This is a genomic window from Streptomyces sp. NPDC002784, from assembly GCF_053592135.1.
Map to the genome: position 1 here is coordinate 1 of NZ_JBSFVD010000028.1, position 55074 is coordinate 55074.

Below are 55074 nucleotides of genomic sequence, written 5' to 3' on the forward strand. Positions count from 1 at the left end.
CGCCAGTATCAAGCACGGCTCAGTCACTACAAGCGCCGTGGACACAGCCCTTGAAAACTGCCCAGCACTCAGAACAAGCACCGTTGCAGTACTAGTCTGCGAGCGTGACAGAGACGATCGCTGACGACCGCGCGCTGCCGCCGGCCCTGGCCGCGATAGCCCGCACCGAGTTCGACTACGACGACGGCAACGGCATCGACTTCGAGCCGTACGACGCCTTCGACTCCCCCGAGGAGAGCACCGACTGGCTGCGCAACTGGACCGGCAACCACGACCTCGACGGCGCCGCCTTCCGCGTCTTCGGACAGGACGGCACCGGCGGGCTCGCCGCCCTCTGGTGCGTACGGCAGGGCCGGCCCCTCGCCGAACAGCCGGTGGTCTTCATGGGCTCCGAGGGCGCCCGCGGCGTCGTGGCCGGGAACCTGTCCGACTTCCTGTGGCTGCTGGCCGACGGCATCGGACCGATGGAGGCCGTCGAGTACGACGCGCACACCGGCCGTCCGGACCCGACGCTCACCGCTCTCGCGGAACGCCACGCCACCACTCGGCGCCGGACCGCGCGGGCCATCATCAGCGAGGCCCGCGCGGAGTTCCCGACGTACGCCGAGGACATCGACGCGCTCTGCCGCTGACGCGTCCCGGCGGGTCAGTCCGACGAGGCCGGCCTGGACGTGGCTCGCGGCCCGCGTCGCAGCGCGGCCACCGCGGCGCCCGCGTCCTCGGCGTAGAAGCGGAAGGTCCGTGCCTCGGCGGGCTTGCCCAGGGCCCGTATGTACCGGACGGGCTCGGTCAGTTCGACGGTGACCGTCGTCTGCCCCGCCACGGCCAGCTCGCAGACGCCGTTCTCGTCCACGGCCCCCGGCCCACTCTCCGGGAACCTGCGGTCCTGGCGCACGGAGGCGATGCGGTCGGCCGGGATGCGGATGTCGAGCAGGGCGCCGTAGCGGATCCGCAGTGAGCCGTCGGCGCCGATCACATGGGGGCGCACGACGCAGGAGGCGTGCAGGGCGACGACGAACCAGCAGCCCCAGATGTCGAGGACGAGGGTGACGGCGTGCACCAGCGGCCAGGGGATCAGGAAGGCGAGGGCCACGGTCTCCACGACGCAGACGAAGAAGAAGCCGGGCATGACCGCCGTCTGGCCCGGCGCGTAGGGGACGGGCAGGTCGCCGTCGCGTACGCCGTGCGGGCCGCGGCGGGTCACCCAGCGCAGGAAGCTGGTGGACAGGAAGACCTCGTGGGCGATCAGCCTGCGCACGGGCGCCGGGACGGTGTCGGCGAACGCGGCGCCGAGGGCGGCGCGGCGGTCGAGGCCCGCGCGGCGGTGGCCCCGGTGGTCGAGGGAGAGCAGGGCGCCCGCCGCGACCATGACGGCGACCACCGACAGCTCCAAGGCCGACCGTAGGTCCGACGGGATGACCACTCCCCCGGCCAGGCACAGGACGAGTACCAGCTCGCCCGGCAGCAGGGCCAGGCACGACCACCGCACCGCCGTGCGCCACACCTTCGTCCCGCCCGCGGGCTCTCCGATTCGCATGGCCACAAGTAGAGACGTTGACGTTGCGGCAGGGTCAAGCCATGGCCGGAGTGTACGTTCGTACGCTCTGGCTCTAGGCTGCCTCCCATGACTCTCGACGTGGTGCGACGGCCCGCTCCGGCCGAACGGCGGGCCCGGGTGGCCGTCGCCGTGCTGTTCTTCACCAACGGCGCCCTGTTCGCCAACCTCCTGCCGAGGTATCCGCAGATCAAGGCGGACCTCGGCATCAGCAACGCGGCCTACGGGCTGGCCGTCGCGGCCTTTCCCGCGGGCGCGATCGCGGCCGGTCTCGCGGCCGGGGCCGTCATCCGGCGGCTGGGATCGGCGCGGGCCGCGGTGGGCGGGACGCTGGTCACCGGGGCCGGCATCCTCGTGGCGGGGCTCGCCGACTCGGTCGCCTGGTTCGCGGGTGCGCTCTTCCTGGCGGGAGCCATGGACGCGATCACCGATGTCGCCCAGAACGCCCACGGCCTGCGGGTCCAGCGCCGCTACGGGCGCTCCATCATCAACTCCTTCCACGCCGTCTGGTCCATCGGCGCCGTCACCGGTGGCGCGATGGCCGCCGCGGCCATCGCGCTGGGCCTGTCCCGGGGACAGCACCTGGCCATATCGGCGGCGGTCTTCGCGGTGGCCGCGTGCGGCGCCCTGCGGTTCCGCCTGCCCGGACCCGACACCGAGGAGACCGCCGACGACAACGGCGTACGGCCGTCCGGGGCTGCCTTGCCGGGCCGGCGGACCGCCTATGTGCTGGCCGCACTGGTCCTCATCGCCACGGCGGGCACGCTCGTCGAGGACGCCGGCAGTTCCTGGGCCGCGCTGTACCTCTCCGACTCGCTGCACGCCTCGGTGACGGTGGCGGCCACCGGCTTCATCGCCCTGGTCGGCGCCCAGTTCCTCGGCCGGCTCATCGGCGACCGGCTCGTCGACCGGTTCGGGGAGCGTTCCGTGGCCCGCGCCGGTGGGATCGTGGCGGCGGCCGGGATGGGGCTCGCGCTGGCCGTGCCGACCGTGGGCGGGACCGTGCTCGGTTTCGCCGCGGCCGGGTTCGGGGTGGCGACCCTGGTGCCCGCCGCGATGCACCAGGCCGATGAGCTGCCCGGCCTCAAACCCGGGTCGGGACTGGCCGTCGTCTCCTGGCTGATGCGCCTGGGATTCCTCTGCTCGCCGCCCGTGGTCGGCCTGGTCGCCGATGCCACCAGCCTCCGGGTCGGCCTGCTGGTGGTCCCCGCCGCCGGACTGCTCGTCCTCCTGCTGTCCGGAGTGCTGCACCCTCGGCGGCGGTAAGCGGGGCAGCTCCGTTGCCGGGACGCCGCACGCCCGCGAGTGTACGATCGTACGCATGCCGACGGACCACTTCGCGGACGACCCCCGCAGCAATCTTGAGCGCATGCTGGCGGGCGACCTCTACATCGCCGACGATCCCGAGATCGCCCGCAGATTGCGGCAGGCCGCCCGGCTGGCCGCCCGTTACCAGGCGGCCTACGCCGAGGATCCCGACTCCGCCCGGAAGATCCTCGCCGAACTGCTCGGCTCGCTGGGTGAAGAGGCGCAGGTGCGGCCGCCGTTGTCCGTCGACTACGGCAGCAACATCAGCATCGGGGCGCGCACCTTCGTCAACTTCAACCTCACCGCGCTGGATGTCGCGGCGATCACCGTCGGCGAGGACTGCCAGATCGGGCCGAACGTACAACTGCTCACCCCCACCCATCCGTTGGAGCCGCAGCCCCGGCGGGACAAGCTGGAGGCGGCGCGGCCGATCACCATCGGCGACAACGTCTGGCTGGGCGGGGGCGTCATCGTGCTGCCCGGCGTGAGTATCGGCGACGACTCCGTCATCGGCGCCGGTTCGGTGGTGACGAAGGACGTCCCCGCGGGTGTCGTCGCCGTCGGCAGCCCCGCGCGTGTCGTCCGTACCCTCTGAAGGCACAGCGTCATGGCCACCGGACACACCGACCCGCAGCGCCGCGAGCGCATCCTCGCCGCCACTCTCGATCTCATCGCCGATGAGGGCGTCGCGGGCGTCTCGCACCGGAAGATCGCCGCGCGCGCCGGGGTGCCGCTGGGGTCGATGACGTATCACTTCAGCGGGATGGACGACTTGCTCCGGGAGGCGTTCGGGCGGTTCGCCGATCACGTCGTGGCCGTGTTCGACGCCCATCTCACCGCGCCGGACGGCCCCGAGCAGGCCCGCGCGGCCGTGACCGACCTCGTCCACGCGCTGTCCGAGGGCACCCGCCGTGATCTGGTGCTGACCCAGGAGCTGTACACGCTCGCCGCGCGCCGGCCCGCGTACCGGGAACTCACCGACGCGTGGATGCGCCGCAGCCGGGTCCACCTGGAGAAGCACTTCGACCCGGACACCGCCCGGCAGCTGGACGCGCTCATCGAAGGGCTGATCCTGCACCGGGCGCTGTCCCGGGCCCCCCACGACCGGGCGCTGACCGCGGAAGCGGTCACCCGTATCACCACGCCGAGCCGCGCCGGCCGATGACCGCGGTGGCCTCGGCCTCCACGCACTGCGCTGCCGGACGTGCGCTCACCTGGGCCGTATAGAGTCCTCGCGCCGTCGCTTCGACGGCTGACCGGTCAGGCCGCCTGGCGGGCGCGCCCGGGGGCGGCCGACGCGGTGCGCAGGCGGCGGCCCCGGCGGGTCGGGCCCCAGGGCTTGAGGACCGAGATGACCGTCATGAAGACGTAGGCCGACAGGGACACGACCGGGCCGAACACGACGTCACCGGCATCGGGCAGCGGGCCGCCCGCGGCGACGGCGGTGACCGCGGAGTCCACGCCCGGGCGCAGGGCGAGGACCGTGGCGGTGAGGGTGGCCAGGGTCAGCCAGAACTTGGTGAACACCCACCGGTGCCGGGCCAGCCCCCACACCGTGCCCAGGGAGAGCAGCAGACCGCTGAGGAGTGTCAGGAACGCGACGGGAAGCAGCAACCAGTCCGCGAACAGCTTCATCGCCCGCACCGATGCCTCCACCGTCACCGGCGAGCCGGTGGTCGCGGCGGTGCCGCCCAGCGCGAGCAGGCCGAGCGTGACCCCGAGCCAGGAGGCGGAGGCGACGACATGGACGACGAGGGTGGCCCGGCGGGCGGGGCGGCTGAGTTTCACCCGACCCAGCCTGCCGAGCGGCCCCGGCCGGCGCGTCCGACGCCGGGAGCAACCTCAGGTACTCGCCAGGGCGTACGCCGGTCCGGTCGGGCTGCTCCGCCGACGCCGGGGGCGCCGAAGCGCCGGTGCAGCGGGGCCGTCGTCACCTGCCCGCCCGGCTCACCACCGGAGGCCGGCTCCCCTTCCGGGTCCTGAGGACTACGACTTTCGTCCGCCCGACCTGGGCCCGCGGCCCGATGGGCCCGGCCTCGGCAGTGGTTAGCGTCGGGGCATGCGAATAGGACTACTTGGCACCGGCAACGTCGCCCGAGCACTGGCCCACGGATGGAGCGCCGCGGGACACGACGTCCTCCTCGGCTCCCGCAAGCCGGACGAGCGCAAGGACCTCGGCCTTCCCGTGGCGGGGCTGACCGAGACCGCCGCGCACGCGGGGGTTCTGGTGAACGCCACCCCGGGCAACGTCTCCGTCGACCTGCTGCGCTCCATCGGCGCGCCCGCCCTGGCCGGCACCCTGCTGATCGACGTCGGGGTCGGCCTCTCCGACGACTACTCCCAGCTCTCCCACCCCAACAGCAGCCTGGCCGAGGAGATCCAGGCGGCCTTCCCGGACACCCCCGTCGTCAAGACGCTGTGCACCATGGACTCCACCACGATGGTCGCCCCGCAAGCGCTCACCGGCCCGAGCACCGTCTTCCTCTCCGGCGACGACGCGGAAGCCAAGCGGACGACCGGGAAACTGCTCACCGACCTCGGCTGGCCGGAATCGTCCCAGCTGGACATCGGCGGCATCACGAGCGCCCGCGGGCAGGAGCACTTCGCGCTGCTGTTCATCGGGATCGCGAACGGGCTGGGCTCCCACACCTTCAACATCAAGGTGGTCACCCTGCCGTGAGGCGCCGGGGCGAGGTCACCGCTTCTGGTGCCGCTCCAGTCGGGCGGTCGCCGTCTCCGCGCGGCGCCTGGCCTCCCGCACCCGGCGTTCGAGCGCCCGCAGCCCGTCCCGCGCTCGGCGTTCCTCGTCGCGGGCCCTTCCGTGGTCCTCCTCCACGCGGCTCAGCTCGTCCGTCAACTCGCTGATCCGCTGACGCAGTCGGGCGGTGTTCTCCCGCGCCTCCTCCGCCGCCCGCCCGGCCCCGGCCGCCTCGTCCTCCAGCGCCCGCAGCTCGCTCACGGCCGTGTCGGCGTCCTGTCGGGCCCGGGTCAGCGCCTCGTCGTCGCGGCGCTTCGGCGGGCGGGGTGCGGGTGACGGGGCGGCGGGCCGGCGTACCGCGGCCGGGCTGACGTCGGGGAAGCCGACGGCCGCCTCGAACGGCCGGGCCAGCCGGCCCTTCGCCCATTCCCGCGCCGCCTCCGGGTCGGCGAGGACGGTGTGCAGGGTCGCCTCCACCTCCCGCCCCACGTCGTCGCCGACCGGATGACCGGCCTGCCTCGCCAGTCGCCGGGCCTCCTGGGAGAGGGCCCTGATCAGGGTCCGCTGCCGGCCGCTGAGTTCCCGCAGCTGCGTCCCGTCCAGGTCGTGGTGGGCGCGCCGCAGCCCTTCGCCGAGCTTGAGCAGGGCCGCCACCTCGTCGGGGCGCTCGCGGACGAGGAGGTTGCTGACCCAGGCCGAGCGGCTGGGGCGGCGCAGCTTGCCGATCCGCTCCGCGAGAGCGCGGTCACCTGCCGTGCGGGCCTCGGCCACCCGGACGTTGCGCGCCGCCGTGAAGTCCTCCGGCCGCAGCGCGTACAGCTCGTCGGCGACCGTGTCGATGTCCACGAGGGCTCCTGTCGATGGTCGGCACCGGCACTGCCGAGCCTAGGAGGGCCGCGCCCGGAGTGCGCGTCGGGAGCCGCGGCCTGCGGCCGGCCGAGCAGCGTCCGGCCGCGATGCGTGAACGCGGCACTTCAGTCACATGTCTCGCCGGTCAAGGCGGTCATCAGCTAATACGGCTCCGACAAGCACGCCTACAGCGGCGGCTCGCGCGGCACGGCCGTAACGAGGACCAGCTGCTGGTCTTGCCGGGCATCGCCCCCGTCATCGGCTCGACCGAGGCCGAAGCGCGCGCACTGGAGCAGGAGCTGACGGATCTGCAGGTCCCGGAGTACGGCCTCGCCCAGCGGTCCGGGACGCTCGGCACCGATCTGAACGGGCTGCCGCTGGACGGGCCGGTCAGTTGCAGCTGCACGGCCGCTGGTGGCGGCGGGACCCGGCGCCACCAGCGGCCCTCGCTCAGGCGCCGCGCCGGATGCGGCGCAGCAGCACGAAGCCGACGAGGACCAGGACCGACCCGGCCGCGGCCGGCCACAGCTCGGCGCCGGTGTCGGCGAGTCCGCCGCCGACGGTCTGCGGTTCGGTGCCGGCCACCGGCGACTGCTCCGCGCCCACGGGGGCCGGGTTCTCGGTCGGCGACGCGGTTGCCGTTCCGACGGCCTCGGCCGGGGCGTCGCCGGTGCGGGTCGCCGACGGGGTGACGTAGGTCTTCGGCTTGTCGGCGCCGTCGGACGGGGCCTCGTTCGCCGGGGCCTCCTCGCTCGGCGTGGCGGCCGGGGGTGCCTGCGTCGCGGGCTCGGTCTCGCCGTCGCCGTCGCCGTCGTCGCGGGTCGGCGTCGGGTCGGCGGGCTCCTGCGGCTCGTCGGACTGCTCCGGCTGCCCGGTCTCCTGCGGCTCCTCGGGCTGCTGGGTCTCCCCCGGCTGCTCCGGCTGCTCCGGCTGGTCGGTCTCCTGGGGCTCCTCCGGCTGCTGCGGCTCCTCCGGCAGGGCGCCGCCGTCGCACTGCCGTCCCTCGTTGATGCAGTCGACCATCTCCCGCATCAGGTCCTCGTCGAAGACGTTGATGAAGTCGCCGTGGTCGGTGACCGGCTTGTGCAGCTGCTCGGGGAAGGAGTCGACCGCGAAGAGCGGCTTGGTCCGGCCCCCGTCGTCGAGGCTCGGGGCGTCCACGTCGTAGACGATCCGCTGGACGAGTTGCGGGATGGCCCGGAAGCCGGCCGGGCAGGAGCCGTCGGCCGCGGCGAACGCCACGTGGGTGCGGTGGTTGGCGCTGTCGATGTTGCGGCCGTCCCAGCAGCTCTGGAACTTGAACGTGCGCACGACGTCGCTGCCGTCGGGGCAGAGCGGGTACTTGTCCTTCAGCTGCCGGTCCTCGAACCCGGTGCAGCTCCAGGAGGCGTTGGCGTTGGCCGTGCCGTTGACGAAGGCCTTGGCGTCACCGGTGATGATGCGCAGCAGCCGGGGCATGGCCGTCACGTCACCGGTGGGGCTGCCCTGGAAGGTCAGCGTGACCTCGCGGGGCGTGACGATCTCACCGGCGTTGCCCTCGATGCCGCCGCCGGGGGCGTTGGCGTCCTGTTCCTGGGTGCCGTTCTGCAGGCGCAGGACGGGCCAGTAGTACGAGGACTTGTCGCCCGGGTTCTCGCAGCTGGTGTCGGCGGCGGCCAGGTCTTCGTCGCCGGCGAAGGCGTCGTTGGCCTGGTTGCCGATGTAGTCGTGGAAGTGGTGGGCGCCGTTGGAGACGCCCGGCGCGACGATCACGTTGTCCGAGTTGAACACGCCGTTCTCGTTGACCCCGCAGCTGGTGGTGAAGGTGCCGCGGGAGGCGCCCGCTGCGGCGGCCGGGGCCTGGACGTTCGGCTGGACGGTGGTGATGTCGGTGAAGTCCGCGGCGACGGGGCCGTTTCCGCCCTGGCCGCCCTCCGGCTGCTCCTCGGGGACGGTCAGTTCGCAGCCCGCCAGGGCTTCGAGCCCTTCGGGGCGCTCGCCCGCGTTGCCGATCGCGACGGCGATCCGCTCGATCGTCCCGCCCCGCTTCTCCGTCAGCGGGTTCATGATCGATTCGTCGGTGAAGCCGGTGTCCTGCCGCTGTTCGGGGGTGGCCTCCCGCAGTTGCTGGTAGGCCTCGGCTATCTGGCCGTCCAGGGCGGCGAGTTCGTTGTCGACGTCCGTCCTGGCCGCGTCCGGGACGGACGTCAACTTGGTCCCCACGTCGGGACAGTCGATCGTGGCGCCGCCGGTCTGGGCCGATGCGCCGTCACTGCCCTCGGTGGCCGAGGCGTAGATGTTGGTCGCCACCAGTCCGCCGCCGCCCAGGATCAGCGCGACCGCGGCGAAGGTCGCGCGTCGTGGGCCGGTCGGGCGCCTGCGCGTAGTGCGTCTCAAGGCAGTACTCCTACATTCGTGACGGGCGAGCGGACATACAGATCCCTCGCCCCATACGGACCAGGGGCCCGCCTTGTTCAACCGCCCCACGGATTCATCCGAACATCTCAGGGACCTCCACGTCACAGCCTCATTTACCTACGTGCGCCCATATGCCGCGCATGCAAATGCCCCTCCGGACCCCGATCATGGCCGTTCGAACAGGCGGGTTAGCATATGAGCACCGCCTAGCTCGAAAGAGACTTCTGTGACTGTCAACGACGACTCGTTCACCAACTGGAAGAACCGCGAGGAGATCGCGGAGTCGATGATCCCGATCATCGGGAAGCTGCACCGCGAGCGGGACGTGACGATCCTGCTGCACAGCCGCTCCTTGGTGAACAAGTCGGTGGTCAGCATCCTGAAGACGCACCGGTTCGCGCGGCAGATCGCGGGCGAGGAGCTGTCGGTCACCGAAACGCTGCCCTTCCTCCAGGCGCTCACCACGCTCGACCTCGGCCCGTCCCAGATCGACATCGGCATGCTCGCCGCGACGTACAAGTCCGACGACCGCGGTCTGTCGGTGGCGGACTTCACCGCCGAGGCCGTCGCCGGTGCCACGGGCGCCAACAAGCTCGCGGGCGGCGCGGGCCGGGACGTCGTCCTCTACGGCTTCGGGCGCATCGGCCGCCTCGTCGCCCGTCTCCTGATCGAGAAGGCGGGCTCGGGCAACGGGCTGCGGCTGCGCGCCATCGTCGTGCGCGGCGGCGGTGACCAGGATCTCGTCAAGCGCGCCTCGCTGCTGCGCCGCGACTCCATCCACGGTCAGTTCCAGGGCACGATCACGGTGGACGAGGAGTCCAGCACGATCCTCGCCAACGGCAACGCCATCAAGGTGATCTACGCGGGTGACCCGTCCGAGGTCGACTACACGGCGTACGGCATCAAGGACGCCATCCTGATCGACAACACCGGCAAGTGGCGGGACCGCGAGGGCCTCTCGCAGCACCTGCGCCCCGGTATCGACAAGGTCGTCCTGACCGCTCCCGGCAAGGGCGACGTCCCGAACATCGTGCACGGCGTGAACCACGACACGATCAAGCCCGACGAGCAGATCCTGTCCTGCGCGTCCTGCACCACCAACGCGATCGTGCCGCCGCTGAAGGCGATGGACGACGAGTACGGCGTCGTCCGCGGCCACGTGGAGACCGTCCACTCGTTCACCAACGACCAGAACCTGCTGGACAATTACCACAAGGCGGACCGTCGGGGCCGCAGCGCGCCGCTGAACATGGTCATCACCGAGACCGGTGCCGCCTCCGCCGTCGCCAAGGCGCTGCCGGACCTCAAGGCCCCGATCACCGGCAGCTCGATCCGCGTCCCCGTGCCGGACGTCTCGATCGCGATCCTCAGCCTGCGCCTGGGCCGTGAGACCACCCGCGAGGAGGTCCTGGAGTACCTCCGCGACGTCTCGCTGAACTCGCCGCTCAAGCGCCAGATCGACTTCACCACCGCCCCCGACGCCGTCTCCATGGACTTCGTCGGCTCGCGCCACGCCTCGATCGTCGACGCGGGCGCCACCAAGGTCGACGGCGACAACGCCATCCTCTACCTCTGGTACGACAACGAGTTCGGCTACTCCTGCCAGGTCATCCGGGTCGTGCAGCACGTCTCCGGCGTGGAGTACCCGACGTACCCGGCCCCGGCCGTCTGATCCCGGGCCCGAGCCCGCAGGACGCTCAGGCGGCGCGCGGCTGTCCGGCGGCCAGCAGGTCCATCAGCTCGGCGCGGTGCAGTCCGGCGACGCGGTCCAGCAGGTCGGGATGGCGCAGCAGGGCGGCCGCCCGGCGGTCGTTCTCGTCGGGAGCCGTCAGACGCCGGAACTCCATCGGCGCACCCGCGGTGTGGCCGCCGTCGAGCGCCGCGCTCACCGCGGCCTCGGCCAGCCGCGGCTCGGCGAGCAGACAGGCCGCCCAGCTCGCCACCACCTCGTCCACCCAGCTCCGCCAGGGCTCGCCGCCGCCCTCCACACCGGTGATCCAGTCGAGCCGGACCGAGCCCCCGGAGCCGGCCATGCCCGCCAGCGCGGCATCCGTCGGCGTCGGGAAGCGCAGCCAGGCCGCGACCGTCACGGCCTGGCGCGCCTGCACGTCGCAGAGGGCGGCGGCGAGCGCGCCGCCGTTGGGCGGGAAGGCGCTCGTCAGCCAGCGGGCGGTCGCCGCGATGAGCGAGGAGAAGTCCGAGAGCACGGGCAGGCCGTCCCAGGTGTACGCGAGGGGACAAGGGGTACCGCACACACGGTAGCTTCCCGTTTCGTCAGTCCATCAGTCCGGCGGCGAGCGTGGCAGCCAGCTCCCAACACGCTTCGATGTCCTTTTTGTTCGGTTCGCCGGTTACCGTCACGGGCGCGGCGGCGCGCCGCCAGCCGAGCCCCGTGGTGACGGCCTCGATGGAGCGCACCGCGCCGGTGACGTCGTTGCCGCCGTGCACGTAGTAGCCGAAGGGCCGTCCGCGGGTGGCGTCCAGGCACGGGTAGTAGACCTGGTCGAAGAAGTGCTTGAGGGCGCCGGACATGTAGCCGAGGTTGGCCGGGGTGCCGAGCAGGAAGGCGTCGGCGGCCAGGACGTCGGAGGCGGTGGCGGACAGGGCCGCGCGCCGGACGACACGGACGTCGTCGATCTCCGGCGCGGTCGCCCCGGAGACGGCGGCCTCGAGCATCGCCTGGCAGTGCGGCGAGGGCGTGTGGTGCACGATCAGCAGAGTTGCCACCCGACCGACCCTGCCGTGCCGTCACGTACCCCCGCAACTTCGGAGGACGTACGTCCGGTTATGTGCCGGTACACCCGTCCCGAAGTGGTGCGTTCACGTCACGCGGCCAGTGGTACCCGCACCACCGCAGCCGTAAAAGATACGGCGGTCACATCATGACCGTCCGGGTTTACGCGGCTGAGGTTGCGTGACTACGGTGTCCGGGGTGTCGGCACAAGGGCCACACAGGTAACTCTTCTAAGAGGTGTTTCGCTCTGTCTGGGTTCCGTCGGGATGGGATCGCGCAGCAAACGCTGCCCACGCGCAGCCTCGGACAGGCCCAGGCGCCACCGGACGGTGACGCCTCCGCGCCGGCCGGACGGACTGCTCGGTCGGTCAAGGAGCGGGACGCGTTCTTCGACAACGCCAAGTACCTGGCCATCGTGCTGGTGGCGATGGGGCACGCCTGGGAGCCGCTGCGGGACGACAGCCGGACGGTGACCGCGCTGTACATGGTGGTCTACGCGTTCCACATGCCGGCGTTCATCGTCATCTCCGGTTACTTCTCGCGGAACTTCGACGCGAGCCCGGGCCGTATCAAGCGGCTGGTGACCGGCGTCGCCGTCCCCTATGTCGTCTTCGAGGTGGCGTACACCTTCTTCACCAGGTGGACGGACAACGAGCCGGACCGCGACATCAGCCTGCTGAATCCGCTGTATCTGACGTGGTTCCTCGCCGCGTTGTTCATCTGGCGGCTGACCACGCCGTTCTGGCGGGTCGTCCGGTGGCCGCTGCCGCTGGCGCTGGTGGTCGCGATGCTGGCCACGCTGTCGCCGTCGATCGGCAACGACCTCGATCTCCAGCGCGCGTTGCAGTTCCTGCCGTACTTCGTGCTGGGTCTGGTGCTGAAGCCGGAGCACTTCGCGCTGGTGCGCCGCCGGGAGGTGCGGGTGCTCGCGGTGCCGGTGTTCCTGTGCGCGGTCGTGGTGGCGTACTGGGCGGTCCCGCGGATGAACTACGCGTGGTTCTTCCACCGCACCAGTGCTGAGGAACTGGCCGCGCCCGCCTGGTACGGGCCGGTGATGACGCTGGTGCTGTTCGCCTGCTCGGCGGTCCTGGTCACGTGCTTCCTGGCGCTGGTGCCCAGGCGCGGCATGTGGTTCACGGCCCTGGGCGCGGGCACGCTGTACGGCTATCTGCTGCACGGTTTCGTGATCCAGGCGGCCAATCACTGGCACTGGTCCCACATCGACGCGGTGCACGAGCCGCTCGGGAAGGTCGCCGCGACGCTGGTCGCCGGGGCGGTCGTGACGGCCCTGTGCACGGCGCCGGCGCGGCGGGTGTTCCGGTTCGTGATGGAGCCGAAGATGGACTGGGCGTTCAAGCGTGATCCGGCGGAGGCCGCCCGGTCCCGCTGAGACCGGGCGGCGCGCCGCTCGCCGCGCCGATCAGTGGCGGGTGGCGTCCTTCGCGGCGTCCTTGACCTTCTCCTTGGCCTGGCGGGCATCGCCCTTGGCCTGCGCCGCCTGGCCTTCGGCCGTCATCCGCTCATTGCCCACCGCGCGGCCTGCCGCTTCCTTGGCCTTGCCCTTGGCCTGTTCCATCTTGGCCTTGTTCTTCTGCTGTCGCGCCATGACGCGTCACCCCACACCGTGCTCGGAAAACTTCTGCTCCACTACGGGTGAACCGGCACGGGCAACGTAAACCGGGCTACCGCGAAGGGGCCCCCGCGCGCTCGCCGACAGCGGCGACCGCGGCGGACACCTGCTTCTGCAGCGGTTCGCTCAGCGGCTCTCCCCCGACCGTGGCCACCAGGTCGCGGGCGAGGTGATGGAGCTTGGTGTTGGTGTTCTGGGAGGCCATGACCAGGACCTCCCAGGCGTCCTCGGCCTTCAGGCCGAAGGTGGCCATCAGGATGCCCCGGGCCAGATCGATGGTGGGGCGGGTCTGCATGGCCCGCCTCAACTGGACGACCTCGATCCGCAGATCTTGCAGCATGCTCTCGTCCTCGGTCTCGTGCTCCGACGGGGACGGCTCGGAGTCCTCGGCGTCCTCGTCCGCGGGGGCGAACAGCGACAGCATTCCGGTCAGGGTGAGGAGCCGTTCGGCGCTGCGTCCGGTGGAACGCAGGACGACCGTCTTGCCCTCGTGCAACGCACGGTGCCGTATGCCGAGCATGATGTTGAGCGCGGAGCAGTCACAGAACGGCACGCCGCTCAGGTCCAGGTCGATGCCGCGGATCGAGCGGGTGAGGGCCTCGCGCAGGGCGCCCTCGAACGCCGGAGCGCCGTCGAGGTCCAGCTCGCCTCGGACGACCACCGTCATGCGGTCGCCGTCGGGGCGGAGATGGATCTCCGGCGAGTATGCCGACCGCACCGCCGACACCGCCTCTCCCATGACCGCCTCCCCGGTCATCACTGCCGTCTGTCGCTACCAGCGTCACCGGTAAAGCGCTCACACGTCAAGCGATACATGAAATCCAGTTCGTGTTTTTGATTACGCGAATGCTCAACCGTACAATCGCGCCATGGAGGGAGTTCCGGAACCACACACAGGATGGACGTTCCTGACCAATCACGCTCGGGTCCTGGCCGCCATCGCCGACGACCGCAATGCCCGTATCCGCGATATCGCTGTGCGCTGCCGGCTCACCGAGCGGGCCGTGCAGAAGATCATCGCCGACCTGGAGCAAGCGGGATATCTCTCGCACACCCGGGAGGGCCGCAGCAACACCTACCGCATCGATCCCAGCATGGTTCTGCGCCATCCGGCGGAGGCGGGCGTGACGGTGGCGTCGCTGCTGTCGCTGCTCGTCCAGGACGAGGCCGACCGTACCGGGGTGCCTCAGTCGGCCTCGACGTCCAGAGGCAGAAAGTAGCGGCGCTTCTCCGTGGCCCGGGCGCCGAGCCGGTCGTAGAACCTGATCGCGTCGGTGTTCCACGAGGGCGTCTGCCACTGGATCCGGCCGAGTCCCCGGGTCCGTGCGTCCGCGACCACGGCGGCCATGAGCATCGGGCCGATGCCCAGGCCGCGGTGGCCGGACCGGAGGAACAGGCAGTCCATGTGGAGGTACTCGTCGCCGTCCCAGGTGGACACCTCGGGGGCGCAGGAGGCGTACCCGACGAGATCGTCGCCGAGTTCCGCGACGAACACCGACAGGCGTGGCGGATCGGCCTGCCCGAACAGCAGCTTCTCCAGCCGCCGGGGCAGGTCGGCGGGCGGCTCCACCGCCTTTTCGTAGGCGGCGTGCTCGGCCGCGAGGGCGGCGATGCCGGGCAGGTCCGCGGGCCGTGCGTGGCGCACGCGTGCGGTGCCGGTGGCGGTCAACGGACTTCGCCCGCCAGCACATCGGCGCGCCAGGCCGCCAGGCGGGCCTCGATGTCGCCCTCTCCGTCCAGCACGTGACGGCTGAAGGCGTCCCGCTCATGGGCCAGCACGGCGGCCTCCCACACGCAGGGCGCGAGGCCCGTACGGCCGGGCCGCAGCGCGTCGATGTCCCCGGCGGGGCCGGTGAAGACGGCGAGGTCGGACATGTGGCCCTCGATCCAGGTGTGCACGAGGACGTAGTCGCCGTCACCGCCGGCGTGCAGCAGGAGCACGGACAGGCCCAGGGAGCCGCGCAGTTGTGCCGCCGCCAGATGACCGGCGGCGATCCGCAGCGCCGCGTGTGCGTCCTGTTCCGTCACCGCGCGTCCGGGCGCCTCGATCGCGTACGCCTTCACGGCGTGCCCGGCGACCTCGTGACTGCCCAGCGGGCGCACGGTGCGGGCGTGGTGGCCCTCGGCCAGGGCGAGCAACTCGGCCGCGTGGCCAGGGATCAGCTTTTCGTCGGTGTCCGTCACCACATCATCATGCCTTGCCCCTGGTCCCACCAGAAGTGGCCCGGTCAGTGGGGGTGCGGCCTCGGTTACTCTGTGCCGCCGGGCTGGTGAGGGGAGAGCGAAGTGGTGGGGCGTCGAGCGGTGTGTGCCGCGGTGCTGGCCGTGCTGGTGGCGGGTTGTTCGTCGGGGGCGGGGGGCAACGGCTCGCGGCCGTCGGACGGTTCGTCCGCGACCCGGGCGGCGGCAGCCGCCGTGCGCAGCGGGGGCTCCGTCGGGGGTGCGGGTTCGCCCTGCGCGTTGCCGGTCACGTTCGACATCGCCGAGGAGTGGACGGCGGAGGCCGTCGGCGACGACGAGGTGTCGCAGGAGATCGCCGACGCGGTGCTGCGGCAGGGGCCGGTCGCCCTGGTCTGCGAGGTCGACGCCAAACCGGCGGGCAGCATCGGCTTCCTGCGGGCGTGGACCGGCGAACCCGGCGCCGACGACGCCCGTACGGTCCTGGAGGCTTTCGTGGCCGCCCAGGGCGGGGTGAGCAAGGAGAAGTACGGCGCCTTCACCGCGGGCGGTCTCACCGGTGCGGAAGTGACGTACCGGTACAGCGACGAGTTCCTGGCGGAGAGCAAGGAGGAGAGGGCCCTTGCCGTCACCACCGCCCAGGGGCCGGTCGTGCTGCACCTCGGCGGACTGGACACCGAGGAGCACCGGGCGATGCTGCCTGCCTACGAGCTGGCCAGGAAGACCCTGCGGCCGGGCAAGGCCGAGTAGGCCCCGACCTGATGACCGGAAACCGGTCCGAGCTCGACCTCCCCGAGTGGTCCAGACCTCCGGCAGCGGCTCCGGCGGACCCGGTCGGCCCGCCGGAGCGCCGTTCAGGCCCCCGGCCAGCCGGAGACCTTCCTGGTGATGAACGGCGACAACCTCACCGACCTCGACTACGCCGACGTACTGCACCGGCACCGAGGCTCGGGGGCGCCGCTGACCATCGCCACCTACGCCCGCAAGGTGCTCATCGACTTCGGGGTGCTGACCACCGACGCGAGCAAGGTGGTCGCCTTCACCGAGAAGCCCAGCATGGACTACCGCGTCTCCATGGGCGTCTACGGCCTGTCCCGGGGCACGCTCGACGCCTACACCCCGGGGCTGCCGCTCGGCTTCGACGAACTCGTCCTGGATCTGCTGGCCACAGGCCGGCCCCCGCACGCCTACGAGTTCGAGGGCTACTGGCTGGACATCGGCCGCCCCGACGACTACGACCGGGCGAACGCGGAGTTCACCAGCCGCAAGTCGCTTCTGCTCAAGGGAGCCTGAGCACCGTATGCGCATTCTCGACCTGGGCTTCACCGGCTATCTGGGCGGCCATGTCGCCGAGCGACTGCGGGCCCTGCCGGGCACGCGGGTGCTCGGCGGCGGCCGCTCGTCCGACGCCGGCCACCCCATCGACCTCGCCTCGGCCGATCCCGAACGGCTGGCGAAGACCCTCGCCTCGGCGGCACCCGACGCTCACCGGGTGCTCGGGGGCGGACGAGGACCGCGCCGGGACGCCCCGGTGGCAGCCGCGGCCCGGGCTGGCCTGGCAGTGGCAGCTCGACGGCCGGGTGGATCCGTCGGTCGACGTGCCGGTCTACGACATCGACGGCTTCGAGGACTCCGCGGCGGACGTGGCCCGGCTGCACCGCGACGGGCGCAAGGTCATCTGCTACGTCAACGTCGGCGCCTGGGAGGACTTCCGCCCCGACCGGGCGGACTGCCCCGCCTCGGTGCTCGGCCGGCCCACGGCTGGAAGGGCGAGCGCTGGCTGGACATCCGCCGGGTGTCGGTGCTCCGGCCCCTCATGGAGCGCCGCTTCGACATGTGCCGCGAGAAGGGCTTCGACGCCGTCGAGTCCGATCTGATGGAGGGGTACGGCAACGACACCGGGTTCCCGCTCAGCGCGCGCGATCAGCTCCGGTACAGCCGCATGATCGCGGACCTCGCGCACCGGCGCGGCCTGTCCGTCGGGCTCAAGAACGACCTTCCCCAAATCCCCCAACTGGTGCGGCACTTCAACTTCGCGGTCAATGAGGAGTGCGCCCGGTACGACGAGTGCGGGGAGCTGAAGCCGTTCATCGCGGCGGGCAAGGCCGTCTTCCACGTGGAGTACGCCGAACCGGCCGCCGCCTTCTGCCCCGACTCGCGCCGGCTGAAGCTGTCGTCGATGCGGAAGGAGCCGGACCTCGGGGTGTGGCGGGCGCCATGCTGAGGCGGGGGCGGCCCTCCGTAGGGTGAGCGCATGACCGAGGTGATCGTCCATGTGGTGCAGCTGCTGGTGTCGCCCGTCCACCGGCTCGCCGGGCGCCCCGCGGACGGCGCCGGGCCCGAACCGGCCGGGGAACTCGTCCGGCGGGCGGAGGTCCGCGAGGGGCTCGGGCTGGTCGGCGACCGGTACTACGGGCAGCGGGCCCACCGGGACGCCTCGGTGACCCTGATGGCCGAGGAGAACCTGCCGGCCGGCACCGACCTGCGGCACACCCGCCGCAACGTCCTGCTGCGGGGCGTCGACATCGACTCCCTCGCCGGCTCGGTCATCAGCCTCGACTGCGGTACGGGCCCGGTGTCCTTCGCCCTGAAGCGCCCCGCCCGGCCGTGCGCCTGGATGGACGTCACGATCGGCCCGGGGGCCCAGCGGGCACTGCGCGGCAAGGGCGGGGTGCGGTGCACTCCGCTGTCGGACGGGGTGCTGGAGGTCGGGGAGGCGATCTTGCGGGTGCTGGGCGAATAGCCCGGCGCGGAGGTGCCGCGCCGGGCTCGTCGTGCCGTCCGTCAGGACGCCGTGCAGGAACCCAGCACGGGCGCGGCGTTGCTGCCGTTCTTCATGACGGTGAAGCCGAAGCTCGTCGAGGCCCCGGCGGCGAGACTACCGTTGCCGTTCGGGCGCATCGTCATGACGTTGCCGGAACTGTCCCAGGTGGGCGAGCCGTTCCAGGTGGCGGAGATCTTCTGCGGTGAGGTGACCGTGACAGTGGTGGTCCAGCCGGTGATCGCCGCACTGCCCGCGGTGACGGTCACCCTGCCGTTGAAGCGGTCACTCCACTCCTCCTGCTTGCTGTACGTCACGGAGCAGGACGCGCTGCCCCCACCACCGCCGCCGCCTCCGGATCCGCCGAGCGCGGTCAGTACGGCCGTGTAGGCGGGCTTCTTGTTGTAGTTGCCGTCGAACAGCAGGGGTGTTCCGGAGGCGCGCCAGGAGTACTTGTCGGTGACGCCCCAGACGGTGATGCCGGTGCAGCGGGTGACCGCGAGACAGGCCCTCACGACGTTGCCGTAACTGGTGGCCTGGGCGGTGCCGGAGCCCTCGATGTCGAGCTCGGTGATCTGCACGTCGACGCCGAGGTCGGCGAAGCGCTGCAGGTTCGCCTGGTAGTCGGACGGCACGGGCGAGGCGCTGTTGAAGTGGGACTGGAAGCCGACGCAGTCGATCGGCACGCCGCGGGCCTTGAAGTCGCGGACCATGGCGTAGACGGCATTGCTCTTCGCGTTGACGCCGTCGGTGTTGTAGTCGTTGTAGCAGAGCTTGGCGGCCGGGTCGGCCGCGCGGGCGGTGCGGAACGCCTCCTCGATGAAGCCGTTGCCGAGCTTGTCCTGGAAGGGTGAGCTGCGCCGGGCTCCGCTGGAGCCGTCCTGGAAGGCCTCGTTGACGACGTCCCAGGAGTGGATCTTGCCCTTCCAGTGGGTCATCACCTGGGTGATGTGGTTGTTCATCGCCGTTCTGAGGTCACCGGCCCCCAATGAGCCGACCCAGCCGGGCAGTTGGGAGTGCCAGACCAGGGTGTGGCCGCGGACCTGCATGCCCCGGTTCAGGGCGTGGTTGACGATCTGGTCGGCGGAGCCGTAGGTGAAGGAGCCGCGGCTGGGCTCCAGGGCGTCCCACTTCATCTCGTTCTCGGGCGTCACCGAGTTGAACTCGGTGTTGAGCGTGGACACGTACGCGGCTTCACCGAGGCGGTTCGCGGCGACGGCGGTGCCGAAGTAGCGGCCCTTCTCGGCCGCCGCGGCGCCGAGGGTGCTCGCGGCGTGCGCCGGGCCCGACAGGGCGGTGAGGCCGGCGGTGGCCAGCAGGCCCGCGAGGCCGAGGACCAGTGCGGTGCGAGCGGTGCGTTCGGGGGCCTTGCGGATGGACGTGCGGGTAACCATCTCGTCCCCTTCTTCCGGTGACTGGACGCCGGAACCGCACGCCGAAAGTTTCGGTCACGGTTCCGAATGGCGCGGCAGACCATACGGGTGCCCCGATGCACCGTCAACGGGTCGCGTAGCGATGCATCGCAGTTGGCTCAAGATGAGCAGCTGCAGGCACCCGTCACATCCAGCCCTCGAAAGTTTCGACGCTTCAGGAAGGCATTTCGGAGCCGGTGTAGAAGGCGATCGTCGCCCGGGTGGTGGACTCGACGGTCTCCGCGTCCGCCCCGGAGGCGGTGTACGCGGCGCCCCACAGCTCGCCCGAGCGCGTCATGCACGCCTTGCCCTCGTCGGACATCGCCCACTCCTGCGCCTGCTCCGGGCCGAGCCCGCCGCCCGTGAGGTGCAGGCCGAGCCCGAGAAGCACCATGTCCCAGCCGACGCCGGTCGCGCCGGGCCCGTACTGTCCCCAGAACTCCTCCGGGACGACCGCCACATGCTCGAGCTCCAGCAGGGTGCGCTCCTCGCCCTCCGGGGTGAGGCGCACCAGGACCTCGCTGAAGCCCGGGTCGGGGCCGAACAGCCAGCTCACCCGGAGCAGGTTCGGCTCGTCGCACTGGAGGATCTCGCCGCCGGCCTGACCTTCCAGCTGATACCGCCCGCCGACCTTGAACTCGCCGCTGACCGGCAAGAACCAGCGCGCGATGCGCTCGGGGGAGGTCACCGCGTCCCACACGTCGGCGACATCGGCGTCGTACGAGCGCCGCAGCACCACCGTACGAGCCTCTCCCGCCTCGACCCGCCTGGTGCCCACCTCGCGGTGCAGCCGGTTGATCTCGTCGACGATGTCAGTCATCCCTGTTCACTTCCTCTTGCTGTCTGCGCTCGCGCTTGCCGCGCGCGAGCTCCGTACCGAGCGCGTCGAGCCGCTGCTCCCAGAACCCCCGGAACCGTTCCAGCCAGTCGTCCACCTGGCGCAGGGGCGTGGCGTCCACGGCGTACAGCCGCCGGGTGCCCTCTGCCCGCACGGACGCGAAGCCGTTCTCCCGCAGCACTCTGAGGTGCTGGGAGACGGCCGGCTGCGAGATCCCGAACTCTTCCTGGATGGCGGCGCCTATCTCGCCAGACGCCCGCTCACCCGTGGCGAGCAGCTCCAATATCCGGCGTCTGACCGGATCCCCGAGAACATCGAAGGCGTGCACGGCACCGACTATGCCACCCGTGGCTTATATAAGGCAACTCTTAAATAAGGCGGCCGGGGCACGCGAAAGCCCGGACATCGCGTGCCGGGGCGATGTCCGGGCCGGTGTGCGGGGCGCGCGGGTCAGCCGTCGCCGAGGCGGGCACGCAGGAGCTTCTTGCCCAGCTCCGCGCCCTTGCGGCTGTCGGCCTGCGCCTTGCGGAACAGGTCCGCGACCTCGGTGTCCTTCTCGCGCTCCGCGTCCTGGATGTACGACTCCAGACGCAGCGCGTTGCTCAGGCACGCCTCGACGTACCAGACCAGGTTGTAGTCCTTGTCCGGCGTACCGGTCACGCCGCCGGTCTCGGCACTGCTGGCCATGGGGAACTCCTTCCTCGTCGGTACGGGGCTTGATGGGCCCCGTCTGTCGTTGCGCGCCGAGTACCCGTACCGACCGCGGCCAGTCAGCCGATCCGCACGTTCCGTAGAACACGTGGAGATCATGGAGGCAGCGCAGCCCTCCGCCCCGAGGCGTCACCGCCCCCGATCCCGCACACCGACGGCCATCGGCGTCAACTCGCTTGATCCACACGGCAATTCAGACAGTTGGCGCAGAAGTGAACAGAGAGCAGGCGGATTCGGAGCGAAGTACGCATCGACCGTGCGAGAGCGGTCGATGACGGTGTGTACTGTGCTGCGAGCGCCTCGTCAGGGGTTCTCGCACCCACCCCTGCCCACTTCTCTGGATACCGATTCGATGATCGAACTACCGGACCTGGCCGCCGGCGGTCTGGCCGTCGGCACACTGTCCGCGCTCGCTCTCGGCGGCGGTCTGCTCCGGTCGCGGCGGCAACGGGCCGTGCAGCGCGACGAGATCGCCGCCCTGCGCGCCCATCTCGACGGCGTGGTGCAGACGTTCGCCGCCGAGATCGAGCATCTGGCGGCCAAGCGCATCCCGGCCGCCGCCCGCCGCCTGTCCCATCCCCATGTCGCGGTACCGGGTCCCCTCCAGCTCCGGGCCGCCGGATCCTCCCTCGGCGTCGCCATGGAGAACGTGCTGGACCAGCTGCGCGTCGAGCTGACCGCCCAGCACCTGCGCGTCGACGCCGCCGCACAGGCCGGGATGCGCGGGGCGACCCGGGAGATCCAGGCCGCCCTGTACCGCCTCCAGGACGCCCTGCGCGGTCTGCAACAGAAGTACGACGACCCCGAGTTGACGCAGACGCTGTTCGAACTGGACCACGAGAACGAGCAGTCGCTGCGGCGCGCGCAGGTCGCCGCGGTGGTGTGCGGGGCCTGGGTGGGGCTGGCCCGCGAGGAGTCCCACGTGGTGGACGCGGTGACCGGCGGCCAGGCCCGGCTCGCGGGCTACCACCGGGTCCGGGTCAACAACCACCTCGAACCCGGCACCGCCCTGGTCTCACACGCCGTCGAACCGGTCGCGATCATCGTCGCCGAGCTGCTGGACAACGCCCTGCGGCACTCCGCGCCGGACACCGACGTGGTGGTCAACCTGGAACACGTCCACCACGGTGTCTGCGTCACCGTCGACGACGCCGGCCTCGGCATGACCCAGGACGAACGCGCCCGCGCCCAGCGGATGGTGGCCGGCACCGAGCCGATCCTCCTCACCGACCTCGGCGACCCCCCGCGCATGGGCCTCGCCGCGATCGGCCAGCTGACCCGGCAGTTCGACCTGAGCGTGGACCTCTCCTCGCCCTCCCCCTACGGCGGAGTCCGGGGCGTCCTGCGCGTCGACAGCCATCTGCTGACCCGGATCGACCCCGACGCACGGCCCCCGGCCGCCAGCGCCCCGCGCCCGACGCGCCGGATCCAGGAGGACGAGCCGGCGCGCGGCACCTCGCACGACTACGTGCCCGAACCGGAGACCCACGGCCCGCGGCCCACCGCCGACGGGCTGCCCCAGCGCCGCCGCCGCACCAGGGCGACCACCGCCCAGGCGGCCGTGGCGGAACAGCGCCCGACCGCACGGCGTCCCGAGGAGGCGGCCGCCGCGCTCGGCGGGCTCCAGGCCGCCACCGCCGCCGCGCGCTCCGAGACCGCCGAGCACGACACAGAACGCGACGACCACGAAGGGGGGACGGCCCGATGACCGGCCGCGACACAGGAGACACCGCGTGGGTGCTGGATCCGATTCTCGAGGTGCCGCATGTCGTGGCCGCCGTCCTGCTCACCCGGGACGGGCTCGTCAAAGGCTGGACGGACGCGCTCTCCCAGCCGTCGGCCGAGCGGGTGGCCGCCATCACCAGCACCGTGCAGGGGGCCTGCCGCACCGCCGCGGCCGCGTTCGCGGACCGGGAGCGGGCCGAGGTGCGGCAGGTGGTCATCGAGTCGGACCACGGCTATGTGCTGATCGTGCCGACCGACCACGGCACCTGCGTCGCCGCCTACGGTGACGGCGAGACGCGGCTGGATCTGCTCGCCCACCGGGTGCACTCCCAGGTGGCACGGCTCGGCGAGAAGGCGATGGCCGCCGCGCCCCGAGGCACCGACGGCGGCGCGCCGGCATGACAGCACGCCCGGGCGGCCGTCCGCTGGTCCCGGCGTATCTCTCCACCGGCGGCGTGGCCCGGCCCAGCCGCCCCCAGCTGGAGCGGCTCTCGGTGCTCACCGGCAGCGGTGAGCCCGCGCCGGCCGGCCTGCCCGCCGCCGAACTCGCCCTGCTCGAAGCCCTGGACGGCGGATCCCTGACGGTGGTGGAGGCGGCGGCGCACCTGCGCCTGCCGGTCTCCGCCGTGCGGGTCCTGGCCGGCGCGCTCCTGGACCGCGACCTGGTCCTCGCCCGCGCCCCCGTCCCGCCCGCCGAGCGCTTCGACCCCGACCTGCTGAAGAGAGTGGCCGATGGCCTTCGCGCCCTCAAACACGACTAGCGGCATCCACCTGCCGGACACCGCCCGCGACCTGGTGAAGATCCTGGTCACGGGCCCTTTCGGAGTGGGCAAGACCACACTGATCGACTCCGTCTCCGAGATCCGGCCGCTGCACACCGAGGAGCGGCTCAGCGAGGCGTCTGCCCCGGTGGACGATCTGGCCGGGGTACGGGAGAAGTCGACGACCACCGTCGCCATCGACTTCGGCCGGATCAGCCTCCACCACGGCATCGTGCTCTACCTCTTCGGCACGCCCGGCCAGGAGCGGTTCCGTGCCCTGTGGGACGACATCGCCTACGGGGCGCTCGGCGCGCTGGTGCTGGTCGACAGCCGCCGGATCGACGCCTCCTTCGACGTCCTCGGCCTGGTCGAGGAGAGCGGGCTGCCGTACGCCGTCGCCTTCAACGCCTTCCCGGACGCGCCGAACCACTACACCGAGGCGCAGTTGCGCGCCGCGCTGGACCTGGAGGCGGGCACGCCGATGGTGACCTGCGACGCGCGCGACCCGAACTCCTCCATCGACGCCCTGCTCGCCCTGGTCCAGCATCTGATCGACCGCCACCCTCCGGAGAACCGGTGACCACCTACCCCGCCGCCCAGCAGACCTTCTCCCGCTCCGCGCCCGTGCGACTGTGGGAGGACGGCTTCGCGCTCGACCCCTATCGCTACTACGAGGATCTGCGCGCCCAGGGCCCGGTCGGCTGGGCCGAGTTGGCGCCGGGCGTACCGGCGTACGTCGTCACCGACCGGCGAGCGGCCCTGGACCTGCTGCACGACACGGAGACGTTCTCGCACGACCCGCGGCCGTGGGAGGCGACGGTCGCCGACGACTCGCCGGTGCTCGGCATGATGCGCTGGCGGCCCAACACCCTGTTCGCCGACGGTGCCGCGCACGTCCGCTACCGCACCACGCTGATCGACACCTTCGACCGGATCGAGCCGCACGACCTGCGCGCCCGGGTGCACCGCGCGGTACGGCTGCTGGTCGGCCGGATCGGGCCGCGCGGCCACGCGGACCTGGTCGGTGACTTCGCCCGGCCGCTGATGGCGCTGGTGTTCAACAACCTCTTCGGACTGCCGGACAGCGCGAGCGACCGGCTCAACGCGGCGCTGGGCAAGATGATGGAGGGCGGCTCCGAAGCCGCCGAGGGCGAGGCGGAGTTCGGCGGCTACGTGCTGGAGCTGATCGCCGCCAAGGCCGAGCGGCGCGGCGAGGACCTCCCCAGCTGGCTGCTGGACCACCCCGCCGGGCTCACCCCGGAGGAGGTCACCTGGCAGGTGTTCCTCACCCTCGGCGCCGGACACGAACCGACGGCGAACCTGGTCTCCAACGCCCTCTCCCGCATCCTCGGCAACCCCTCCTACTACTCCACCCTCACCAGCGGCGCCCGCCCGGTGATGGACGCCGTGGTGGAGGTGCTGCACCACGAGACACCGCTGGCGAACTACGGCATCCACTACGCCCGCCGGCCGCTGACCTTCCACGGCGCGTGGATCAGGGCCGCGGTCCCCGTCGTCATCTCCTACGGGGCACTCGCGCACGCCGCCGAGCAGAGCACCGGCGGCCACCGGCACCCGGGGGACGCCTCGCACCTGTCCTGGTCGGCGGGGCCGCACGCCTGCCCGGTCAAGCAGCACACCCTGCTGATCGCGACGGAGGCGATCGAGCGGCTCACCCAGTGGCTGCCCGACCTCGAACCGGTCCTGCCGCGCGAGCGGCTGACCTGGCGGCCGGGCCCCTTCCACCGTTCGCTGACCTCCCTGCCCGTGCGGTTCAGCCCTCGCTCCCCCGATCTGCCTGGAGGCCCGTCGTGACCGTCACCGACCGCACCGAACGCTTCGCCCTCGACCCGTTCGGCTCCGACATCGCCGCCGAGTCCGCCCGGCTGCGCGCCCTCGGCCCGGTCGTGCCCGTCGAACTGCCCGGCGGGATCCCGGCCTGGGCGCCCACCGGCTACGACACCCTCAAACAGCTGATCCTCGACCCCCGGGTCAGCAAGGACCCCCGCAAACACTGGAAGTTGTGGCCCGAGATCTCCGAACACCCCTCCTGGGGCTGGATCCTCGGCTGGGTCGGCGTGGTCAACATGCTCTCCACCTACGGCCCCGACCACGCCCGGCTGCGCAAGCTGGTCGCGCCCAGCTTCACCCAGCGCCGCACCCAGGCGATGCGCGCCCGGGTCGAGGCGATCACCACGGAGCTGCTCGACCAGGTGGCCGGGGCCGACGCCGAGCCGGTGGACATCAAGGCGGCGCTCGCCCATCCCCTCCCGCTGCGGATCATCTGCGAACTGTTCGGCGTGCCGGACGAGTTGGTGCCCGACACCACCCGGCTGATCGCGGCCATCATGGACACCTCGGACCCCTCCCCCGAGCACGCCGCGTCCGTGCAGCGGCAGATCGGCACGGTGCTGCCCGCCCTGATCGCCCACCGCAGCGAGCACCCCGGGGACGATCTGACGACCGAGCTGATCCGGGTCCGCGACGAGGACGGCGACCGGCTCAGCGACGAGGAGCTGCTGTACACGCTGCTGCTGGTGATCGGCGCCGGATTCGAGACGACGGTGAACCTCATCGGCAACGCCGTCGTCGCGCTGCTGCGCCGGCCCGAGCAGCTCGCGGCGGTGCGGGCCGGGGAGATCGGCTGGGACGCCGTCGTCGACGAGACCCTGCGGGTCCACCCGTCCATCGCCTCGCTGCCGCTGCGGTTCACGGTCACCGACGTGGAGGTCGCGGGCGTCACGATCCCGGCCGGGGACGCCATCATCACGACGTACGCCGCCGCGGGCCTCGATCCGGCGCACTACGGCCCGGACGCGGACACCTTCGACGCGGCACGCGGCGCCGACGACCATCTGGCGTTCGGCATCGGCGTGCACCGCTGCATCGGCGCTCCGCTGGCCCGGGTGGAGGCACTCACCGCCCTGCCTGCCCTGTTCGACCGGTTCCCCGGCCTGCGGCTCGCGGTCGACGCGGACGAACTGCGTCAGGTGCCGTCGTTCATCGCCTTCGGCTGGCGGGAGATTCCGGTACTGCTGGGCGAGTGACCCGGAGACGGCCGCGCGGGGGCCGACCGGTCCCCCGTTCCGGTCGCGCCCCCCGCGGCTCGTTGAACTTACGTCCGCCGCGAGCCGCTTGTGAACCGTGTCGATGCCCGCTGTCGGGAACGCGGGGCTCACCTGTGCACAAGTGAGTCCGGTTCGCCCTGCTTGGCCCCGTGCAGGGTGGGCGGATCGAGGTCGCCCGCCGCCAGATGCGCGAGCACGACCTCGTACAGGTCGCCGCCGCCGGCCAGGAGCTGCCGTTCCAGGACGGGCTCCGCGGCGCGGACGTGCTCGCGCACGGTCTGCGCGTGGACGCCCAGCGTCTGCGCGGCGCGCTCGGCGTTGCCGCCGGCCGCGATCCAGGTGCGCAGGGTACGGCGCAGGTCGCGGGCGTCGGCGTCCAGACGGGCCAGCAGGTCGTGCGCCCAGGCACGCATCGCGGCTCCGGTGAGCAGCTCGCCGAGGTCGGCGGGCACGGCGGCCCGGTCGTCCTCCCCGTGGGCCAGGCCCTCCTGGCTGTTGAGCGCGAGATGGACGACGGCACGGGCCGTGAGGTCGGAGAAGTCGGTGCCCAGCAGGGCCTCGACGCGTTCCATCCGGGCCCGCACGGTGTTGCGGCTGACGCCGAGCACCTTGGCGGCGCTGACCGCGGTGAACTCAAGGCCCAGACGGGTGGTGGCGAGCAGTTCCGTGTGGGTGTGGTGGGGCAGGCCGGAGAGCGGGCCCAGCACCCGCAGCGTCCAGCCGCGCAGGGCGTCGGGGGCCATCAGGCGCTCGGGGTGGGTGCGTTCGGCGTACACCGCGGCCTTGTCCGGCCGGAAGTGCGCCACGGCCAGCGCGCTGACGGCCTGTCCGTAGGCGGTGGCGGTCCTGGCCAGGCTCTGCCGGGCGCTGCCGCCGAGGAAGACCCGCGGGCGGGGGCCGATCAGCGAGCGCAGGGCGCCGGCCACCGCATCCCTGGGGGTGACGACGATGACGTGCTCGTCCCTCGCGGGGCACCGCACGACCAGTGCCTGCTCCCCCGTCGCGTCCCGGCACTCCTCGGCGAGCCCGTCGCGTTCCTCGGGACGGCTCTCGACGACGTACACACAGGCCGTGTCCGTGTCGAGCAGCCCGGGCCACAGGCCCGCGGCGACCCGGCGGGCGGCGACGGTGTCCTCGACCATCAGCAGCTGCAGGATGGCCAGGCGCAGGTCGGACGTGGCGCGTTCGAGCCGGTGCACGGCGACCGCCGACTCATGGGCCCGGAGCAGCACGTCGAGCACCTGGACGGTGTACGTGACGATCTCGGAGGCCCGCCGGTCGAACGGAACCGGGCGGGAGACGGTCAGCACGCCCGCCGACGCCGACACCCGGACCAGCCGCAGATGACGCCCCGGCCCCTCCCACGCGGCGGAGGCGATCCGGCCCGCGACCATGTCGTCGAACAGGTCCTCGAACGGGCCGCTGTCCAGCGAGGTTCCCGCGACGACGGCACCGGATCCGTCGTACAGACAGGCCGTGCCGCCGACGGCGTCGGCGAGCCAGGCGACGACCTGCCGGACGCGCTGCCCGCCCGGCCGCAGCAGCTCCAGCAACTCCCGTTCCCACGCCGCGCCCCGCACCTCCGCACGACGGCTCGCACCCGCTCGGCCTGTCACGATCGGCCTTCCTCGTCTTTCGTCCCGTTTCCGGCGTACCGGTCCGGGACGTTACCTCACGCCCACCGAACCGGCCGCCGGCGTTCACGGCGAGGACGGGTTCCCGGAACCGGCCCCTTCAGGCGCCGGACGCCGGGCCTGGCGCGGGCGCGGGCCTGCCCTGCGTGTCCCGGCCCGGGGCAGGGCATAGGCTCGGCGGATGGCGAAGTACTTCGATGTGCACCCCGACAACCCCCAGCCGCGTGTCGTCTCCCAGGTCGCCGACAGCGTCCGGGCCGACGCGCTGATCGCGTACCCGACGGACTCCTGCTACGCCCTCGGCTGCCGGCTGGGCAGCCGTGACGGGGTGGAGCGGATCCGGTCCATCCGCCGGCTGGACGACCGGCACCACTTCACCCTCGTGTGCCAGGACTTCGCGCAGCTCGGCCAGTTCGTGCGGGTCGACAACGACGTGTTCCGCGCCATCAAGGCCTCCACGCCGGGCAGTTACACCTTCATCCTGCCCGCGACGCGCGAAGTGCCGCGCATGCTCCAGCACCCGAAGAAGAAGACCGTCGGGGTCCGCATCCCCGACCATGTCGTCACCCAGGCGCTCCTCGCCGAGCTGGGCGAGCCGCTGCTGTCCAGCACCCTGCTGCTGCCCGACGAGGACGAGCCGCTGACGCAGGGCTGGGAGATCAAGGACCGGCTGGACCATGTGCTGGACGCGGTGGTCGACTCCGGGGACTGCGGTACCGAGCCGACGACGGTCATCGACTTCTCCGGCGGGGAGGCCGAGATCGTACGGCGCGGCGCCGGTGACGTCTCACGCTTCGAGTGAGGCCGCGCCATGACCGTCGTCCAGGGAACCGCCGTCGGCATCGCCACCGGGGACGGCACCGCCGACGCCTACCTCGCCCACCCCGGTGACGGCGCCCCGCACCCCGCCGTCCTGCTCTACATGGACGCCTTCGGGCTCCGGACGGGGCTGCGGGCCATGGCCGACCGGCTCGCGGGGGCCGGTTACACAGTCCTGGTGCCGAACGTGTTCTACCGTCACGGCCGCGCCCCCGTCGTCGAGTTGCCCGAGTTCATCGACCCGTCGGCGCGTCCGGAGATCTTCGAGCGGCTCGGGCCGGTCATGCGGGCCCTGACGCCCGAGCCGGCGATGCGGGACGCCGGTGCCTGTCTGGCCTGGCTGGCCGAGAGCCCGGTGGCCGCCGACGGCCCCGTGGGGCTGGCCGGCTACTGCATGGGTGCCCGGCTGGCGCTGCTCACCGCCGGGACCTACCCGGAGCGGATCGCCGCGGCGGCCGGTTTCCATGGCGGGCGGCTGGCCACCGACGCCCCCGACAGCCCGCACCTGCTCGCCGGACGCATCACCGCCGAGCTGTACTTCGGCCACGCGGACCAGGACCCCGCCCTGCCCGAGGACCAGCAGGAGCGTCTTCAGCACGCGCTGGCCGCGGCGGGCGTCCGCCATCGCTGCGAGGTCTATCCGGGCGCCCACCACGGCTTCACCCAGGCCGACACCGCGGCCTACGACCAGGAGGCGGACGAGCGGCACTGGGCGGCGCTGCTCGATCTGCTGAAGCGAAACCTGGCGGGCGCCTGACACCTGCTCGCTCTGCTGGAGGGAAACCTGGTGGGCGCCTGACACCTGCCCGATCTAGGGTGCGGCCATGACCTCGCAGCCCTATCTCTCCGAACTGTTCTCCCTCGACGGCCGCGTCGCCCTGGTGACCGGCGGCAGCTCCGGCATCGGGCGGGCCATCGCCGGTGCCCTCGCCCGCGCCGGGGCGAGTGTCGTGGTCGTCGCCCGCAAGGAGGCGGAACTGACCGCGACGGTCGAGGAGTTGACCGGTGACGGCTGCCGGGCCGCCTGGGTGAGCGCCGATCTGGGCACGCGTACGGGCGTGCGGGCGGGGGCCGAGGAGGCGGCCGGGGTGTTCGGGGAGCCCGACATCCTGGTGAACTGCGCCGGGATCAATCTGCGGCCCCCCATGAGCGAGCTGGACGAGGACGTCTGGGACACCACGATGGCCGTGAACCTGGATGCGCCCTTCCTGCTGGGCCGGCGGTTCGGGCCGGGGATGGCCGAGCGCGGCTTCGGGCGGATCATCCACGTCACCTCGCAGCAGGCGCACCGGGCGTTCGTGCAGAGCGGCGCCTACGGCGTCTCCAAGGGGGCGCTGGAGTCGCTGGCCCGGTCACAGGCGGAGGCCTGGTCGCCGTACGGCGTCACCTGCAACACGCTGGTGCCGGGGTTCGTGATGACGCCGCTGAACCGGCGGCTGTCGTCCGATCCGGAGAAGGTGGCGGCGCTGGCCGCCCGCACGATGATCGGACGCAACGGCCTGGCCGAGGACTTCGCGGGGGCGGCGGTGTTCCTCGCGAGCCGCGCCTCCGCCTATGTCACCGGCCAGGCCCTGTTCGTCGACGGCGGTCTCTCCGTCCACTGACCGGTCAGGCGCCGACGTACTCCGCCAGGTGCCGGCCGGTGAGGGTGGAGCGGTCGGCGACCAGGTCGGCGGGCGTGCCCTCGAAGACGATCCTGCCGCCGTCGTGGCCGGCGCCGGGGCCCAGGTCGATGATCCAGTCGGCGTGGGCCATCACGGCCTGGTGGTGCTCGATGACGATGACGGACTTGCCGGAGTCCACGAGCCGGTCCAGCAGCCCGAGCAGCTGCTCGACGTCGGCGAGGTGGAGGCCGGTGGTCGGTTCGTCAAGGACGTAGATGCCGCCCTTGTCGGCCATGTGCGTGGCCAGCTTCAGCCGTTGCCGCTCGCCGCCGGACAGCGTGGTCAGCGGCTGGCCGAGGGTGAGGTAGCCGAGGCCGACGTCGGCGAGGCGGCTGAGGATGGCGTGCGCGGCCGGGGTGCGCGCGTCGCCGCAGCCGAAGAACTCCTCCGCCTCGGTCACCGACATCCCGAGCACCTCGCTGATGTCGCGGCCGCCGAGGTGGTACTCCAGCACCGCGGCCTGGAACCGCTTGCCCTCGCATTCCTCGCAGGGGGTGGCGACACTCTGCATGATGGCCAGGTCGGTGTAGATGACGCCGGCGCCGTTGCAGGTGGGGCAGGCGCCCTCGGAGTTGGCGCTGAACAGGGCCGGCTTCACGCCGTTGGCCTTGGCGAACGCCTTGCGGATCGGGTCGAGCAGTCCGGTGTACGTCGCCGGGTTGCTGCGCCGCGAGCCGCGGATCGGGCTCTGGTCGACCGAGACCACGCCCTCGGCGGCCGGCACGGATCCGTGGATCAGCGAGCTCTTGCCGGAGCCCGCGACGCCGGTGACGACGGTCAGCACACCGAGCGGGATGTCGACGTCCACGTTCTGCAGGTTGTTGGCGCTCGCGCCGCGGATCTCCAGGGCGCCGGTGGACTTGCGGACCGTGTCCTTCAGGGCGGCCCGGTCGTCGAGGTGGCGGCCGGTGACCGTGCCGGAGGCGCGCAGGCCGTCGAGGGTGCCGGCGAAGCAGATGGTGCCGCCGGCCGTACCGGCGCCGGGGCCGAGGTCGACGACGTGGTCGGCGATCGCGATGGCCTCGGGCTTGTGCTCCACGACGAGCACGGTGTTGCCCTTGTCCCGCAGCCGGAGCAGCAGGTTGTTCATCCGCTGGATGTCATGGGGGTGCAGGCCGATGGTGGGCTCGTCGAAGACGTAGGTGACGTCGGTGAGCGCGGAGCCGAGGTGGCGGATCATCTTGACGCGCTGGGCCTCGCCGCCGGACAGGGTGCCGGCCGGCCGGTCGAGCGCGAGGTAGCCGAGGCCGATCTCCACGAAGGAGTCCAGGGTCTGCTGGAGGGCGGTGAGCAGCGGCGCCACCGACGGCTCCTCGAGGCCGCGGACCCACTCGGCGAGGTCGCGGATCTCCATCGCGCAGGCGTCCGCGATGCTGACCTTCTTGATCTTCGAGGACCGGGCGCCCTCGCTGAGCCGGCTGCCGTCGCACTCGGGGCAGACGGTGAAGGTGACGGCGCGCTCCACGAAGGCCCGGATGTGCGGCTGCATCGCCTCCTTGTCCTTGGACAGGAAGGACTTCTGGATCTTCGGGATGAGACCTTCGTAGGTGAGGTTGACGCCGTTGACCTTCACCTTGGTCGGCTCGCCGTAGAGGAAGGCGTGCATCTCCTTCTTGGTGAACCGGCGGATCGGCTTGTCCGGGTCGAGGAAGCCGGACTGGGCGTACAGGCCGACGGTCCAGACGTTGTCCGACTTCCAGCCGGGGATGGTGAAGGCGCCCTCGGAGATCGACTTGGAGTCGTCGTAGAGCTGGGTGAGGTCGATGTCGGAGACCTTGCCGCGGCCCTCGCAGCGGGCGCACATGCCGCCGGTGCGCTCGAAGGTCGCCTTCTCGGCCTTGGTCTTGTCGCCGCGCTGCACGGTGATCGCGCCGCTCGCCTTCACCGAGGCCGTGTTGAAGGAGTACGCGCTGGGCGGGCCGATGTGCGGCTTGCCCAGGCGGCTGAAGAGGATGCGCAGCATGGCGTTGGCGTCGGTGGCGGTGCCGACGGTGGAGCGCGGGTCGGCGCCCATGCGCTGCTGGTCGACGCTGATCACGGTGGTCAGACCGTCGAGCACGTCGACCTCGGGGCGGGCGAGGTTCGCCATGAAGCCCTGTACGAAGGCGGGGTAGGTCTCGTTGATCAGCCGCTGCGACTCGGCGGCGATCGTGTCGAACACCAGGGAGCTCTTGCCGGAGCCGGACACGCCGGTGAACACCGTCAGCCGGCGCTTGGGCAGCTCGATGCTGACGTCCTTGAGGTTGTTCTCGCGGGCCCCGTGCACACGGATCATGTCGTGGCTGTCGGCGATGTGCGGCGCAGGCGACTGCGTGTCTCTTCTGGTGGCCCTGGTCATCGTCTCTCCGTCTTCTGGGTCGCCTGGCCGGATCTGACCGGCTTCGAACAGTACGTCAGGTGCTGCGCGAGCGTCGCGGGAGGCGGTGACGGATCAGCGCTCGGCCGATCCCGGTCAACTCCCGGTCAACCCTCCACGCTAGCCGCGGCGCCGGACGGGCGCTTCTCCATTTCTGACCGACCGGTCCCGTCACGGGGTCACGGGGCGCTCGAAGAAGGTCTCCAGGACGACGGTGGCGTGGGTGCCGCTCACGCCGTCGATCGCGTAGATGCGGCGCAGCACGTCCTGGAGCCGCTCCGTGGTGGCGGTCCTGACCTTGACCAGGACCGAGGCACTGCCCGCGATGACATGCGCCTCCTGGATCTCGGGGATGGCGGCGAACCGGTCCCCGGAGTCGCCGACCCACCGCGTGGAGTCCACCAGCACGAAGGCGAGCACGCCCTTCCCCACCGCCGCCGGATCGACCTCGACGGCGGTCCGCCGGATGACGCCCCGCTCGCGCAGCTTGCGGACGCGTTCATGGGTCGCGCCCGCGGACAGTCCGACGGCCTGTCCCAGCGCGGCGTACGACTGTGCGGCGTCCTGCTGGAGGAGCACCAGCAACTGCCGGTCGACGTCGTCCACCGATTCTCCTTCTGGATTTTGCTTGATCTGCCGAATGTCATTCTGCATAGTCTTGGTTCTGCACACCAGTGTTCGACGATACGCAAGGGCGGCGACATGACGGGCGAGCGACCGCAGTTGTACGAGATCCTCGATGAGCGCTTCCGCACGGGCCGGTGCCACGCGGGCGACTCGAAGCTGGAGACCCTGTACGAGGGCTGCCGCTGGGCCGAGGGCCCGGTGTACGTCCCGGCCGGCCGGTACCTGCTGTGGAGCGACATCCCCAACGACCGGCTGCTGCGCTGGGACGAGACCACCGGCACGGTCGGCGTCTTCCGCTCCCCGGCCGGTCACCCCAACGGCAACACCCTGGACGGCGAGGGCCGGCTGATCACCTGCGAGCAGGGCAACCGCCGGGTCACCCGCACCGAGCACGACGGGTCGGTCACCGTGCTCGCCGACCGCTTCCGGGGCAAGCGGTTCAACAGCCCGAACGACGCCGCCGTACGCTCCGACGGGTCGATCTGGTTCTCCGACCCCGACTTCGGGATCACCAGCGACTACGAGGGCAACCGCGCCGAGAGCGAGATCGGCGCCTGCAACGTCTACCGGCTGGACCCCGCGAGCGGCGAGGTGCGGCTGGTCGCCGACGGGTTCGCCGGGCCGAACGGTCTGGTGTTCTCGCTGGACGAGCGGCGGCTGTTCGTCTCGGACAGCCGGGCCAACCACATCCGCGTCTTCGACGTCCGTGACGACGGCACCCTCTCCGGCGGGGACGTCTTCGCCGAGTGCAGGACCGGCAACTTCGACAACATCCGCTTCGACGACGGCGGCCGGCTCTGGGCCGCGGCGATGGACGGCGGGATGCACTGCTACGACCCGGACGGCACCCTCCTCGGCCGCCTGCTGATCCCCGACGTCGTCGCCAACATCCGCTTCGGCGGCGCCCGGCGCAACCGCCTGTTCATCGCCGCCGACACCGCCCTGTACTCCCTCGTCATGGGGGTCACCGGCGCCCCCGCACTGCCCACCGCCCTCCGGAAGGACCAGCCGTGACCGAGCAGCAGGACATCGCCCGGGACCTCCAGGTGCCCGCGGACTTCGACGCGACGCGGGAGATCGAGCGCCGCGTCGCCTTCCTCGCGTACCGGCTGACCTCCACGGGCCTGCGCGCGCTGGTGCTCGGCATCAGCGGCGGCGTCGACTCCACGACCGCGGGGCGGCTGTGCCAGCTCGCGGTGGAACGGGTGCGCGCGAGCGGACGGGACGCGGCCTTCTTCGCGATGCGTCTGCCGTACGGCGTCCAGGCCGACGAGGAGGACGCGCGTCGTGCCCTGGAGTTCATCCGGCCCGACCGGGTGCTGACGGTCGACGTGCGGCCCGCGAGCGACGCCTTGCTGGAGGCGCTGTCGGCCGGCGGCACCGTCTTCCCCGACGCGCACAGCCAGGACTTCGCGCTCGGCAACATCAAGGCCCGGCAGCGCATGATCGCCCAGTACGCGGTGGCCGGTGCGCACGGCGGCCTGGTCGTCGGCACCGACCACGCCGCCGAGGCGGTCTCCGGGTTCTTCACCAAGTTCGGCGACGGCGCGGCGGACGTGGTCCCGCTCACCGGTCTCACCAAGCGGCGGGTGCGGGCCGTGGCGGAAGCACTGGGCGCCCCCGCGGAGTTGGTCCGCAAGACCCCGACCGCCGACCTGGAGACCCTCGCCCCCGGCCGGCCGGACGAGGAAGCCCTCGGTGTCACCTACGACGACATCGACGACTTCCTCGAAGGCAAACCGGTCGACGAGGCGGCGCACGCCACCGTCGTCCGCCGCTACCACCTCACCGCGCACAAACGGCAGTTGCCGGTCGCGCCCTGACTACACGGGCAGCGTCAGCAGCACCAGGCCGGCCGCCAGCACCGCCAACCCGCCCCAGGACAACGCCGGAAGCCGCTCGCCGAGGACGACGACCGCCATGACGGCCGCCACGGCGGGCTCGCCCAGGGTCAGCGACGTGGCCACCGACGCGGAGGTGCGGCGCAGGCCGTACCCGAACATGCGGTACGCCAAGTAGACGGTGAACAGGGCGAGATACCCGGCCACCGCCGCACCCCGCGCGGTGGTGAGCCAGTGCAGGTCGACCCAGAGCAGCAGCGGCAGCACAAGCAGCCCGGCGGCGCCGAACAGCACGCCCATGACCGCGTCCGAGGAGTGCCCGCGCCTGATCAGCCCGCCGCCGATCAACGCGTACACGGCGTAGGACAGTCCACCCGCCGCGGCGAGCAGGACACCGGTGGGATCGACCGGCGTGCCGTGTCCGCTGAGCCCGGGGCCCATCACCAGGAGGGTGCAGCCCAGGACGGTGGCCACGGTGGCACCGGTCCAGCGTGCGGTCGGCCGGGCCTGTCCGGTGACCCAGGCGAGCAGCCCGGCGAAGACCGGGGCACTGCCCAGCGCGATCACCGTGGCGACGGCCACGCCGGTGCGGGCCACCGCCGGATAGAACGCCACCGGGTACCCGGCCACCGCCAGCGCGCCGAGGACGAGCAGCAGGCGCTCCCGGCGGGTGCAGGCGGCCGGCAGGGTGCGGGCGGCGGGAGAGGTGAGGAACAGCAGGAGCCCGCCGAGGGTGAGTCCGGCGCAGCCGATGGCCGCCGCCGGGGCACCGGCCGGTGCCAGGGAACTCACCGTGCCGGTCGTGCCCCACAGCACGGTCGAGGCAAGGATCGGCGCGGGCCCGCCGAGAAGACGGGAACGGGAGGTGCGCGGGGCCGAGGCGGCCGGGCGCACGGGGGTCAGGGGAGAAGTACGGTTCGGCACAGTCGTGAGCTTCCGTCGTCGAATGCGTCTGGGACTCGATCCGAAACGGGCGCACGACACAGACCCCTGACCGCCCAGAGGGCCGGTCGGGGCCGGGAATCACACCGGGATGTCCGCGCCCGTCAGGCGCAGAGCGGCGGCAGAACGACGTGCCAGTAGGAGTTCACCCGATGATCGTACACAACCGGGTGGCTCCAGCTGATGATCACGCAGAATGGCCCCTGGGGAGAGGCTTCGTGGGGGTTTTCGTGCTGCTGCTCGATCTTGCGACTGTGCCGCCGCGTGAGCGGCCCGAGGCGTTCCGCCACGCGCTGACGGATTCGTCGGTGCCCAACGACGTGTTCCACGAGGAACCCGAGACGGGCATGCACGCCCGGATGGAGGTGTGGCGGGTGGGCGGACTCCCCATGCTCGCCACCCGCAACTCCGGCTTCGAGGTGCGCCGCACCGAGCGGCATGTGCACCACCACCGCAGCCACCCCGTCGTGTCCGTCTCGCTGCAGACCGAGGGGGTGCACCGCGCCGAGGTGGCGGGCCGGCGCCGGCTGCTGGGCGCCGACGACATCTGCGTGTTCCACGAGTTGTCGGTGCGCACCTACGGCTGGTCCGGGGACGGGGCCTCGCAGTCGATGGTGTTCGACGTGAACCGGCTCGGCGTCCCCGTCGACACGGTGGTACGGGCCTCGCTGCGCCTGCGCGCCAGCCCGATGCACGACCTCGTACTGCACCATCTGCGGACGGTGTTCCGCGACGCGGGCCGCCTGGAGGGCGACCCAGGCGCCGAGGCCCTCGCCGACGCCACCACCGAACTGGTCCGGGCCCTGCTGCTGTCCGCGGCGCATGCCGAGGACAGCGATCCGGTGCGCTCGGTCATGGACGACACCCTGCTCACGACATCGCGCCGCTGTTCGCCTACACGGTGGTGTACGTCGACCAGAGCCACCATGCCGACTTCGCCTCGTCGTTCGAGCTGCTGCCCGGCGCGCTGGACGCGCTCACCGCGCCCGGCGCCCCGGCCTTCGGCGACCTGGTCGAGCAGATGGCGTTCAAGCTCCTGCTGGCCTCCGCCTGCACCGGTGATCCCCGCGGCCGGCAGGCCCTGGAGCGGCATCGGGACCTGCTCTCCCCCGCCGCCCGGCTGTGCCACCGCGCCTGGGCGGACCCGCCCCGCACGGCGCACGGCGCGGAGGCGGAACTGCGGGCGCTGGTGGCGCGTACGACCGCCCGGGGCGAGGCCGGGAAGGTGTGGCTGCTGCTCTGGGCGGCGACGGCGGTGGACGCGGCCGACGCCGACCTGCGGCGTCCCTTCGGCCAGGACCACACCTACGCCACCCAGGGCTCCGTGGCCAAGGCGCGCTGCTACCAGGCGTTCCTGCGCGGCGACTGGAACACGGCCGAGGACTGTCTGCGCGAGCCGGACACCGCCGACGAACTCGGCTACCACTGCAACGCCTTGCTGTTCCGGCACTACCACGCCCACTTCCTGGCCGGTCGCGGCGACGAGCGGGGGCTGCGCGCGATGCGGGCGCGGATCGAGCCCATGGCGTCGAGGGCGAGAATGCGGTTCGTCACGGACCCTCTGGAGCGGCTGGAGGCGCTGGTCGCCGGGTCCGGGCTCAGTCCGGCCGCTCGCGCCAGCATCCGCGCCGCCGCTGCCTCCTCCCCCTGCGCGGCGGTGCGGTCGGCCTCCTGGTGCAGCAGCTCGGCCAGTGCCGCGTCGGTGCCGACGGCGGAGGCCGCCAGATGTGCGATGCGGCACCTGCTGGTGGCGGGGAGGGCGTCGGCGAACAGCCGGTGGGCGGCACGGCGTTCGGCGGGGGTGGCGAGGTGGATCAGGCCGGCGCGGATCAGCGGATGCCGGAACTCCAGCCGGTCCGGCTCCGGGTCGACGCGCACGAGATCGCGGGCCGTCTCCAGGACGCGTGTCCAGGGGGTACGGGCGTCCCGGCTCGCCATGTCCCGTAGGAAGTGCGTCCGTTGGGCGTGCGGGCCGCCGAGTGCCGCCGCCAGCAGCAGGCGCCGGGGCGTCTCCGGGAGGGCGCGCAGTTCGTTCTCGTAGAGCCGTCCGAGCCGTTCGCCGAGGGGGAGTTCGTCGAGGAGGTCGGTGCCGGGTCCGGCGAGGTAGGCGGGGTGGTCGGTGGCCGCCTTGCGGATGCGCGCCGGGAGTTCGTGCAGGCGAGCGGGTTGCCGGCGGCCACCTTGCGGACGCGGTGGCGGGCTCCCTCGGGCAGCCAGGGGTGCAGGGCGCGCAGCAGCCGCTCGGACTCCTCCTCGGTCAGCGGGGGCAGCTCCATCGCGCGGTCGTCCGGGGCGGGTTCACGTGTCGCGCCGATGATGACGACCGGCAGTGCGCCGGCGCGCCGGCGCAGGTGCCCGAAGACGGTGCGGCTGGCCGGGTCGGCCCACTGGAGGTCGTCCTGGAGGACGACGATGGGCCCGTGCGGGGCGAGGAGCGCCAGAGCGGCGTCGGCGACCGTCCCGGCCCGGGGAAGGGGGCCGTCCCGGACGCCCAGCGCGGTCTCCAGGGCGTCCCGCTGCCCGGCCGGAAGGGCGGGCGTGTCGTCGAGGAGCGGCCAGAGCACCTGGTGCAGGGCGGCGTACGGCAGCCCGGACTCCGCCGCCGCGCCGGTCATCCGCAGCACGCGCAGACCGGCGCCGACGGCAGCCGCCCCGGCCTCCTTCAGCAGGGTGGTCTTGCCCGTGCCGGGATCGCCGCGCAGCAGCAGGGACGTGCCGGCGCCCCCGATGTCCGTCAGGGCCGCGCGGATCGCCGCGAGCTGCCTGTCGCGTCCCGCCAGCATGATTCGGTGCCCCCGCCCCTCGGTCCCGCTCCTGCGCGCCCGCGGGTGCGCACGGCCCGTCGGGACGCGACCACGATACCCAGCGATGGCCGACCGGCCCTGGTCCATGCACTGTGGGAAGGGTGCCGGTGCACTGAGGGACAACCGCCGCCGCCCGGGCGTCCTTACCGTGGTGACGCCCGCCGGAGAGACCGGCATACCCATGCGAGACCCGGGAGAGTCACATGTCCGGTGCCGTCGAGCCGGTCCAGCCGGTCCTGGAGCCCGCGGCCACCGCTTTCGCCCAGGCGACCGCGAACCCGCCGTTCCTCTTCGAGCTGACGCCCGCCGAGGGCCGTAAGGCCGTGGACGAGGTGCAGTCCGGGGAGATCGACAAGCCCGCGATCGACGAGGAGTGGATCACCGTCTCCGGTGGGCCCACGGGCAGCGTCCGGGCCCGCCTCGTCAAGCCCGCCGGGGCCGAGGGCACCCTGCCGGTGATCCTCTACATCCACGGCGCGGGCTGGGTGTTCGGCAACGCCCACACCCACGACCGGCTGGTGCGCGAACTCGCGGTCGGCGCGCAGGCGGCCGTGGTGTTCCCGGAGTACGACCTGTCCCCCGGGGCCCGCTACCCGGTCGCCATCGAGCAGAACTACGCGGTGGCGCGGTGGATCGTGGCCGAGGGCGCGTCCCATGGCCTGGACGCCGCGCGGCTGGCGGTGGCCGGTGACTCGGTCGGCGGGAACATGACCGCGGCGCTGACGCTGATGGCCAAGGAGCGCGGGGACGTGCCGCTGGTCCAGCAGGTGCTGTTCTACCCGGTGACCGACGCCGCCTTCGACACCCCGTCGTACCACCAGTTCGCCGAGGGCTACTTCCTGCGCCGCGACGGCATGCAGTGGTTCTGGGACCAGTACACGACCGACGAGGCCGAGCGCGCCCAGATCACCGCCTCCCCGCTGCGCGCCACCACCGAGCAGCTGGCCGGGCTGCCCCCGGCGCTGGTCATCACCGGCGAGGCCGATGTGCTGCGCGACGAGGGCGAGGCGTACGCCGACAAGCTCCGGCAGGCCGGGGTGGCCGTCACCTCGGTGCGGTTCCAGGGCATCATCCACGACTTCGTGATGCTGAACGCCCTGCGCGAGACGCATGCCGCCGAGGCCGCGATCAGGCTCGCGGTCGACACGCTGCGCTCCGCCCTGCGCGGCTGACGGCGACGACGCACAGCGCGGCGGGTGGACCCCCTCAGGGGTCCACCCGCCGCGCTGTTGCGCACCGTCAGTCGGTGCCGAACTCCATGGCCGCGCTGTCGAGCAGTTCGTCGCTGTCGGGGCCCTTGCCGCCGGAGGCGATGGCCTCGGCGCCGCCCTCGGTCAGCGCGCCGATCAGGCTGGTCGGCCCGGCGGCCTCGGCCGACGCCGACCGGGGCGCGCCGACCATGCCGAGACCGGCGTACAGCTCCAGCTTGGTGCGCGAGTCGGCGATGTCGAGGTTGCGCATCGTGAGCTGGCCGATCCGGTCCACCGGACCGAACGCCGCGTCCTCGGTGCGCTCCATGGACAGCTTGTCCGGGTGGTAGCTGAACATCGGGCCCGTGGTGTCGAGGATCGAGTAGTCCTCGCCGCGCCGCAGCCGCAGCGTCACCTCGCCGGTGACGGCCTGGCCGACCCAGCGCTGCAGCGACTCGCGGATCATCAGCGCCTGCGGGTCCAGCCAGCGGCCCTCGTACATCAGCCGGCCGAGGCGACGGCCCTCGTTGTGGTACTGGGCGAGGGTGTCCTCGTTGTGGATGGCGTTCACGAGCCGCTCGTACGCCGCGTGCAGCAGGGCCATGCCGGGCGCCTCGTAGATGCCGCGGCTCTTGGCCTCGATGATCCGGTTCTCGATCTGGTCCGACATGCCGAGACCGTGCCGGCCGCCGATGGCGTTGGCCTCCATCACGAGGTCGACGGCGGAGGCGAACTCCTTGCCGTTGATGGTGACCGGGCGGCCCTGCTCGAAGCCGATGGTCACGTCCTCGGTGGCGATCTCCACCGCGGGGTCCCAGAACCGCACGCCCATGATCGGCTGCACCGTCTCCAGGCCGGTGTCCAGGTGCTCCAGGGTCTTGGCCTCGTGCGTGGCACCCCAGATGTTGGCGTCCGTGGAGTACGCCTTCTCCGTCGAGTCCCGGTAGGGAAGGTCGTGGGCGACCAGCCACTCCGACATCTCCTTGCGGCCGCCCAGCTCGGTCACGAAGTCCGCGTCGAGCCAGGGCTTGTAGATCCGCAGGTGGGGGTTGGCGAGCAGGCCGTAGCGGTAGAACCGCTCGATGTCGTTGCCCTTGAAGGTCGAGCCGTCGCCCCAGATCTGGACGTCGTCCTCGAGCATCGCCCGGACCAGCAGGGTGCCGGTGACGGCACGGCCGAGGGGCGTGGTGTTGAAGTACGCCCGTCCGCCCGAGCGGATGTGGAACGCACCGCAGGTCAGTGCGGCCAGGCCCTCCTCGACCAGCGCCGCGCGGCAGTCGACCAGGCGCGCGATCTCGGCGCCGTAGGTCTTCGCGCGGCCGGGCACCGACGCGATGTCGGGCTCGTCGTACTGGCCGATGTCGGCGGTGTACGTGCAGGGCACGGCACCCTTGTCGCGCATCCAGGCGACCGCCACGGAGGTGTCGAGGCCCCCGGAGAAGGCGATCCCGACGCGCGAGCCGACGGGGAGGGAGGTAAGCACTTTGGACATAGCAGAAGTATGCACGACAACGCATGAACATGCAACGCAGGGTGCTGGGGAACGGCGCGCGGAACCGGCCGGCCGGGGCGGACAGCGAAGGCGCAGGCGCAGGCGTCGCCGGAACGGGGCACCAACTACCGTCCCCGTGAAGCACATTGGCTCGCCGCTTCCTCGGAATTCACCGCGAACCCTGCCCTAGATCATTGTTACGGTGCACCGGTGTCTGACTCTTCACGCGATACCGCCGAAGGCGCCGGCTGGGGAACCGCGGAACGCGGCGCGTACCAGCGGCTGATGCCCACCGACGTCCGCAAGATCTCGTGGCTGGACCCGAGGATGCTGTGGGCGGCCCGCAACGGCGTGCTGGCGTCCTGGTTCGGGGATCCGACGGGCCGGACCCGCAGCCGTTGGGTGGCCCAGCGAGCCGCGGCCGGAGCGCCGGCCGACAAGGTGATCGGGCGAACGGACCCCGACCGCTTCTCCTTCCTGGTCATCGGGGACACCGGCGAGGGCGACGACCCGCAGTACGCGGTCGTGCCGGGGATGTTGCAGGCGGGGCAGGACACCAGCTTCGCGGTGCTGGCCAGCGACGTGATCTACCCGGCGGGCAGCGCGGACGACTACGGCGCGAAGTTCTTCCGCCCTTACCAGGACTACCGGGCGCCGATCTACGCGATACCCGGCAACCACGACTGGTACGAGGACCTGGGCGCCTTCATGCGCGTCTTCTGCGGCGACGCCCCGCCGCTCGCACCCGAGCCGAAGCCGCGCGCGCTGACCAGGGCCTGGCTGCGGTCGTCGCTGTGGCACCGGCCGAGCCGGACGGACGGCCAACGCCTCGACGAGGCCCGCACGTTGCGCTCCGACCCGGCGCAGCAGGCGGTCCAGCCGGGCCCGTACTGGGCCGTCGACGCGGGACCGGTCCGGATCATCGGCATCGACACCGGGCTGCTGGGCACCCTCGACGCCGAGCAGGGCGCCTGGCTGCGCGAGGTCTCCCGCGACCCCCGCCCGAAGATCCTGATCACCGGCTCGCCGCTGTACGTCGACGGCGAGTACCACCCCTGCGCGATCGAGGGCGGCGGCACGGTGGACGACATCGTCCGCGACCCGGCGCATCGCTATGTCGCGGCGATAGGCGGCGACATCCACAACTACCAGCGCTATCCGGTGCGGGTGGCGGGACGGACGATCCAGTACGTCGTCTCGGGCGGCGGAGGCGCGTTCATGCACGCCACGCACACCATCCCCCGGGTCGACGTGGCGAACGTGACCGAACAGGAGTTCCGCTGCTACCCGCTGCGCGGTGACTCCCTCGCCTTCTACAGCAGGCTCTACGGCCGCCGGCTGCGGCTGCGCCGCTTCTTCACCCTGACCGAGGCCGAGGCCGCGGCGGTGGTCGCGGAGCGTCTGGGCATCCCGCTCACCCGCGCCCGGGAGGGGACGCCGCGCATCACACGGCGCACCCGCCTGGTGGCCGGCCTGCTGGGCGCGGGCCGCCGCCCCGACCGTGCCGCCCGCTTCCGGCTCCCCGTGCGCAAGATCTACACCTCGCTGTTCTCGCCGAGCTCGGCGACGTACAGCCCGCCGTTCTTCAAGTGCTTCCTGCGGGTGGACGTCTCGCCCGAGTCGATCCGGCTGCGCTGTTACGCGGCGACCGGCAACCGGGCGCAGGAGATCGACCCGCCGGTGGAGGACGAGGTGACGATCCCGCTGGGGTGAGCCGGGACGTGTGCGCCCGCGGGAGGGCCCTACCTCCGCTCGACGTCCCTGACGAACACGATCCCGTCCATGCCCGCGAGCCGGGCCGGGTCCAGCGGGGAGTAGCCGAACCAGGGGGAGACACGTGAGGTGAGGTTCGGGCCGGCCAGCCGGCGGGCGTCCAGGACGGAGTGGTTCTCCGGGAGGGAGTACAGGAGTCCTTCGACCGTGTTCGGGGGCGGGGTGTCCACCCCCCGGTGCCCGATCGTGCCGAGGGCCGTGGCCAGGAAGGCGTACTCGTCGCCCAGGTGCGCGTGCAGGAGCGCCCCGGCGCTCCACCACTCCACCCGCAGGTCGCCCAGGTGCATGGTGCTCTTGTGGCGCTGCAGATGGCCGTTGTGGGCGAAGAGCAGGGCCGGGCCCCGGTCGGCGACGGCGTGGAGGTTGTCGGCCATCATCCGGGCCCGCAGGCCCACCAGGCGCGTCATGCGGGCCGGTGAGGGGTGGCCATCCAGTGGTGGTAGCGCAGCAGGCCGGTCGCGGTGCGGCCGTACAGGCGTGCCCGGTCCCAGTCGTCCCACGAGGTCGCCGCGATCAGGTGGGGGGTCTCCGTGCCGAGCAGCGCCACCAGGTCGTCGGCCAGCAGGCGCAGCTCACGGGCCTCGGCCGACTGGCCGACGGACCGGGTGGGGTCCGTCATCGCCGCGGGTTCGGTCCATCGGTCGTCGGTGCCGAGCAGGCGGTCGAGCGTGTTGGCCGTGCAGGGCAGCAGGTCCGCGCCCAGGTGGGCCGCGAGGCAGCCGTGGAGTGCGGTGAGGGCCTGCCGGGGGCTCGCCGCGCCGGTGATCTCCAGCGGGCCGTCGAAACCGGCGAAGCGGAGGTGTTCGGACGCGGGCCGGCCGGCGTTGTGGGCCCGCATCCAGCTCACCAGGTCGCGGTTGGCCGCGGACGCGCCGAATCCGTGGCTGAATCCGCGCGCCATGACGTCGTCCAGGGTGCCCGTGCCGGAGGTGACGTAGTCGTCCACGACCAGGCCCGCCAGACAGTCGCTCTCGATCGCGATCGTCCGGTAGCCCTCCCGCTCGACGAGCTGCCGGAAGAGGTCGTTGCGCAGGTCGAGCAGGGCGTCCTCGCCATGGGTGGGCTCGCCCAGGGCGAGCAGTCGGGGGCGGTGCGGGAGCAGCTTCATGACGGCGGCAGCCTCGACGGCATGCGCGGCGTCCTCGATGTCAGTCGCCATGCCCTCAACGCTATCGTTGAAGCTCTGGTGGAGACTTTCGCGCGATATCGGCAGGGGCATGGGGAAAAAGCTTCAAACCGGGGAACGGCTCAGGCCCGTCGATCTGGCCCGCGGGCACGGTCTGTCCACGCAGGCGGTCAGGAACTACGAGGAGGCCGGAATCCTCCCGCCCGCGGCCCGCACACCCCACGGCTACCGCACCTATACGCCCGTGCACGCGGCGGCCCTGCGGGCCTTCCTGGCGCTGGTGCCCGGCCACGGCCACCGGACGGCGACGGAGATCATGCGCGCGGTGAACGAGGGCGGGGTGCACGAGGGCGCGGCCGAGGAGGCGTTCCGCCTCATCGACGAGAGTCACGCCCAGCTCCTCGAAGACCGCCGGACCCTGCACGCCGTCGAGCGCGCCCTGCGCGACCTGGGGCCCGCCCCGGGGGCGGAACCGGGCGGCACCTTCATCGGCCCACTGGCCGGGAAGCTCGGCATCCGGCCCGCCACCCTGCGCACCTGGGAGCGCGCCGGGCTGGTGCACCCGGGCCGCGACCCCCGGACCGGATACCGCGTCTACGACGAAGCCGCCGTACGGGATGCCCGGCTCGTTCACCAACTCCGCCGCGGCGGTTACCTGCTGGCGCAGATCGCCCCGCTGATCACCCAGGTGCGGGCGGCCGGCGGCCCGGAACCGCTGGAGGCGGCCCTGCGGGACTGGCGCGGCCGGCTGTCCGCCCGCGCGCGAGCCATGCTGACCGGCGCGGCCGAGCTGGAGGCGTACCTGCGCGAGCGCGGCTGACGCTTCGGTCGTGCCCTCGGGACAGAAGGAAACCCCAGGCCAGTGGCCTGGGGTCGGTCCAGTGCGATACGGCCGTCGGCGGGCTCAGATCAGTTCGAGCTGCCGTTGCGGCTGCCGCGTCGGCACGGTCTTGGCGTCCCAGGGTCCGACGGTCCGCACATAGCCGTAGATCACGGAGGCCATCGCCAGCAGGAGCAGCGGTCCGTACAGCCACGGATGCCTCGCCATCTCCAGCGGCAGCCAGCGATACGACAGCAGGAGCGCGCCGAACACCGTCGCGCCGTAGGCGACGAACCGGATCCCCGAGCGGTCCCAGCCCCGGTCGAAGGTGCGCAGTGCCGCCTCGATGGTGAGCGTGAAGACCACGCCGGCGATGAGGTCGGCGCCGTAGTGGTAGCCGAATCCCAGGGTCGCGGCGAGCGTGGCGACGAGCCAAAACGTTCCTGCCCAGCGCAGGGTTCGCGGGCCCTTGCGGGAATGGATGAAGATGGCCAGTGCCCATGCCGTGTGCAGGCTGGGCATGCAGTTCCGGGGGGTGACGCCGTCGAACGGCATGTGCTGCGGAGGGCTGATCGCAGGCAGCGTCTGGGGCCAGATACTGGTGACCGCCCACTGCACGCTGGGCGTCGATTCCGGCGCCCACAGGCTGACCGCCGCCCATTGTTCGGTGCCGGTGCCGTAGGCGAAGAGCGGTCCGACCACCGGGTAGATCATGTAGAAGGCCGGTCCGACGAGGCCGATCACCAGAAAGGTGCGCACCAGGTGGTGGCGGGGAAAGCGCCGGTCCGCCGCCACGCCGCGGAGCTGATACAGCGCGACGACGACCGCGGCCACCGGGAGCTGGCCGTAGACGAAGTCGAGGACGTTGAACCCGACGGGGCCGCTCGCCTCGACGACCCGCCCCACCAGCCAGGACGGGTTGCCGAGCGCCTGGTCGGCGGTGGCCACGTACTGGTCGAGCACCGACGGCCGGGTCTGCGAGGTGATGAACAGCCAGGTGTCGCCGGTCTTGCGGCCGGCCATCAGCAGCAGGGCCAGCCCGGCGCCCTTCAGCAGCAGGAGGCGTTCCGGGCCGGTGCGGCGCGTGACGGCGATGACCGCGCAGCCCAGGATCACCCACAGCGCGCCATTGCCGAACGGGTGCCCTTCGGTGACCTTGATGTCGAACGTCCAACGGACCAGCAAGAAGGCGAGGTCGACAGCGATCGCGGCGCCGACCGCGAGGAAGCGCTGCCGCCAAGTGAGGACCACCATCATCAACGCCATGGAGGCGTACAGCAGGCCACCCGATTTGGGGGCGAAGAACACCTCTCGCGCCTGGTTGGTGATCGGTCCCGGCAGGCCGTAGTGGCGCGAGGCGCATTCCAGCGCGATGAGGAAGGCGAGGGCTACCACGCCCGCCACGGCCCAGAGTCTCGTCCGTGGCTGACGCCACACGGACGGTGTGACCCCACCGCCTATTCGCGGAGGTACGAGTGCTGGTCTGTTGCTCAATTTTCGGCCGATTTGTTAGTTGTTGGGAATCCCTGGAATCCCTGATCAGGGCCGCTGATCATACAAACAACGGCCCACCCCTCACCAGCGCCCTGCCTCACTCCCCACGACCGGCTCCGATTCCCTCCCGTCCACCCCCACCGGCACCTCACCGGCCAGCATCACCCGGTGCATGATCCGGGGGTGATCGAGGTGGGCGTTGTCGCTCGGGGCCAGATGGATCGTGGCGCGGTTGTCCCAGAAGGCCACGCTGCCCGGTTCCCAGCGGAAGCGGACCGTGTACTCGGGGCGGACCGCCTGGTCCAGGAGCAGGTCCAGCAGGGCCTGGCTCTCGGGCCGGGAGAGGCCGGCGATCTGTTCCACGTAGTAGCCGTTGACGCACAGGATCCGCTCCCCCGTCTCCGGGTGGACCCGTACCAGCGGGTGGAGCGTCGCCACCTGGTGGTCGAGCAGGTGGCGGACGTACGCGTCGTCACCGGGGCGGGGCTGGTAGCCGACGCCCAGGCGGTGTTCCGCCCTCAGCCCCGACACGAACTCGCGCATCGGGGCCGACAGTCCGGCGTACGCCGCCGCGAGGTTCGACCAGGTCGTGTCGCCGCCGTACGGCGGAACCGTCTCCGCGCGCAGGATCGTCGCCGCGGGCGGGTCGACGCGGGCGCCGTGGTCGCAGTGCCAGCCGCGCAGCAAGGTGTGCCGGCGGCGGCGCAGCCACTCGTCGTGGTCCATGCCGAAACGGCCGCCCAGTTCCAGCCGGTCCGCGGTCGTCTCCACCTCCGGGAAGTCCGGCGGCGACGCCTTCCCGCGGCGCGGCAGCACGACCGGGGAGCCGAAGCGGCGGGCGAACGCCACATGCCCGGCGTGGTCGAGCCGCTGGTCCCGGAAGAACACCACCCTCCAGCGCAGCACCGCCGCCCGGATCGCGGCGACCACCGCGTCGTCGGGGCCGGCCGCCAGGTCCACGCCCGTGATCTCCGCGCCGATGTGCCCGGCGAGGGGTCTCACCTCGATCCCCGCGGTCCGTTCCGTCCCTTCCGCGGTGGCCCTGTCCCTGTCCCTGTCCCTCGTCATGCGCGCTCCGTCGGTCGTCGGCACCGGCTCCGGTCCCCGCCGGTTCCCCGCAAGATCGTGACAGCAAACGGCACGCCCTGACGAGGACTGCGTCCCCCGCGCGGTGCTTCAGGAGCGGGCAAGCTGGGCGGATCCACGGGTTCCGGCCCCAACTTCCCCTCGATGGCTCTATGTTCACGGCGAAGTCGACGCTGTCCGCTCTCCGCCGGGAGGCCCCCATGCGCTTCGCGCTCCGCTCCGCCGTCACCGCGGCGGTGGCCGCCGCCACCTTCTTCGTGGGCGGTGCCGGTACCGCCCAGGCCACTCCCCCGGGACCAGGAGTCAGCGGCCGGGTCATCAGCCAGAAGACGATCGGCGGCACCGACTACATCCTGCGGGAGATCACCATTCCGCCCGGTCAGGGCACCGGATGGCACTACCACGACGGTCCGCTGTACGCCTTCGTCCAGGAGGGCACGCTGAGTCATTTCGACTCGACCTGTGCCTCCGACGGGGTCTATCCGAAGGGGAGCTTCATCGAGGAGCCGGCCGGTCCGGGCAACGTGCACATCGGGCGCAACCTCGGTGACACGGCCATCGTCCTCGATGTGCTGTACGTCCTGCCGCACGGGGCGCCGTTCTCGCAGGACGCCCCGAACCCGGGCTGCCCCTTCCAGTGATCCGCGTCAGCCGTGCCGGCCGCGCAGCGCCTGCAGGGCCCGGTCGGCGTGGGTGTTCATGCGCAGTTCGCTGCGCACCACTTCCAGCACCTTGCGGTCCTGCCCTATGACGAAGGTGGTCCGCTTGGTCGGCGCCAGCGAGAAGCCGCGCTTCACGCCGAACCGGTCACGGACCGTGCCGTCGGTGTCGGAGAGCAGCAGCATGCCCAGCGTGTGCCGCTCGGCGAACTCCTGCTGGCGCTCCACGGGATCACCGCTGACGCCGACGGGCCGGGCCCCGACGGCGGCGAACTCGGCGGCCAGGTCGCGGAAGTGGCAGGCCTGCGCGGTACAGCCGGGGGTCAGGGCGGCGGGGTAGAAGAAGAGCACCACCGGTCCCTCGGTGAGGAGTTCGGACAGCTTGCGGGTGGTGCCGGTCTCGTCGGGGAGGGCGAAGTCCTCGACCGTGTCCCCGATCTCCACACGTGCGCTCACTGGTGACCCCTCCGTCGTCCGGGCTCGGTCGGCCGTCTGCCCGCGTGATGTTACCGGAGCGTAGAGCGGTGGCTTCCGGTCAGGCGGGGGCCGGGCGCCGCACCGCTCGGACTGCTCCAGGAACGGCAGCCTGCGCAACGACGGTGTCCCGCCGTTCAGGCGAAACCCGGGGCCCGGGGGCGTGCCGGGCCGCCGGTACGTCGAGAACTCACCCGTGAACCTGCCGCTGATCCCCCCGATGCTCGCCACGCCCGGCACCCTCCCGCCCGCCGCGCAGGACGCGCGCTGGGCGTACGAGACCAAGCAGGACGGGCAGCGGGTGGTGGTCTACCTCACCGGCGACGGCGGCCTGGTCCTGCGGGCCCGGTCCGGGGAGGAGGTCACGGCCGCCTACCCCGAGCTGCGCCCGCTGGGCGGGGCGCTCGGCACCACGCCCGCCGTGCTGGACGGGGAGGTGATGGCCCTCGACGAGCGGGGGCGCGCCGACTTCCAGCTGCTCCAGCCGCGGATGGGCCTCGCCCACGCCCCGGCACGGGCCGCGCGCCGGGCCGCCCGGGCGCCCGTGCACCTGGTGCTGTTCGACGTGATGCACCTGGCCGGACGGCCCCTGGTCCGGCTCCCCTACGCCGAGCGCCGCGAGCGGCTGGAAGGGCTCGGGTTCGACGGGCCGCACTGGTCGACGCCCGCGGCCCTCGTCGGCCACGGCGAGCAGGCGCTGCGGGCCACCCGGGAGCACGGTCTGGAGGGGCTGGTCTGCAAGCGGCTGGACTCCGTGTACGAGCCCGGGGTGCGTTCCCGGGCCTGGATCAAGATCCGCAACATGCACAGCGAGGACGTCGTGGTGGGCGGCTGGCTGCCCGGCAAGGGACGGCTCACGGGCCTGCCGGGAGCGCTGCTGGTGGGCCAGCGGGCCGGCGGGCGGCTGCGGTACGTCGGCGGGGTGGGCACCGGCTGGAGCCGGCGGGAACGGGAAGAGCTCGCCGGGCTGCTGGCGGCCGCCGCGACGGACGTATGCCCGTTCGATCCCGTGCCCGCGGCGCCCGGTGCGCGCTGGGTGGTGCCGCGGCTGGTCGGGGAGGTGCGGTTCAGCACCCGCACCCGGGCCGGGATGCTGCGGCAGCCGTCGTGGCTGCGGCTGCGGCCCGATCTCACGCCGGAGGAGTCCTCGGCGGACCTGCCCGACCCACCGCCATGATCCAAATATTGGGGCGCCCGTAACCGCTCGGACGCCCACCTCCTCTTGGCGCGGACATGGAAAGTCGGGAAGCTGAACTTCCCTTTCCCCCACAGCCGTTGGGCTGCGCCCGCATCATGAGGAGGACGCAGTGTCGTCATCGTCGTCGAAGAAGCACCGCAGGAGATGGCTCACCGGTCTCGCCGGTGCCGCCGCCCTCGTCATCGCCTTCCCCTCCGTCGCCTTCGCGGCCCCGCCGTCGGCGCTGCCCGCCAACGCCGAGTCCGCCGAGTTCACCTACCAGCCGGCCTTCGACTACGACACGGACGGCTGCTACTCCACGCCCGCGATCGGCCCCGGCGGAACCGTCAACGGCGGCCTCAACCCCACCGGCGCCCTCAACGGCAACTGCCGGGACGCCTCCGACCTCGACAACACCAACAGCTACTCGCGCTACAAGTGCAACAACGGCTGGTGCGCCTACCTGTACGGCCTGTACTTCGAGAAGGACCAGGCCCTCGCGGGCAGCAGCATCGGCGGGCACCGGCACGACTGGGAGCACGTCGTCATCTGGGTGCAGAGCGGCGCCGTGAAGTACGTCTCGACGTCCAACCACGGCTCCTTCACCGTGACTTCGGCCTCCTCGGTCCGCTTCGAGGGCACCCACGCGAAGATCGTGTACCACAAGGACGGCATCAGCACCCACTGCTTCCGCCTGGCCAACGCCAACGACGAGCCGCCGGAGAACCACAAGCGCACGTGGCAGTACCCGCCGCTGGTCGGCTGGAACGGCTACCCCTCGGGCGTGCGCGACAAGCTGGTCGCGTACAACTTCGGCAGCGCCAACTTCGGCCTGAAGGACGCCTCCTTCGGCAACCACCTCTCGTCCGCGAAGCCGTCGGGGATCACCTTCGACCCGTACGCGTGACGCCGTAGGGCCCGGGGCGTAGGACCAGCGCCGCCGTGCGCCTCCGCCCCGGGCCCGATCCGGTGGCTCCGGCCGCTGTCTAGCGTGATCGCCATGGACGCCACCGACACGAGCGGACAGCTCGAAGAAGCCCTGGAACGCCTGCACTCCGCCGGTCCGGAACGCGACGGCTGGCTCAGCAACCACGCACCCATGGTCGTCGAGGCCCTCGCCGCGCACGGACACGCGGGCGCGGTGCACCGCTGGGTGGACCTGTACCAGGACCGCCTCGAGGACTTCCCCGACCGCCTGGCCCCCGTCACGGACGACAACTGGCATACGGCGCTGGGCGATCCGCGGCGGATCGCGGACTGGACCGACCACTTCTCCCGCACCCTCGCCGACCGCCCCTGGCGGGACGTCCTCGCCGAGTGGTGGCCGCGGCTGCTGCCCGGGATGTACGGCGGCGCCACGCATGTCGTCATCCGGGCCGGCCACGCCGTACGCGCCCTCGAAGCCGGTGAGAGCGCGCCGAGGCGCGTCGAACTCGCCCACGCGCTGGGCTACTGGGCGGCCCGGCACCAGCCCGTGACCGGCTTCACCGTACTGCCGGACGCGCCCACCGCCGGGGCGTCCCTGGACGCCGTGCCCCCGATCGGCGAGGGCCCGCTGGGATTCCGCGACCGCCTGACGGCCGTGCGCCGGCTGCCCGCGTGGGCGGACGACGTCACCGACCCGGACGTCGCGCGCGACCGGCTCACCGAACTCGTCCGCGCCACGACCCACCGCTACGCCACCCACGGCCATGGCGAGCCGACCATGCTCGTGCACGCGGCCACCGCCCCCAACGCCGTACTGCGCACGCTCGATTCGCTGCCGCGCGAGCTGTGGGCGCCCAGCCTGCACGCGGCCTGGACCGCGTCCGCCGTCGTCACCGCGATCTACGCCCCCGACGAGCCGGTGGCCTACGAGCCGCCCGCCCGGCTCACCGCCGAGGAGGTCATGGAGCGGGCCCTCGCCCACGGCGACGAGCACGTCATCAAGCTCACCGACACGGCCCTGGACGTCGGTGACGACCTCGCGCTCGCCGCGGCCCAGCGGGCGATCGAACTCAGCCCGCCCCTGGTCTCCTGACCAGGACGTCACCCAACTCGGTCCGTCCGTACAGGACATGCAGCCCCGCGCGCCGCGAGGCCAGCAGGCCCGCTTCCCGCAGGACCGACAGATGCGCCGAGACGGTCGACGGCGCGAGGCCGTGCCGGGCGGCGAGTTCGGTGGTCGAGGCGGGGGTGGCCAGACCGGTGAGGAGCGCGGCGCGGTGGTGTCCGAGGAGCCGGGCCAGGGCCTGTGAGGGGCTCGGCGGGCCGCTGTCGTGCAGGCGGCCCATCCCCCGCGCCGGGTAGATGACGGTGGGCTGCCAGGGACGGGCGAAACCGCTGACGACATCCGGCCACACGAACACACTCGGCATCAGCAACACACCCCGGCCATCGGCGCGTTGGGCGTCGGCGACCTCGCCGTACATGCGCAGCGTCAGGGTGTGTCCCGCCCAGCCGATGCCGGGGTGCAGGCCGGTGAGCAGCGCGTCGAGGCCGCCGTCCGCCGCCTGCCGGGAACGGTGGGCGATGTCGCCCTCCAGGACGGCACGGTGCCGTGGCCAGTCCGGGGCGAGCAGGGCGTGCCAGGCCCGCTCGGTGAGGTCGGCGAGGCGCCGGACGGTGGCGGCGGGATCGGCGAGCGCCGCGCGCCCCTCGGATGACGCGGCGAGTCCCGGCGTACAGGCGAGGGAGCGGGCCATCTCGGCGTGGGCGAGCGCCGGGTCGGTGGCGCGCATCCGCGCCAGTTCGTCCTCGATCGAGGGGTACGGCTCGTCCGGGGGCGGGCCGAGGAAGTCGGGGGTGTAGCCGCCCGCGGGCGGGATGAACAGCCACAGCGGGGACAGGTCGAGCCCGGCGACGGTACGGCGGACGCGGCGCAGCCATCCTCGGTGGTAGCCGTGCCGGGCGGGGCGGCGCATCAGCCGCAGCGCCTCGTGGGTCTGGCACAGCGGCGAGATCGCGAACCGGCAGCGCGTCAGGTCCTCGGTGCCCAGGTCCAGGGTCAGGGGCAAGGCGGTCTCCGTGGGTGATTCGGCCCAGGACGAAAGAGTAGAGGCGGCCGGCCGGGCCCAGCACCCTGACCCCGATGACCGACTACCGATCAACAGCCGCCGAGCACACCGCCGTTGGCCCCGCCTGGCGCCGGGGCGCCGTCGTCGCGGCGCTGATGCTGGCCGCGTTCACCTTCAACACCACCGAGAACCTCCCCGTCGGGCTGCTCCCGCTCATGGCGGACGACCTCGGGGTCTCCCTCCCGGCCGTGGGCGTCCTGGTCACCGGCTACGCGCTCACCGTGGTCGTGGTGTCGCTGCCCCTCGCCCACGCCACCCGCGCGATCCCCCGCCGCCACCTTCTGACGGTGCTGCTCGGCCTGCTCGCCGCCGCGAGCTGGGCCTCGGCACTCGACGCCGTCTCCTACGGCCCGCTGCTCGCCGCCCGCGCGACGACGGCGCTCGCGCAGGCGCTGTACTGGTCGGTGATGGGCCCGGTCGCGGTCGGCCTGTACCCGCCCGAGCGGCGGGGCCGGATCATCGGGCTGCTGTCGGTCGGGGGCTCGCTGGCCACGGTGCTCGGCGTGCCGGCCGGCACCTGGCTCGGCGGGCAGGCCGGCTGGCGGACCCCGTTCGCGGTGCTCGGCGCGCTCGCGCTGGTGTCGCTGGTCGCGGTGGCCGTCCTGCTGCCGACGTCCCGCCCCCAGGAGAGCCACTCGGCCTACGGAGTCGCCCCGGACCGGCGCCGCTTCCTGATCGTCGTCACCACCACCGCCCTGTCGGTGACGGGCGTGTTCACCGCGTTCACCTACGTCGTCGTCTTCCTCGACGAGGTCGGCGGCTTCGGCGAGGCCACGGCCGGCGCCGTGCTGCTGGCGTTCGGGGCGGCGGGCCTGGCCGGGGTCACGGTGACCGGGCCGCTCCTCGACCGGTTCCCGCGCGCCACCCTCGCCGTACCGGTCACGGCCCAGACCGTCGCCCTGCTCGGCCTGTACGCGGCCGGGCACAGCCAAGTGGCGGCCGTGGCCCTGCTGATGCTGCTGGGGGCGTCCGTCGGCCCGGCGTTCATGGCCTCGCAGAGCCAGGTGCTCCACGCGGCCCCGGGCCGCACCGAGTCGGCCCTCGCCGCCAACTCGGTCGCCTTCAACGCGGGCGTGGCCGTCGGCGCCCTCCTCGGCGGCGGCCTGCTCACGGCCGTCGGCGTGCGCGGGACCTTTCTCGCCGGAGGTCTGCTCACGGCCGGGGCGCTCGCCGTGCTCGCACGGGAACGCGAAGCGCGGTGAACCGGGTGGAGCGTGCGCGCTCGCGGCCCTGACCGTGCGCCCGTTGCGGCCGGCGCCCGTCCCGAGCGACGGGAATCGAGCGGTAGCGCACGGCCGTTGTGGTCCGAAGGTCTATCGTGTCGGCATGTCCGTCCCCGAACTGATCCGTATCGTCTCCCGCGACTCGCCCATGGCGCTCGCCCAAGTGGAGCGTGTCCGCGCCGAGTTGGCGGC

The 55074-nt window shown here is 72.2% G+C and carries 54 protein-coding genes and 4 pseudogenes (1 of these 58 only partly in view); 33 read left to right on the forward strand and 25 right to left on the reverse strand.

Features of this window, described 5'->3' with window-relative positions:
* The first annotated feature begins 104 nt into the window (after positions 1-104).
* On the forward strand, positions 105-632 hold the full coding sequence (locus ACWD1Z_RS31680) for an SMI1/KNR4 family protein (RefSeq protein ID WP_451123375.1): 528 nt from the start codon (positions 105-107) through the stop codon (positions 630-632).
* A gap of 14 nt (positions 633-646) precedes the next feature.
* Here ACWD1Z_RS31680 and ACWD1Z_RS31685 read toward each other — a convergent pair whose 3' ends face one another.
* Positions 647-1537, reverse strand: a complete 891-nt coding sequence (locus ACWD1Z_RS31685; RefSeq protein WP_451123377.1) for a hypothetical protein — start codon at positions 1535-1537, stop codon at positions 647-649.
* 87 nt (positions 1538-1624) lie between these two features.
* On the opposite strand from ACWD1Z_RS31685, the gene ACWD1Z_RS31690 reads away from it, so the two are divergent.
* The 3 genes from ACWD1Z_RS31690 to ACWD1Z_RS31700 are packed head-to-tail and all read left to right on the forward strand — an operon-like array spanning position 1625 to position 4028.
* A complete protein-coding gene (locus ACWD1Z_RS31690; RefSeq protein ID WP_451123379.1) occupies positions 1625-2821 on the forward strand; it encodes an MFS transporter in 1197 nt (398 codons plus the stop codon).
* A gap of 55 nt (positions 2822-2876) precedes the next feature.
* The gene (locus tag ACWD1Z_RS31695) at positions 2877-3458 is read left to right on the forward strand and encodes a sugar O-acetyltransferase (RefSeq protein ID WP_451123381.1); all 582 of its coding nucleotides are present in this window, start codon (positions 2877-2879) and stop codon (positions 3456-3458) included.
* 12 nt (positions 3459-3470) lie between these two features.
* On the forward strand, positions 3471-4028 hold the full coding sequence (locus tag ACWD1Z_RS31700) for a TetR/AcrR family transcriptional regulator (protein WP_451123383.1): 558 nt from the start codon (positions 3471-3473) through the stop codon (positions 4026-4028).
* A gap of 95 nt (positions 4029-4123) precedes the next feature.
* Here the strand turns inward: ACWD1Z_RS31700 and ACWD1Z_RS31705 are convergent, their stop codons facing one another.
* Positions 4124-4651: a DUF2269 domain-containing protein gene (locus tag ACWD1Z_RS31705; protein ID WP_451123385.1), complete on the reverse strand. Its 528-nt coding sequence runs from the start codon at positions 4649-4651 to the stop codon at positions 4124-4126.
* Between the two features lie 271 nt (positions 4652-4922).
* Between ACWD1Z_RS31705 and ACWD1Z_RS31710 the strand changes: the two genes are divergently transcribed.
* Positions 4923-5543, forward strand: a complete 621-nt coding sequence (locus ACWD1Z_RS31710; RefSeq protein ID WP_451123387.1) for an NADPH-dependent F420 reductase — start codon at positions 4923-4925, stop codon at positions 5541-5543.
* Between the two features lie 15 nt (positions 5544-5558).
* Here the strand turns inward: ACWD1Z_RS31710 and ACWD1Z_RS31715 are convergent, their stop codons facing one another.
* Positions 5559-6407 (reverse strand): hypothetical protein, encoded by an 849-nt coding sequence (locus ACWD1Z_RS31715; RefSeq protein ID WP_451123389.1) that lies wholly within the window; start codon positions 6405-6407, stop codon positions 5559-5561.
* Positions 6408-6860: 453 nt separating this feature from the next.
* On the reverse strand, positions 6861-8786 hold the full coding sequence (locus tag ACWD1Z_RS31720) for a DUF1996 domain-containing protein (RefSeq protein WP_451123391.1): 1926 nt from the start codon (positions 8784-8786) through the stop codon (positions 6861-6863).
* Positions 8787-9033: 247 nt separating this feature from the next.
* Between ACWD1Z_RS31720 and ACWD1Z_RS31725 the strand changes: the two genes are divergently transcribed.
* Positions 9034-10479 (forward strand): glyceraldehyde-3-phosphate dehydrogenase, encoded by a 1446-nt coding sequence (locus ACWD1Z_RS31725; protein ID WP_451123393.1) that lies wholly within the window; start codon positions 9034-9036, stop codon positions 10477-10479.
* Positions 10480-10504: 25 nt separating this feature from the next.
* Here the strand turns inward: ACWD1Z_RS31725 and ACWD1Z_RS31730 are convergent, their stop codons facing one another.
* Together ACWD1Z_RS31730 and ACWD1Z_RS31735 are read right to left on the reverse strand one after the other, a co-directional pair.
* Complete coding sequence (locus tag ACWD1Z_RS31730; RefSeq protein ID WP_451123493.1) at positions 10505-11014, reverse strand: hypothetical protein; 510 nt, start codon at positions 11012-11014, stop codon at positions 10505-10507.
* A gap of 67 nt (positions 11015-11081) precedes the next feature.
* A complete protein-coding gene (locus ACWD1Z_RS31735) occupies positions 11082-11534 on the reverse strand; it encodes a flavodoxin family protein (RefSeq protein WP_451123395.1) in 453 nt (150 codons plus the stop codon).
* A 293-nt stretch (positions 11535-11827) separates the two neighbouring features.
* Between ACWD1Z_RS31735 and ACWD1Z_RS31740 the strand changes: the two genes are divergently transcribed.
* Entirely contained in the window at positions 11828-12931 is a 1104-nt protein-coding gene (locus tag ACWD1Z_RS31740; protein ID WP_451123495.1) for an acyltransferase family protein, read from the forward strand.
* 30 nt (positions 12932-12961) lie between these two features.
* On the opposite strand, the gene ACWD1Z_RS31745 is transcribed toward ACWD1Z_RS31740, so the two are convergent.
* Together ACWD1Z_RS31745 and ACWD1Z_RS31750 are read right to left on the reverse strand one after the other, a co-directional pair.
* A complete protein-coding gene (locus ACWD1Z_RS31745; protein WP_389420328.1) occupies positions 12962-13147 on the reverse strand; it encodes a CsbD family protein in 186 nt (61 codons plus the stop codon).
* A gap of 76 nt (positions 13148-13223) precedes the next feature.
* On the reverse strand, positions 13224-13910 hold the full coding sequence (locus ACWD1Z_RS31750; protein ID WP_451123397.1) for an ANTAR domain-containing protein: 687 nt from the start codon (positions 13908-13910) through the stop codon (positions 13224-13226).
* A 130-nt stretch (positions 13911-14040) separates the two neighbouring features.
* Here ACWD1Z_RS31750 and ACWD1Z_RS31755 point away from each other — a divergent pair, with 130 nt between their 5' ends.
* On the forward strand, positions 14041-14391 hold the full coding sequence (locus ACWD1Z_RS31755) for a MarR family transcriptional regulator (protein ID WP_451123399.1): 351 nt from the start codon (positions 14041-14043) through the stop codon (positions 14389-14391).
* On the opposite strand, the gene ACWD1Z_RS31760 is transcribed toward ACWD1Z_RS31755, so the two are convergent.
* Both ACWD1Z_RS31760 and ACWD1Z_RS31765 read right to left on the reverse strand, forming a co-directional pair.
* Complete coding sequence (locus tag ACWD1Z_RS31760; RefSeq protein ID WP_451123401.1) at positions 14358-14840, reverse strand: N-acetyltransferase family protein; 483 nt, start codon at positions 14838-14840, stop codon at positions 14358-14360. The genes ACWD1Z_RS31755 and ACWD1Z_RS31760 overlap by 34 nt on opposite strands.
* Entirely contained in the window at positions 14837-15355 is a 519-nt protein-coding gene (locus ACWD1Z_RS31765) for a hypothetical protein (protein WP_451123403.1), read from the reverse strand. The genes ACWD1Z_RS31760 and ACWD1Z_RS31765 overlap by 4 nt, the downstream gene beginning before the upstream one ends.
* Before the next feature lie 102 nt (positions 15356-15457).
* Here ACWD1Z_RS31765 and ACWD1Z_RS31770 point away from each other — a divergent pair, with 102 nt between their 5' ends.
* From ACWD1Z_RS31770 to ACWD1Z_RS31785, 4 genes and pseudogenes are all read left to right on the forward strand, one after another.
* Positions 15458-16099 carry a lipoprotein gene (locus ACWD1Z_RS31770; protein ID WP_451123405.1) on the forward strand — a complete coding sequence of 214 codons (642 nt, stop codon included), beginning with the start codon at positions 15458-15460 and terminating at the stop codon, positions 16097-16099.
* A 120-nt stretch (positions 16100-16219) separates the two neighbouring features.
* A pseudogene (locus ACWD1Z_RS31775) lies at positions 16220-16642 on the forward strand (nucleotidyltransferase family protein); the annotation flags it as partial.
* A gap of 50 nt (positions 16643-16692) precedes the next feature.
* A pseudogene (locus ACWD1Z_RS31780) lies at positions 16693-17573 on the forward strand (endo alpha-1,4 polygalactosaminidase).
* A gap of 30 nt (positions 17574-17603) precedes the next feature.
* Positions 17604-18092 (forward strand): molybdenum cofactor biosysynthesis protein, encoded by a 489-nt coding sequence (locus ACWD1Z_RS31785; RefSeq protein ID WP_451123407.1) that lies wholly within the window; start codon positions 17604-17606, stop codon positions 18090-18092.
* A 41-nt stretch (positions 18093-18133) separates the two neighbouring features.
* On the opposite strand, the gene ACWD1Z_RS31790 is transcribed toward ACWD1Z_RS31785, so the two are convergent.
* The 4 genes from ACWD1Z_RS31790 to ACWD1Z_RS31805 all read right to left on the reverse strand — a co-directional run bounded on the left by ACWD1Z_RS31790 (position 18134) and on the right by ACWD1Z_RS31805 (position 21047).
* On the reverse strand, positions 18134-19504 hold the full coding sequence (locus tag ACWD1Z_RS31790; RefSeq protein ID WP_451123409.1) for an endo-1,4-beta-xylanase: 1371 nt from the start codon (positions 19502-19504) through the stop codon (positions 18134-18136).
* 193 nt (positions 19505-19697) lie between these two features.
* A complete protein-coding gene (locus ACWD1Z_RS31795) occupies positions 19698-20342 on the reverse strand; it encodes an SRPBCC family protein (protein ID WP_451123411.1) in 645 nt (214 codons plus the stop codon).
* Entirely contained in the window at positions 20335-20688 is a 354-nt protein-coding gene (locus ACWD1Z_RS31800) for an ArsR/SmtB family transcription factor (protein ID WP_451123413.1), read from the reverse strand. The genes ACWD1Z_RS31795 and ACWD1Z_RS31800 overlap by 8 nt, the downstream gene beginning before the upstream one ends.
* A gap of 122 nt (positions 20689-20810) precedes the next feature.
* Positions 20811-21047: a hypothetical protein gene (locus ACWD1Z_RS31805; RefSeq protein WP_451123415.1), complete on the reverse strand. Its 237-nt coding sequence runs from the start codon at positions 21045-21047 to the stop codon at positions 20811-20813.
* 376 nt (positions 21048-21423) lie between these two features.
* Between ACWD1Z_RS31805 and ACWD1Z_RS31810 the strand changes: the two genes are divergently transcribed.
* The 6 genes from ACWD1Z_RS31810 to ACWD1Z_RS31835 are packed head-to-tail and all read left to right on the forward strand — an operon-like array spanning position 21424 to position 26604.
* A complete protein-coding gene (locus ACWD1Z_RS31810; protein ID WP_451123417.1) occupies positions 21424-22779 on the forward strand; it encodes an ATP-binding protein in 1356 nt (451 codons plus the stop codon).
* Positions 22776-23198 (forward strand): roadblock/LC7 domain-containing protein, encoded by a 423-nt coding sequence (locus tag ACWD1Z_RS31815; RefSeq protein ID WP_451123419.1) that lies wholly within the window; start codon positions 22776-22778, stop codon positions 23196-23198. The genes ACWD1Z_RS31810 and ACWD1Z_RS31815 overlap by 4 nt, the downstream gene beginning before the upstream one ends.
* On the forward strand, positions 23195-23557 hold the full coding sequence (locus ACWD1Z_RS31820) for a DUF742 domain-containing protein (RefSeq protein ID WP_451123421.1): 363 nt from the start codon (positions 23195-23197) through the stop codon (positions 23555-23557). The genes ACWD1Z_RS31815 and ACWD1Z_RS31820 overlap by 4 nt, the downstream gene beginning before the upstream one ends.
* A complete protein-coding gene (locus tag ACWD1Z_RS31825; protein ID WP_451123423.1) occupies positions 23529-24137 on the forward strand; it encodes a GTP-binding protein in 609 nt (202 codons plus the stop codon). The genes ACWD1Z_RS31820 and ACWD1Z_RS31825 overlap by 29 nt, the downstream gene beginning before the upstream one ends.
* Positions 24134-25372: a cytochrome P450 gene (locus tag ACWD1Z_RS31830; RefSeq protein WP_451123425.1), complete on the forward strand. Its 1239-nt coding sequence runs from the start codon at positions 24134-24136 to the stop codon at positions 25370-25372. Before ACWD1Z_RS31825 ends, ACWD1Z_RS31830 begins: the two co-directional genes overlap by 4 nt.
* Entirely contained in the window at positions 25369-26604 is a 1236-nt protein-coding gene (locus ACWD1Z_RS31835) for a cytochrome P450 family protein (RefSeq protein ID WP_451123427.1), read from the forward strand. The genes ACWD1Z_RS31830 and ACWD1Z_RS31835 overlap by 4 nt, the downstream gene beginning before the upstream one ends.
* Before the next feature lie 128 nt (positions 26605-26732).
* On the opposite strand, the gene ACWD1Z_RS31840 is transcribed toward ACWD1Z_RS31835, so the two are convergent.
* The gene (locus ACWD1Z_RS31840; protein WP_451123429.1) at positions 26733-28241 is read right to left on the reverse strand and encodes a helix-turn-helix domain-containing protein; all 1509 of its coding nucleotides are present in this window, start codon (positions 28239-28241) and stop codon (positions 26733-26735) included.
* Between the two features lie 199 nt (positions 28242-28440).
* Here ACWD1Z_RS31840 and ACWD1Z_RS31845 point away from each other — a divergent pair, with 199 nt between their 5' ends.
* The 3 genes from ACWD1Z_RS31845 to ACWD1Z_RS31855 all read left to right on the forward strand — a co-directional run bounded on the left by ACWD1Z_RS31845 (position 28441) and on the right by ACWD1Z_RS31855 (position 30682).
* A complete protein-coding gene (locus ACWD1Z_RS31845) occupies positions 28441-29061 on the forward strand; it encodes an L-threonylcarbamoyladenylate synthase (protein WP_451123431.1) in 621 nt (206 codons plus the stop codon).
* Between the two features lie 9 nt (positions 29062-29070).
* Entirely contained in the window at positions 29071-29835 is a 765-nt protein-coding gene (locus tag ACWD1Z_RS31850; protein WP_451123433.1) for a dienelactone hydrolase family protein, read from the forward strand.
* A gap of 67 nt (positions 29836-29902) precedes the next feature.
* Positions 29903-30682: an SDR family NAD(P)-dependent oxidoreductase gene (locus tag ACWD1Z_RS31855; RefSeq protein ID WP_451123435.1), complete on the forward strand. Its 780-nt coding sequence runs from the start codon at positions 29903-29905 to the stop codon at positions 30680-30682.
* Positions 30683-30686: 4 nt separating this feature from the next.
* Here ACWD1Z_RS31855 and ACWD1Z_RS31860 read toward each other — a convergent pair whose 3' ends face one another.
* Positions 30687-33080: an ATP-binding cassette domain-containing protein gene (locus ACWD1Z_RS31860; RefSeq protein ID WP_451123437.1), complete on the reverse strand. Its 2394-nt coding sequence runs from the start codon at positions 33078-33080 to the stop codon at positions 30687-30689.
* A 189-nt stretch (positions 33081-33269) separates the two neighbouring features.
* Complete coding sequence (locus ACWD1Z_RS31865; protein ID WP_451123439.1) at positions 33270-33704, reverse strand: Lrp/AsnC family transcriptional regulator; 435 nt, start codon at positions 33702-33704, stop codon at positions 33270-33272.
* 96 nt (positions 33705-33800) lie between these two features.
* On the opposite strand from ACWD1Z_RS31865, the gene ACWD1Z_RS31870 reads away from it, so the two are divergent.
* Both ACWD1Z_RS31870 and nadE read left to right on the forward strand, forming a co-directional pair.
* On the forward strand, positions 33801-34739 hold the full coding sequence (locus tag ACWD1Z_RS31870) for an SMP-30/gluconolactonase/LRE family protein (protein WP_451123441.1): 939 nt from the start codon (positions 33801-33803) through the stop codon (positions 34737-34739).
* The gene (gene nadE / locus ACWD1Z_RS31875; protein WP_451123443.1) at positions 34736-35548 is read left to right on the forward strand and encodes an ammonia-dependent NAD(+) synthetase; all 813 of its coding nucleotides are present in this window, start codon (positions 34736-34738) and stop codon (positions 35546-35548) included. Before ACWD1Z_RS31870 ends, nadE begins: the two co-directional genes overlap by 4 nt.
* Here the strand turns inward: nadE and ACWD1Z_RS31880 are convergent, their stop codons facing one another.
* On the reverse strand, positions 35549-36460 hold the full coding sequence (locus ACWD1Z_RS31880) for a DMT family transporter (protein ID WP_451123445.1): 912 nt from the start codon (positions 36458-36460) through the stop codon (positions 35549-35551).
* A 200-nt stretch (positions 36461-36660) separates the two neighbouring features.
* Between ACWD1Z_RS31880 and ACWD1Z_RS31885 the strand changes: the two are divergent.
* Positions 36661-37260: pseudogene (locus tag ACWD1Z_RS31885) on the forward strand (AraC-like ligand-binding domain-containing protein); the annotation flags it as partial.
* A 1077-nt stretch (positions 37261-38337) separates the two neighbouring features.
* On the opposite strand, the gene ACWD1Z_RS31890 reads toward ACWD1Z_RS31885, so the two are convergent.
* On the reverse strand, positions 38338-39291 hold the full coding sequence (locus ACWD1Z_RS31890; RefSeq protein ID WP_451123447.1) for an ATP-binding protein: 954 nt from the start codon (positions 39289-39291) through the stop codon (positions 38338-38340).
* 224 nt (positions 39292-39515) lie between these two features.
* Between ACWD1Z_RS31890 and ACWD1Z_RS31895 the strand changes: the two genes are divergently transcribed.
* Positions 39516-40484, forward strand: coding sequence for an alpha/beta hydrolase (locus tag ACWD1Z_RS31895; RefSeq protein WP_451123449.1), 969 nt, complete (start codon positions 39516-39518; stop codon positions 40482-40484).
* Positions 40485-40551: 67 nt separating this feature from the next.
* Here the strand turns inward: ACWD1Z_RS31895 and argG are convergent, their stop codons facing one another.
* Positions 40552-41994, reverse strand: coding sequence for an argininosuccinate synthase (gene argG, locus ACWD1Z_RS31900; protein WP_451123451.1), 1443 nt, complete (start codon positions 41992-41994; stop codon positions 40552-40554).
* A gap of 210 nt (positions 41995-42204) precedes the next feature.
* On the opposite strand from argG, the gene ACWD1Z_RS31905 reads away from it, so the two are divergent.
* Complete coding sequence (locus ACWD1Z_RS31905; protein ID WP_451123453.1) at positions 42205-43707, forward strand: metallophosphoesterase family protein; 1503 nt, start codon at positions 42205-42207, stop codon at positions 43705-43707.
* A 29-nt stretch (positions 43708-43736) separates the two neighbouring features.
* On the opposite strand, the pseudogene ACWD1Z_RS31910 reads toward ACWD1Z_RS31905, so the two are convergent.
* Positions 43737-44926: pseudogene (locus ACWD1Z_RS31910) on the reverse strand (erythromycin esterase family protein).
* A 58-nt stretch (positions 44927-44984) separates the two neighbouring features.
* On the opposite strand from ACWD1Z_RS31910, the gene ACWD1Z_RS31915 reads away from it, so the two are divergent.
* Entirely contained in the window at positions 44985-45713 is a 729-nt protein-coding gene (locus ACWD1Z_RS31915) for a TioE family transcriptional regulator (protein ID WP_451123455.1), read from the forward strand.
* An 84-nt stretch (positions 45714-45797) separates the two neighbouring features.
* Here the strand turns inward: ACWD1Z_RS31915 and ACWD1Z_RS31920 are convergent, their stop codons facing one another.
* Together ACWD1Z_RS31920 and ACWD1Z_RS31925 are read right to left on the reverse strand one after the other, a co-directional pair.
* Positions 45798-47117 carry a phosphatase PAP2 family protein gene (locus ACWD1Z_RS31920; RefSeq protein WP_451123457.1) on the reverse strand — a complete coding sequence of 440 codons (1320 nt, stop codon included), beginning with the start codon at positions 47115-47117 and terminating at the stop codon, positions 45798-45800.
* A gap of 171 nt (positions 47118-47288) precedes the next feature.
* Complete coding sequence (locus ACWD1Z_RS31925) at positions 47289-48275, reverse strand: TauD/TfdA dioxygenase family protein (protein WP_451123459.1); 987 nt, start codon at positions 48273-48275, stop codon at positions 47289-47291.
* Between the two features lie 218 nt (positions 48276-48493).
* Between ACWD1Z_RS31925 and ACWD1Z_RS31930 the strand changes: the two genes are divergently transcribed.
* Positions 48494-48934 carry a cupin domain-containing protein gene (locus ACWD1Z_RS31930; protein WP_451123461.1) on the forward strand — a complete coding sequence of 147 codons (441 nt, stop codon included), beginning with the start codon at positions 48494-48496 and terminating at the stop codon, positions 48932-48934.
* Between the two features lie 6 nt (positions 48935-48940).
* On the opposite strand, the gene ACWD1Z_RS31935 is transcribed toward ACWD1Z_RS31930, so the two are convergent.
* On the reverse strand, positions 48941-49408 hold the full coding sequence (locus ACWD1Z_RS31935) for a peroxiredoxin (protein ID WP_451123463.1): 468 nt from the start codon (positions 49406-49408) through the stop codon (positions 48941-48943).
* Positions 49409-49622: 214 nt separating this feature from the next.
* Here ACWD1Z_RS31935 and ACWD1Z_RS31940 point away from each other — a divergent pair, with 214 nt between their 5' ends.
* The 3 genes from ACWD1Z_RS31940 (at position 49623) to ACWD1Z_RS31950 (ending at position 52623) form a co-directional block, all read left to right on the forward strand.
* Positions 49623-50603 carry an ATP-dependent DNA ligase gene (locus ACWD1Z_RS31940; RefSeq protein ID WP_451123465.1) on the forward strand — a complete coding sequence of 327 codons (981 nt, stop codon included), beginning with the start codon at positions 49623-49625 and terminating at the stop codon, positions 50601-50603.
* Positions 50604-50733: 130 nt separating this feature from the next.
* Positions 50734-51510: an NPP1 family protein gene (locus ACWD1Z_RS31945; protein WP_451123467.1), complete on the forward strand. Its 777-nt coding sequence runs from the start codon at positions 50734-50736 to the stop codon at positions 51508-51510.
* Between the two features lie 93 nt (positions 51511-51603).
* Positions 51604-52623, forward strand: a complete 1020-nt coding sequence (locus ACWD1Z_RS31950) for a questin oxidase family protein (protein ID WP_451123469.1) — start codon at positions 51604-51606, stop codon at positions 52621-52623.
* On the opposite strand, the gene ACWD1Z_RS31955 is transcribed toward ACWD1Z_RS31950, so the two are convergent.
* Positions 52601-53599 (reverse strand): DUF5937 family protein, encoded by a 999-nt coding sequence (locus tag ACWD1Z_RS31955; protein WP_451123471.1) that lies wholly within the window; start codon positions 53597-53599, stop codon positions 52601-52603. The two genes, ACWD1Z_RS31950 and ACWD1Z_RS31955, sit on opposite strands and share 23 nt — an antisense overlap.
* A 74-nt stretch (positions 53600-53673) precedes the next feature.
* Here ACWD1Z_RS31955 and ACWD1Z_RS31960 point away from each other — a divergent pair, with 74 nt between their 5' ends.
* Complete coding sequence (locus ACWD1Z_RS31960) at positions 53674-54861, forward strand: MFS transporter (RefSeq protein WP_451123473.1); 1188 nt, start codon at positions 53674-53676, stop codon at positions 54859-54861.
* Between the two features lie 124 nt (positions 54862-54985).
* Positions 54986-55074: the 5' end (the start) of a hydroxymethylbilane synthase gene (hemC, locus tag ACWD1Z_RS31965; protein WP_451123475.1), read on the forward strand. Its footprint extends 847 nt past the window's final position; only the first 89 of its 936 coding nucleotides appear in the window; it begins with the start codon at positions 54986-54988; the stop codon falls past the right edge of the window.

Bases quoted from the DNA above. Each gene is read 5' to 3' on its own strand.
- ACWD1Z_RS31950 (WP_451123469.1), top strand. From the start codon at position 51,604: ATGGACGCCACCGACACGAGCGGACAGCTCGAAGAAGCCCTGGAACGC.
- ACWD1Z_RS31795 (WP_451123411.1), bottom strand. From the start codon at position 20,342: ATGACTGACATCGTCGACGAGATCAACCGGCTGCACCGCGAGGTGGGC.
- ACWD1Z_RS31685 (WP_451123377.1), bottom strand. From the start codon at position 1,537: ATGCGAATCGGAGAGCCCGCGGGCGGGACGAAGGTGTGGCGCACGGCG.
- ACWD1Z_RS31690 (WP_451123379.1), top strand. From the start codon at position 1,625: ATGACTCTCGACGTGGTGCGACGGCCCGCTCCGGCCGAACGGCGGGCC.
- ACWD1Z_RS31820 (WP_451123421.1), top strand. From the start codon at position 23,195: ATGACAGCACGCCCGGGCGGCCGTCCGCTGGTCCCGGCGTATCTCTCC.
- ACWD1Z_RS31855 (WP_451123435.1), top strand. From the start codon at position 29,903: ATGACCTCGCAGCCCTATCTCTCCGAACTGTTCTCCCTCGACGGCCGC.
- ACWD1Z_RS31790 (WP_451123409.1), bottom strand. From the start codon at position 19,504: ATGGTTACCCGCACGTCCATCCGCAAGGCCCCCGAACGCACCGCTCGC.
- ACWD1Z_RS31890 (WP_451123447.1), bottom strand. From the start codon at position 39,291: ATGCTGGCGGGACGCGACAGGCAGCTCGCGGCGATCCGCGCGGCCCTG.
- ACWD1Z_RS31710 (WP_451123387.1), top strand. From the start codon at position 4,923: ATGCGAATAGGACTACTTGGCACCGGCAACGTCGCCCGAGCACTGGCC.
- ACWD1Z_RS31850 (WP_451123433.1), top strand. From the start codon at position 29,071: ATGACCGTCGTCCAGGGAACCGCCGTCGGCATCGCCACCGGGGACGGC.
- ACWD1Z_RS31695 (WP_451123381.1), top strand. From the start codon at position 2,877: ATGCCGACGGACCACTTCGCGGACGACCCCCGCAGCAATCTTGAGCGC.
- argG (WP_451123451.1), bottom strand. From the start codon at position 41,994: ATGTCCAAAGTGCTTACCTCCCTCCCCGTCGGCTCGCGCGTCGGGATC.
- ACWD1Z_RS31700 (WP_451123383.1), top strand. From the start codon at position 3,471: ATGGCCACCGGACACACCGACCCGCAGCGCCGCGAGCGCATCCTCGCC.
- ACWD1Z_RS31825 (WP_451123423.1), top strand. From the start codon at position 23,529: ATGGCCTTCGCGCCCTCAAACACGACTAGCGGCATCCACCTGCCGGAC.
- ACWD1Z_RS31870 (WP_451123441.1), top strand. From the start codon at position 33,801: ATGACGGGCGAGCGACCGCAGTTGTACGAGATCCTCGATGAGCGCTTC.
- ACWD1Z_RS31815 (WP_451123419.1), top strand. From the start codon at position 22,776: ATGACCGGCCGCGACACAGGAGACACCGCGTGGGTGCTGGATCCGATT.
- ACWD1Z_RS31750 (WP_451123397.1), bottom strand. From the start codon at position 13,910: ATGGGAGAGGCGGTGTCGGCGGTGCGGTCGGCATACTCGCCGGAGATC.
- ACWD1Z_RS31960 (WP_451123473.1), top strand. From the start codon at position 53,674: ATGACCGACTACCGATCAACAGCCGCCGAGCACACCGCCGTTGGCCCC.
- ACWD1Z_RS31845 (WP_451123431.1), top strand. From the start codon at position 28,441: ATGGCGAAGTACTTCGATGTGCACCCCGACAACCCCCAGCCGCGTGTC.
- ACWD1Z_RS31925 (WP_451123459.1), bottom strand. From the start codon at position 48,275: ATGACGAGGGACAGGGACAGGGACAGGGCCACCGCGGAAGGGACGGAA.
- ACWD1Z_RS31745 (WP_389420328.1), bottom strand. From the start codon at position 13,147: ATGGCGCGACAGCAGAAGAACAAGGCCAAGATGGAACAGGCCAAGGGC.
- ACWD1Z_RS31895 (WP_451123449.1), top strand. From the start codon at position 39,516: ATGTCCGGTGCCGTCGAGCCGGTCCAGCCGGTCCTGGAGCCCGCGGCC.
- ACWD1Z_RS31805 (WP_451123415.1), bottom strand. From the start codon at position 21,047: ATGGCCAGCAGTGCCGAGACCGGCGGCGTGACCGGTACGCCGGACAAG.
- ACWD1Z_RS31860 (WP_451123437.1), bottom strand. From the start codon at position 33,080: ATGACCAGGGCCACCAGAAGAGACACGCAGTCGCCTGCGCCGCACATC.
- ACWD1Z_RS31810 (WP_451123417.1), top strand. From the start codon at position 21,424: ATGATCGAACTACCGGACCTGGCCGCCGGCGGTCTGGCCGTCGGCACA.
- ACWD1Z_RS31915 (WP_451123455.1), top strand. From the start codon at position 44,985: ATGGGGAAAAAGCTTCAAACCGGGGAACGGCTCAGGCCCGTCGATCTG.
- ACWD1Z_RS31785 (WP_451123407.1), top strand. From the start codon at position 17,604: ATGACCGAGGTGATCGTCCATGTGGTGCAGCTGCTGGTGTCGCCCGTC.
- ACWD1Z_RS31930 (WP_451123461.1), top strand. From the start codon at position 48,494: ATGCGCTTCGCGCTCCGCTCCGCCGTCACCGCGGCGGTGGCCGCCGCC.
- ACWD1Z_RS31755 (WP_451123399.1), top strand. From the start codon at position 14,041: ATGGAGGGAGTTCCGGAACCACACACAGGATGGACGTTCCTGACCAAT.